We start from the raw sequence: 45,196 nt of genomic DNA, 5'->3' as shown, positions 1-45,196 counted from the left end.
AATACACTGCGGGGCCGCCACCGCTGTTCGCAAAAATGTTGTTCCAGATCCGGTTAAAGTCTCCATGGCTCATCTGGAGTGCATAATTGTTCACATTGGTGTTATTGCTCTTGTGGATTGAGTTGTGGAAAATGTCCAGGTAATCATTGGAGGTCATGAAAACTCCATCCCCATTGTCCCGTGAGTGCAGGAAGTTATTGGCTATCAAACCCCGGTTGGCCGATGAGTTGGTGCTGTGCTGCACCAACAGTGCGCGGTTCTTTACACCATACACATAGTTGCCAAGTACCATCAGGGAGCTGTCGCAATCAAATAAATGAATGCCCTCAAAGCCGGTGTACTCGTCATCTGAAGTGATGCGGTTATCACTTACCGTGAGAAAATCGGCATCCTGAATGTACATTCCCCTGGAAAAGCTGTTAAAAATATTGTTACTACTGATCTGCATCCCGGTAAAATTGCCGGAGTTATTCATATCCAGGTACAGCCCGTGAGACCCTTCATCGAGGTAGTTGTTGAGTATTTTGACGGCCTGTCCGGAGACATTGTTATTACTGAAAATCAAGGCCTGGTTGGTACTTGTTGTGGCGTCAGTTCCAACTATATAATTATTAAGGAGATTGATCCCCACGACATGATTTGTAAACTGGACCACATGGCCAAAACTGGTATTGGTTGCCGCCAGCGTCATCTTCTGAAAGGTTATATACTCGGCACTGTCCAATTCCACAGTGTAGTTATCAGAACTGCTGGCACTGAATGTCAGCACCACATCAGTACTATCCCCGGATGCTGACTGAAATATAATTGTATCAGAAGTAGAAGTCCCGGCAATTTTTGTAATAGTGATCTGCTCATTGTAAGTGCCCGAAGCAACATTAAAGACCACATTGTCAGAAATGCCATTGGCCTCCAGGTCAGACACGGCATCGGAGAAGGTCTGATAATTCGTGCCACCGGTAGCTACGGCTCCATTAATGGTGTAACTGCCTGATAAGGGCTGGGCCGAAACGAAGCTAAATCCTGAGACACAGAAGAGTAAGATCGTAAAAAAGACCTTGTTGTAGATAGCATTCATGGTTAAATTCTTTTAGATGTTTATATAAATATGCTATGTCTTCGCGCTCTTGGTGTGGGTTTAATAGTGTGTCCGATTAATTGAATTCTAAGAAGAAAAATCTTTCAATGATAGCTTCGGTGAAGTTGACCCTGGCAATCAATTGGGTTTTTTAGAAAAATAATTTATCATTTTTAAAATTTTAAACCGGAACTCACCAGAACCTGAAGATATTTTTTAGCGTTATTTTTTAATTTTCTTACATGGCTATTTAGCCTCTGCCAACTTCAAAATCAAGGTTAACACCTGAAGGGAGGGACCCGGGCAATGGCCTGTCGCGATTCGCGTGTCAAGCTTATAATCCTGGAAATGAGAGAGGTATTCGCTGGGGGTGCGTTTAAAACCAAAGCAATATATAGCAAATTTTAATATTCGCATATTATTTAATTGTTAATTTTAGCTTCACCACAGGAGATAGCCTTACATGTATTTAGTAGCATGTGATTCTATTTTTGTAATTGAACAAGAATTTCATAATCCATAAAATATTTCAATTTTAAAGATTGGAAACATGGAGCCAGAATTAGATTTTTGACCGGTCGTTCAGTCATAAATCAAAAGCATGGCACCCAGAAAACCGGAATAATCCGAAAGCATACGTCTGAAGCGTAAAAAGGCGATCATGGAAGCAGCGCTGAAACTTTTTGCCGAGAAAGGTTACCACAGAAACTCCTGTAAGCAGCATAGCAAAAGAAGCGGGAGTTTCTAAAGGGCTGATGTATAATTACTTTACGGGGAAGGAGGATTTGCTGCTGCAATTGGTGAACGGAATGTTTGACGAGGTAGACTGCTTTTTCCCATCAATGAAAATGAGCAGTTTACAGATCAACGACTTAAAGACTGGATCAGCTTCAGCCTGGATGTGGTGGTAGCGCAGCCAAAGCGGTGGCGGCTATATAGTGCATTGGTATTTCAGCCGGATGTGGCGCCATTGCTCATTGAAAAAATGAAAACGAGGGTTGCGACTTACCAGAAGGTACTCGAACGGTATTTTGCCGAAAAAGGCCACGCAGACCCGGTTACCATAACCCGATATTTTTCGGCAGTGCTGGATGGTGTGCAAATGCACCTGATGTTTGACCCTGACAATTTTCCAATGGCACAAGTGAAACAAATGATTATTGACCAATTCGTACCACGATGAAAAAATTGATAGTATTGATGATGCTCTTTAGCGGGATCACCTTCGGCATGGCCCAGACAGAATCCGCAACGGACATTGTGCGCAAGGCCGATGAAAGAGCCAGGGGCACTAAAACCATGAAATCTGAAATGACCATACAGATTGTACGGACAAACTGGACGCGGGACATGGAAATGAAAAGCTGGACAAAAGGAGAGGATTACAGCCTCATCCTCATTACCGCCCCGGCACGGGAGGCAGGTAGCGCTTTCCTGAAGAGAGACAAAGAAGTCTGGAACTGGATGCCCAATATAGAGCGTAACATTAAGCTGCCACCCAGCATGATGGGCCAAAGCTGGATGGGAACGGACTTTACCAATGATGATCTTGTGCGCGAGGCATCCGTGGTAAATGATTATACCCATAAGATTATCGGCAGTCAGATCATAGCGGGCCGCGATACCTGGAAAATTGAAATGACGCCCAAACCCAAAGCCGCGGTGGTTTGGGGAAAAGTGATCGTATACATTGATAAAACGGACTATATCCAGCTTAAAAGCGAAATGTATGATGAAGATGGTGAGTTGGTAAATACCATGCTGATGAGCGACCTGAAGGAAATGGATGGCCGGCTTATCCCCACCAGAACCGAGTTGATTCCTGCTGATAAACCCGGACAAAAAACAGTGATGATCATGAAATCAGCAGAGTTTGACCGGCCCATTGAGGACGAGTTTTTTACTGTTCAGAATATGAAAAGGGTGAAGTGATTTATTGACACAAAGGCAAAAGGACACTACGATGCACTAAGTCTTTGGTGATTATCCGATAATGTTATGTGAAAAGGTGAAAAATATCCGATATTTTTGCTCTAATCCGAATAAAATATCCTGCTTGCCATGGAGAGATGGTATGTAAGAAAGTTGAAGGAGGGGCTCGAAACCAAGCATTTCATCATTCTGGTTGGGCCTCGGCAAACGGGCAAGACGACTGCCCTGACGCAACTGAACCAGTATCTGAAGGCCGAAGGGAAAGCTGTGGCGTACATCAACCTGGAAAACCCGCTGGTGCTGCAGGAGGTGAACAAGCATCCTGAACACCTGCTGAACTACACCGATTTCTTCCGGCTGCCGGAAGGCGAAAAGCTTTTCCTGCTGGTGGACGAGGTACAATATGCGGCTGATCCCTCCAACCTGCTCAAGTTCCTCTACGATGAATATCACGACCGCCTGAAGATCATTGCTACAGGCAGCAGTTCTTTTTACATAGACCGGAAGTTTGGCGATTCAATGATGGGCCGCAAAAGGCTGGTGCAGTCCGGCACGCTCAACTTTACGGAATTCCTGCACTTTTCCGGAAATGATGCCCTGATGGATGAACTGGACAAACTGGCCCAGAACCCGCAATACCGTTCGTTGCAAGAACCGAAGCTGAAAAACCTGCTGGAGCAATACTTGACCTATGGCGGCTATCCAGAGGTGGTGCTGGCCACGGATGAAAAGGAAAAGCAGATGGTATTGCAGGGCATAGGAACTAGCATCATCAAGAAAGACCTGCTGGACTCAGGCTTAACGGATGATCTGAAATTTGCCCAGTTCCTCAGATTGCTGGCAGGCGAAACGGGAAAGCAGACGAACCTGAATTCCATCTCCAAATCCCTGAAGATCAACAATAAAAAAGCGGAGGAGATGATGTATGTCGCCCGTAAATCGTTCATCATCGAGACTATCTCACCGTTTTTTCGAAACTTCAGGAAGGAACTCACCAAAATGCCCAAAGCCTATTTTATTGACAGCGGGCTAAGGAATTTCCTGATCAACGACTTTAGGAGGCCGTCCCTGCGTCAGGACAAGGGAGAGGTGCTAGAGAACTATGTCTTTCGCCTGCTGTGGGACAGCTACAGTACAGATCAGTTGCATCACTGGCGAACGGCCGACCAATACGAAGTGGATTTTGTAATTGAAAATAATCGCGAAAAAGGGATGGCTTGGGAGGTGAAATGGGATGGAGAAACCAGTTTATCTTCAGGCCAGAAGAAATTCGCTGAGACCTATGAGAATTTCCCTTTAAAGAAATTATGCTGGCAAAATCCCGATGCCAATTCAATTGAAATATTGAGCGTGGCTGGAGGAACAAAACAGGGATAAAATGAACCGCAAGCGCTACATCTATTTTGCAACTTTTTTTGCCTTATCCCTGGCATTCACGTGTAAAATCCAAACAAATCACTCCGCAACACCCCTCAGTCCCATAGGGCATATGGCTGAAATGAACGAGGATGACGGTACGAGCAAAGATTCTATTACTAGAGTGGAAGCCAACTCGCTTAGAATATACCGCAACTTGCCCAGTTCCTTCGCTATCGCTCAGGATGATAGAAAGCTTCGAGGCTTAACTAATCATTTATTTGTGCCCCTTTGTGTCTTAGCGCCTTTGTGTCTAAATACTTCGATCCCATGCTCCTGAAACTGGCCTGGCGAAACCTCTGGCGCAGCAAGCAGCGCACCTTCATCACCATGGCATCTGTGTTTCTGGCCGTGATGCTCTCTTCCATGCTTGCAAGCTTTAAAGAAGGTGTCCTCGATCTTATGGTCGAAAATACCGTTGGCAAATTCACCGGTTATATCCAGATCCACAGTAAAGGTTATTGGGATGAACCGTCACTTGATCTCAGTTTTGAATTTACCGACTCCCTGCGCCAACTCCTGAATGAACACGAAGGAATCACTGGCTACACAAGCCGGATAGAAGGATTTTCACTGGCATCGTCTGGTGAGCTTACCCGTGCTGCAATGGTAACCGGAACTGACCCTGAGAACGAAGAGCAGAACACCGGCCTCAGCGAAAGAGTAATTGAAGGAGAGTATCTGGAACCGGGAGACAAGGCGGTTCTGGTAGGCGCGGGGCTTGCCGAATTCCTGAAACTGAAGGCTGGCGATACCTTGGTGCTTTTCGGGCAGGGTTACCGGGGAATGACCTCCAGCGGCCTGTATCCCATAAAAGGAATTGTAAAGATCGGGTCTCCTGAAATGAGCAGGCAGGTGGTTTTCCTTCCTATGGAGGAGGCGCAGTATTTCTTTGCTACAGGGCCGCAAATCACGGCTGCCGTTATTTTTATTGATGACCCCGATGAAGCAGAACAAATCGCAGAGGAGTTGCGCGCCAGTCTGGATACCGCAAAATATGAGGTAATGCCCTGGAAGGAACTTGTGCCGGATATGGTGCGAATGGTCCAATCAGAGGAGCAGGAGCAATATGTCTTTATGTTCATTCTTTATGTAGTCATCTCCTTTGGAATTTTTGGAACCGTACTTATGATGATGGCCGAGCGCGAGCACGAATTCGGAATGCTGGTGGCCATAGGAATGAAAAGAATTCAACTGGCGCTGATGGTATTTATTGAAATCCTGGTCATGGTCATTATCGGAGCCATTGCAGGGATGTTGGCCGTCTTCCCAATTGCCCTATATTTTAATATGAACCCGGTTTCTTTTGGAGAAGAAATGGCAAAAATGTACTCAGACTACGGATTAGAGCCGGTGCTGCAAACTGCCGTAACGCCCGGCCTTTTCATCCAGCAGGCAGTGGTGGTAGCCATTATTGCCTTCGTTATTTCAATTTATCCTTTTTTGAGATTACTGCGTCTGAACGCTATTGAAGCAATGAGAAAATGATGCTGATAAAAATTGCATGGAGAAATGTGTGGCGCCAGAAATTGCGCAGCCTGGTTGGAATCATAGCCGTGGCCCTCGGTCTATGGGCAGGGCTTATGGTGCTGGCATTTATGTACGGCCTCACCAATCAGCGCATCGAAATGATCATTGGCAACGAACTTTCGCATTTTCAGTTCCATCACCCTGACTTCCGGGATAACGTGCAACCGCAGTTTTACATTCCACGCAGCGACAGCATCGTAAGGCATTTGCAGCAAAATGAAAAAGTAAAGGCGGTGACAGCCCGCGCCATCTCTATGGCTATGATGGCATCGCCCTCTCATACAGGAGGGGCAAAAGTGGTGGGCATTGATCCGGACAGCGAATCGCAGGCTACGCGGCTCGACCGGCATATCAGGGAAGGAAACTACTTGCCTGGCGAATACACCAATTCCATCCTGGTGAGCGAAAAGCTGGCAGACAAATACAAGCTCAGGCTCGGATCAAAGGTGGTGCTTACCATGCAAAACCTGGATCAGAATTTTGCAGCAGGAGCCTTTAAGGTAAGCGGCATTTATAAGACAGGCAATGGAATGTTCGATGAAATGCACGTCTTCGTGATGCGCGAGAGATTGCAGGAACTGCTGGGTACGGAAAGTGGCGTACAGGAAATTGCCGTGCTCCTGTACCAGAATGAACATGCGGAACCGGAAGCGGCCCGCTACCAGCAACTTTACCCTGACTTTGAAGTGCTTTCCTGGCTCGATCTCCAGCCCATCATGCGGTTGATGATTGATTCAATGGATATTTATACCTATGTCTTTATGGGAATTATTCTGTTGGCGCTGCTTTTCAGCATTCTGAATACCATGCTCATGGCGGTGCTGGAGCGGGTACGGGAACTCGGAATGCTCATGGCAATAGGCATGAACAAACAGCGCGTTTTCAAAATGATCCTGCTGGAAACCCTGTTCCTGGCCTTTACGGGCGGGCCGATAGGATTTCTCCTGGGCTGGGCCACCATCTGGTATACGGGAAAACATGGATTCAGCCTCGGTTCCTACAGCGAAAATCTCAGCGACTTCGGATTTGCCGCCCAGATTCATCCGCAACTCGAAGCCAGGACTTATCTCATCGTATCAGCAATGGTGGTGATCATGGCGGTGCTCGCGGCCATTTATCCAGCCATCAAAGCTTTGAAACTCAATCCTTCCGAAGCAATAAGAAAAATATAATGCAATGACAGTAGTAGAAACAGTGAATCTCCGAAAAACATATCAAGGTGCCGTGCCCGTCCATGCGGTTAATGGTATTGACTTGAAAATAGAAGAAGGGGAATTTGTCGCGGTAAAAGGCCCTTCGGGTTCGGGAAAAACCACTCTTCTCAATATGATCGGTGGGCTGGACAGGCCTACTGCCGGCAGCATCCGCATTAGCGATACGGATCTTTCGCAGCTCTCAGAGAACCAGCTTATTGATTTCCGTATGAAACACATCGGGTTCGTTTTTCAAAGTTATAACCTCATACCGGTGCTGACGGCACGGGAGAATACGGAGTTCATTATGCTGCTGCAGGGACGGTCAAAAAAAGAACGGCAACAGCGGGTTGATGCACTGCTGAACGAAGTGGGCCTGGCGGATAAGCTTGACAAACGGCCATCACAGCTTTCAGGAGGCCAGCAACAGCGCGTGGCAGTAGCGCGGGCACTGGCCTCAAAACCGGCATTTATCCTGGCTGACGAACCTACGGCCAACCTTGATTCGGCTTCTACGGCCAACCTGCTTGACCTCATGGCGCAACTTAATCATGAAGAAGGTACCACCTTTATATTTTCCACCCATGATCAGCGCGTGATTGACCGTGCCAGGCGTGTCATCACCATTGAGGATGGCAAGGTGGTATCGGATGAAGCGGGGAATTCATAATTTAAATTGAAATTATAAACCTGTGGAAATTTAAATATTAATATAGGATAAACTTTCCCGGGTTTTTATTTAAAAATTAAGATATAAAAAAATAATATTCAATGTTACCGCTGCAAAAAAGAAGGTTTTGTGACTGCATTAATTCATGGCAGAATGTTTACCTTAATATTTGAATTAGCAGTAATGATAAAAGAAATATTACGGACCAAAATTTCTTTCGTAACCGGATTGCTGCTTTTTGTCTTGCAAATAATATTGGGAACCGAGTTGATGGCACAGTCCTCTGTAAATTCTAAATCGCTTGAGAGCGAAGGAACTACTCCGGCTGCTGCGGACAGTATTCCCAAAATGGACCGTTTTACAGTGAGGGGCTACGTGAAGGACATGCAGATCGTGGGTTTCCGCAACCTCGATATGATGACCACTGACAATCTGCTGCACAACCGCCTGAATTTTCGTTTATATCCTGACAGTCATATTACGGTGGGCATGGAGGTCCGCAACCGTGTATTCTTTGGCGAGAGCATCAACCTCAACACGGCCTTTGCGACATTCCAGGACCAGGACGATGGGTTGGTAGACATGTCATGGCGGCTCATTGACAAGCGCTCGCTGCTGATGCTCACGCAAATAGACCGCGCCTGGCTGCACGGGAACTATGGGAAATGGGAGGCGCGTGTGGGCCGCCAGCGCATCAATTGGGGCGTAAATTTATTCTGGAATGCCAACGATCTCTTCAATGTGTATTCCCTCACCGATTTTGATTATGAAGAAAGGCCGGGTACTGACGCAGTGCGGGTGCAGAAGTATTTCGCGAATTACTCTTCCATGGACGTAGCCGTGCAACCGGGCCGGGATGAAAATAGCTGGATAGGCGCTGCTATGTATAAATTCAATAAGTGGCAATATGATTTCCAGGTGCTGGGCGGCTGGTGGAATGAAGATGTGGCCACAGGCGCGGGCTGGGCCGGCAATTTTAAAGGTGCGGGCTTTAAAGGTGAGGCCACTTACTTTCATCCGCAGGACAATTGGCAGGATACTACAGGGGTGCTGAGCGTTTCTGTTTCGGGCGACTATGTTTTTGGTAATGGAATATTTGCTACAACAGTTTTCTTATTTAATTCATCAGGAATAAACAAAGAATTAGGGCGGGCTGACAATTTATTTTCACAACCTATTTCTGCGAAAAATTTATTTCCTACAAAATATTCTTTTCTGTTAAGTTTATCTAAACCATTTTCTCCCATTATTTCCGGAAGCCTGGTAGCACTCTATTCTCCTTACGTAAATAGCGTACTTATGATGCCCTCTGTAAATTGGGTAATTGCCAATAACTGGGAGTTTGCTTTTTTTGCACAGACTTATTTTTTAGAAGTAGAGGAGTTTGCTAATATTGGTAATAGTGTGTTTTTGAGGTTTAAATATAGTTTTTGAATTTGCTTAGACACAAAGGCGCTAAGGCACAAAGTGGTGCTAAGTTTTATTTTAAATATTTTAGACACAAAGGCACGAAGGCTGAGGTATCTCTTTTATGGTGCGTATTAACAATTATTGATGTCACACTTGTAAAATACTTATTTTGAAGGAGTGAAGATTGTCAGGGCTTCTCAATTCTTCAGATATGGAACTTGTCTTTCATTTACATTGATTTTTTGAACGTCTCTTGTAACCCATTCTTCTTCTAAAACAATTGCAACAACTTCTATGGCAACTTGAATCCCATACACACCATCAGGATTTTTTATGCCGATGTAATAGGTTTGTCCGGCCCCACCAGCCATTTTAACAACACCTGATTTTATGTTTTCGCGTGTGCCCCCTGTCATATACGTATATGCTTTTTTTTCTTCAAAAAGACGGCTATTTTCAAAGTTAAGTAAATAAATATCACATATATTACTTCCAGGAGGTTTTGATAACATGTCAATCCCAAAGGTCAAAGCGCCTGATTGGTCTATTAAATTGGTTAATTGACCAACTAAATTAAAGGAAGATTTGGCTTTGTCAATGTCTTCTTTTTCTCTTGATGCTGAAAAAACAAAATACCACTCCTTTGTATTTTTCGGTAGTGTAACAGGAAAAGTAATTCTTGACTTTCCACCTTTAAAAGTAGCATTTGATCCGCTATTGACATAGTATTCCGAAGAAGGAACAAGGGGAATTGGCTTGTATTCTTTTTTAACAAGTTGATTCTCCTGAACTGTCGTATAAGCGGTGTCGTAAACAGTCTGCCAATAAACACCTGTGTTGAAGTTTTTAGTTGCTTCGGTCGCAGGTATTCTTTGTATTTTCACCTTGCAAATACGACCGCTCATAGCAGAATTTGAAAGTCTGAATTTGTAGATTCCGGTTGATACAATGTTTATTATTTTATTTTCAATTTTCTTTGTTTTATAATCCATAAATTTAGACGATGATGGAAATTCAATTATTTCAATCTCCTTTAGTTCCTTTCCATTTACTTCTTGAAAACTAAAAATAAGTTGGTCACCTTCAGAAAAACCGTAGTAAAATACTTCTTCTCCAAATGCACCGAGCTTTAAGGTGTTGTCTGCTACGTCTATAGGTGTCTGCCCGGTGGCAGCGAAAGTTAGGGTGCTGTATAATAGCGCCAGAGTTAATATCTTGTCCTTCATGGTACTAATATTCGGTTTGTCAGTAGAGACTGTTGATTGTTAATAGATTAAGTAATTTTTGCTTCATTTCCTTTGGTTACCAAAACCCGAAATCCCCGCTCCGCCTTCGTTGCCAAATGTAGGCAAATTTACTTTTCGGCAACTTTCTGTTTCCGCGTAATTTATTAGGAGCGAAGGGAATATAGAGAAACCACTATCTTATGCTGCCCTGTCGACTTATCCTTGCCTTTCATCTCCGAGCCGAAAATACAAGTTTCTGAACGATGAAGGATTGCTCGTCATCAGTTTTGTTGCATTGCACTGGTATATATGTGTTTATAGGGACGAGTAAAAAACCGTTACTGGATAGCTGGGGTTACGGCATGACGGAACTAAGCTGATTGCCTGAGCGGGGGTTAGGTACAAGCGTATACTCCACCAGATAGGGCCAGATAGGCGAGATTGCGATCGAAAGAATTCGCAGTGATGAGAGGAAGCTGAAATATCTGAAATTGCGAGCAGAAACACTTCGGAAACTCCTTACCTGATGACCCTATTATCCGGGAAATTTCCTGTAAAAACCGCTTTTCCGGCCTGGCTGTGGTTCTTGTTGCTGGGCTTCAGCTTGCTGCATACCACACGGATTGTGCTCAATCCGCCTGGTCCTGACCGGATCATAGATTTCCGACCCGTATACCTTGCGCAGCGATTGCTGGTACAGGGTAAGGATCCTTACTTGGAGCGCAATATTCAGCAGGAATGGCAGAAGGTGGTAGAGCAGGAGGGAATTGCCTCAGCTTATGTTCCGGTGTGGCCGCTGTCTCACGTTATTTATCCACCCTGGGCCTTGTCCATGCTTAGCTGGTTGTCCCTTTTCAGCTATACCGTTGCTTACGTTTTGTGGTATTCATCTCTGCCTTTTCTGCTGAGCTTCATTCTTTTTGCCATTGCCCGCTTCTCAAAGCTCGAAATGCAGTACGCTGACCTCCTGTTGCTTAGCCTGGCCTTCAAGGGAACTGTGGCTTCCATGCTGGTGGGACAGCCAACATTCCTTTCGCTGGCGCTGGCATTTTCCGCCCTCCTTGCGGTGAACAGGCGGCCTTTCATCAGTGGGCTGTTATTGGGTCTGGCAGCATTTAAGGTAACTGTAGCCTTGCCTTTTGTTTTATTTTTTATTATAAATAAGAAATTCAAAGCCCTCGTAGCTGCCGGATCTACGGGAGCGATACTGCTTTTGATCTCTCTGGTTTTGTCATCAGAGCCAATAACAATGCTTGAGAACTATGCGGCCAATGTATCCTTTATGGTGGATTCATTTTATGATCCTCACCGTCCCGAATATCCTCTGAATTATGTAATGATTACCACAACTGAAATCACGGCTTTGCTGGAATTCCTCTGGCGCGGAAGCAGTGATGCCGTTGGACCTGTAAAAAATATGCTTCTCGCGTTGCTCTTTGGATTTATCTGGTGGAGGCATCAGAAGCGAAAATTCAATGATGTTTATCTATTATTACTACTAAGCGCAGGTGTGTTGCTTACCACCTATCATCTGTTTTATGATGCCCTGCTTCTGCTGCTTTTATTTCCATTGTCCTTTCAGTTTACGAAACGAAAAAGAATGCTTTTGCTGATATTGCTTTTACCGCTTTTTCTCCCTGTAAATGGTTTGCTCGACCGTCTTAATGTATCTACCCAATTGCATTTCCTGTATTTCTCTTTGCCGGTGGTTTTGCTCTTCTTATTAATATGGCTCTTGGTACACCCCGTGTATGCCGACCAGGAATGACCATATCCGCTTCTGCACAAAATGGTTTTCCAAAAACTGATTATTTTCGGAGTTTAGATTTTAAAATGATTATGAAAAAAGTTGTGATTTTAACCGGGGCCGGAATAAGTGCAGAAAGTGGTGTGCCCACCTTTCGTGACAGCGATGGGCTGTGGGAGGGTCATGATGTCATGGAAGTAGCGTCTCCACAAGGCTGGGCAAAAAATCAGGAACTGGTGCTGGACTTTTATAATCAGCGGAGGAGGAATATTGGAACGGTGCAGCCAAATGCTGCACACATAGCGCTGGCCAAGCTGGAAGAGAAATTCGATGTGACGGTGATAACCCAGAACATTGACAACTTGCACGAGCGCGGTGGCTCCGGAAATGTGTTGCACTTGCATGGAGAAATTACCAAGGTTAGCAGTTGTGATTATCCTGACCTGGTTTATGACATTGGTACCAAAGACATTTGCGTGGGCGATACTTGCGAGCGGGGTTCGCAACTGCGGCCGTTCGTAGTATGGTTTGGCGAGCCAGTTCCAAAAATAGAAGAGGCAATGGAAATCTCCGCAGCGGCAGACATTTTTATTGTTGTGGGCACCTCGATGGCCGTTTATCCTGCTGCCGGACTTATTGGCTACGTTCCGAACGAAGCCCGGAAGTTTGTGATAGACCGGGTGACGCCCTCCATTGGCCATTACCCAAATCTTGAGGTACTGGAAGGCAAAGCGAGTGAAAAGGTTCCGATGCTGGTGAAGCAGTTATTGGCCGAGGAGAGAGGGTAAATGTGTATCTTGGCGGGGTTACGATAAAACCATTCTGCCCAATGTAATTCTTATAAGTACTTATGAAATATTTTCTCCCTCTCTTTTGGCTTAGTTCCATTCTTCTGATGCCTAAATCCCTTGAAGATGCAAGCCATATTGCGCTCGCAACTATTAATCATGTAAGCGCCCTGGTGAGCTGGAATTTTAAACATATTGTGAATTTGAACAGAATCCGTTTGTTCAATGCTGTTAACTTAAAGCACGGATATGCGCTGATTGAGATTAGGTCTCCAATAGAAATAATTGATTTATGAAAAAGGAAAAGTCATTTGACGCAGTGGCCTTTATGCGCAAACGTAGGGATGAGCTGTCAAAGCTGCATTTAGAAAACCCGGCAGAGTATAAAAGGCAACTTGAGTTGATCCGTAAAAAGTATCGGGAGAAATTCCCCATAAAGGGGCAGGGATGACCTGTTGATGCCCTCGTGCCTTTTACTGATCTCCTCCCCTACTTGCGCGAGGATGCCGTCGTGCCTTTTACGGTTAACTTGATCTGGATTGTTGGATTTGATTAAAGTGATAAATGCCAGTTATGTAGGGGACTTCAAAATTGACTTCGCCTTTTCTGATATTTCAGTTGAACCCTTTTACAATTGAATGGCCTAACGGGGCCGATTTTGCACCTGAATTTTTATATGAGCTTGCGAAAAAGAAGGGAGGGCACAGTAAGGCCAGGGAACATCAATTAATACCAATACGCAAACGGAAGAGTTTAAACGTGGGCATTCCAAGATCCACCCTCTGGCTAAAGTTTTCTTTATTTATCGTAGAATCTGATCGTGAAAAATAGGCCAAGTTCCAGCCCCGGTTCATTTCGTAATAATCGATATGTTGTCCTTTATATCCAAGGAGTAATACATCCTCATTGGGGAGCTGCTTCTTTAGCAACTCGGCAATTTTAAGTAAAGTTTTTTCTTCTTCCATATCCAAATCCGCTCTTTCAAAAAATTTAATGTCAGTATTAATAGCCTCATCAATTTGTTCGGGTGACTTTAATCTTATAGGTTGAAACTCGTTCTTAAAGGTTAAGATCAAATCCAGTTCATCCCTGCTTATTCCTTTGGTTCTAATCACTTTAGAGTTATTCAGATAATAACTTAAACCATGCGTACCGACAGGTTGTAGATATTTCCAATGAAACATTCCGGGATCAAGAAGATTGCGTTGAATCTCTAACGGCAAATAGTAGTTAAAATGACCATTTGATCGGGAATAAAAGTAGCACTGTTCTTCATCATAGTCATCGATAATAATGTATTCAGTTCCGTGAGAAGCGCCATACCGAACATAATGCAAGGTAATGCTTAAAGAAGGTATATTGAGACTGTCGTTTGTCAGGTTATATAATCTGTATCCATTTCTCAATTCCAAATTCGCGAAGTTATCCTGATAGTAAGCTACAACTCGATGATTGTGTGTAGGCGAGGACTTAGGTTCAACTTTGGAATTACATGCCCCTAATAGGACGGTTAGGAGCCATGTTAGATAAAAGATTCTCATTGTGATTTTTTTAGGAACCCGAGTGCTGCAATGTAGCTGATTCCATTTTAGAGCGTAACAACGCGCATCTTAACATCTCTAATATAGCAAGAGAATTTTTCTCGTATCCATTCCAAATCCATTCGTGCAAATCCGTGCAATTAGTGTCCACCCAAACTACTCCGGGCGGAAGCCCAGAGGTACACTCCCCCCCAATATCCCCCAAATAGGTTACCAATCCCCCCGTTCCCCCATCCTAATTTTGGCCATTAAGTGCGGAAACCAACAATGAGGTCTGCACCAACGCCAAAATTGAGATGTTATGAAAACGCTGATTACACTTTGCTTTGCTGCATTAATCATTTCGCTTAACCTGCAACCCCTCCACGCTCAGACCAATGATGCGGGTGTGGGTTCCCTCGTGTCGCTTTCGCCTGTGTTCGAGAATATGTCGTTGCATGTGAGCAACTACGGCACCAACACCCTTTCGGGCGTGACGGTGAACTGGATAGCCTGAACGGAGTGGCGCAGGCGCCCACGACCTGGAATCTCACTTCTGCGGGGCCGGGTGGTTACCTGTTGATGACTTCGTGCCTTTATCTGCTTAATACGACTACAGCAGCCGATCCCCCACCAGTTCCTTCTCCAGCGTCTTCCCTTCCATCTGAAAGCGGCTGAGCTTGAAGCGGTTTCTCAGCACTGGCTTTATCAATAAGGGCCTAATGGACATTTGGAATGGTAAAATTAGTCAGAACATAAGCCCGGCAAGGGTTTCAGGAGTTGAAAGGTCATGAATAAAAATAAATGCTTTTATTTGTAAATTCTGAAAAATAACCGGCTAAAGATGCAACCCGTGGCACATCTACTGCAACTTAGGCTTGGCTGACCATGAAGCACATAACCCTCATATTTTTTCTAGGCATATTCCTCACGATTGGGGGATGCAAAAAGGACCCTGAAATAACGGAAGAAAAGACCGGGGAAGAGCCAGTGCTTACGAAGTATGAGCTTCAGATACCGACCAAATACCAGCGGGGCTACCCCATTCCCAATTTGCCTGATGATAATCCTTTAACTGTTGAGGGCATTTCGCTGGGTCGTATGCTTTTCTATGATCCCATTCTTTCTGATGATAGCTCGCAAAGTTGTGCTACCTGCCATAAGATCGAAAATGGATTTTCAGATCCTGACCGTGTAAGTACAGGCATCAATGGAAATGAGGGCAGGCGCAATGCTATGGCAATAATTAACCTGGCATGGGGGGAACGGTTTTTTTGGGACGGGCGCGTGGGCAGCCTGGAAGAGCAAGCTTTGAACCCCGTGCCAGATCCAATTGAAATGCACCAGGAATGGATCTATGTTCTTGACAAGCTGCAATGGCATACTGTATATCCGGAAAAGTTTGAAGAGGTTTTTGGGGTGAATATCATTGCACCTAGCCATGTCGTAAAAGCCATTGCCCAATTTGAGCGGTCACTTATTTCTTTTAATTCCAGGGCAGACAGAGGTCAGCTTAACGCACAGGAAAAAAGGGGGGATTCAATTTTTAATTCGGAAAAAGGAGATTGCTTCCACTGCCACATACCCCCAATGCTTTTTACTGATAACAGCTTTAAAAATAATGGGCTGGATGCCAGGTATGATGGTGATAAGGGGTTATTTGAAGTTACAGGCAATCAGCGCGACATAGGAAAATTCAAAGTGCCTACATTAAGGAATATTGAACTTACCGCGCCTTATATGCATGATGGACGGTTCAAAACGCTGGAGGAAGTGGTGGATTTTTACAGTGAAGGCCTGGCTTTTCATCCTAATACAGATCCACTAATGAAGAAAGTTTTGCAGGGTGGCCTGCGTCTGACTGATCAGGAGAAAGAGGATCTTGTGGCATTTCTTAAAACATTAACCGATACTTCTTTTATTAACAATCCGGATTTTAAAGATCCATTTAAATAACAAAGCAATGAAAATTTCATTCTCAATTTTTCCAAAAGTATTATTCTTTCTGCTTCTCGCGGGAAGTATTTCGTCTTGTTCAAAGGACGGGTGTACGGATCCCAATGCGCTGAATTATGACAGCGAGGCAAAGAATGATGACGGCACATGCACCTATGAAAATGCAGAGGAGCAAACCAGTGTAAAGGTGACCTTACACCACCGGGTAGATGGAGAAACCCTGGAATTTAATACGATAAATTATTCAAATGATGCCGGCAACGACTACAGTGTGGTGAGGCTGCATTATTATATTTCAGACATTACGCTGGTAAATTCCGATGGAGATAATCATATCGTTGATGTGATACATTATGTAGATGCAACACAAAGTGCTACGTTGGAGATGATGCTAGACAGCCTTCCCAAAGGAAGCTATACGGCCGTCAGCTTTCGTTTTGGGATCTCTCCGGAAAAGAATCATGTTGATTCCGGATACCTGCCCGGCACGCCTGAACATGTAGGAATGTTTTGGCCGGAACAAATGGGCGGTGGCTACCACTTTATGAAGCTGGAAGGTCGCTATGAAAAAAGCAATGACAGCCTGGAAAACTACAATACCCACCTGGGAGGCCTTGTAATGATGGGTGATGATTACTCCTCAAGTTTTGTTACAGAGGTATTTAATTTGGATGAGCCAATCGTAATTACAGAAGAAGACAGTATTATAGAATTACCCATTGTGATGAATATCAATAATTGGTATTCCAATCCTAATAATTATGACATGAATGACTATGACGATGGTATAATGAATAAACCGGCTGTGCAAACCATGCTGAAGGAAAATGGCGCGGAGAATGTCTTTTCAGTAGAGAGGTAAAGATTGCCGTATTTTAAAGGACTTCCTGCAACAAGCGGGTTTTGTATTGCGGAAGCAGGGAAACGAGCTTGTCAACGGTCTTGTCCAACGTCTCGTGCAGGCGGCCCCCAGCGGCATTTCGATGGCCCCCGCCCCCAAAGTATTTCCTTGCTATTTCATCAGCCGGAAAATCGCCTTTGCTCCGGAACGACATCTTGATAATATCGCCTTTGTCTTTCAATAAAACTGAGAAGACCACATCCTGCAGCATGAGCGGAAAATTGACCAGTCCCTCGGTATCTCCGGTTTTCAGGTCGTAAGTCTCATAGTCCATCTGATCAATCGTAATGTAGGCAGTGCGGTATTCCGGCAGCACCACCATCCGGTCCTTTAGCGCGGTGCCAAGCAGCCGCAGCCGGTTCAGCGAGTAGGTGTCATAAATGCGTTGGTGAATCTCTGAATTATTAACCCCCAGGTCAATCAATCGCGCTATAATATGGTGAACCTTAGCCGTGGTTGTTGGAAATTTGAATGAGCCTGTATCGGTCATTATTCCGGTATAAATGCAGGTGCCGGGTGTCACATCAATAGCCTCCGGGCCTTCAATGGCGGTGATAAATTCATACACCAGTTCGGCAGTAGAGCTTGCCTTTGGATCCCAAAAAGCATAATCCTCAAAGTGCTGCGGTTCAAGGTGGTGGTCAATCAGAATTTTCTTTGCTTTTGAAATGCGAACGTGATGGCCGATCTCATTGATCCTTGACAGGTTGTTAAAATCCAGGCAGAAGATCACTTCCGTCTCCTTGAGGAAATCCACAACCTCTGCTTTCTGTTTTTCGTAATTACGAATTTCTGTGCATCCCGGAAGCCAGTTCAGATAATCACCCCACTCATTTGGAGAAGCGACCATTACCTCCTTGCCTAATTTTCTGAAACAATGATAGAGCGCGAGGGATGACCCGAGAGCATCGCCATCAGGATTGGCGTGCGATGTAATGAATATCCGCTTTGCGTTTTTCAGCAGGTGTTTAACCTCTTCTGTCTGCTCGTTTTGTAATTCCATATTGGCCGGCAAAAGTCGGGAAAATGCCGGAAGCTACTTTTCAGGTCCGGGAAAGAATTGCAATAGATTAAGCTATATGAAAAAGCATCAGGGCATTAAGCGGCCCATCATCCGAGGGAACGGGATGCTTTCACGCAAATGCGTCAGCTTGCAGATCCAGCTTACCATGCGTTCCAGCCCCAGCCCGAAACCGGCATGAGGAACAGAACCATATCTACGGAGGTCGAGGTACCATTCAAATGCTGACATTGGCAGCGCATGATGGTTGATGGCTTCGATTAGTATATCCTTATCTGTTTCGCGCTCTCCACCGCCAATTATTTCTCCATAGCCTTCCGGAGCCAACACGTCCACACCTTTTACCAGTGCCGGATTTTCATCACTACCTTTCATATAAAAGGCTTTGACCGCTTTGGGCCAGTTGTATACCATCACCGGGGTATCAAAAAGCCGCGTCAGGACAGTTTCATCGCTGCCGCCAAAATCACCTCCATACACGAAGTCGCTGGCCGATTGGAGCCACTGCGGAATGTTGCGCTCCCGCTCTTCCAGCTCTTTGACCTCAAGCTTCAGCGTCACTATTTTCTGCTCGTTAAATGCAATGGCGCCCTTCTTCATTCCACCCTTTTTGAGGCTGGCTTCCCGTTCAGCAATGTCTTCTCTTAATTCCCCGATCTTGATTTTTACTGATTCCAGGTCTCCCTTCAGCAATTGAATGGCATTTCTGCCTTCCACATCTTTTTCGCCTTTGATGATCTTCACAGCATCATCATAGCTGATGCGCGGAAAATCCTGTAGCACCTTCTCAAGGGGAGCCGTATCTCTTTCCAGTTGTTCCAGCTCAAACCGGCATTCTTCCAGCACTGTTTTCACAAGGAAATGCACGAATTCCTGGATGAGGTCCATTGTCATTTCAAGATTGTAGAAGGCCATTTCCGGCTCTATCATCCAGAACTCTGAAAGATGCCTGCGCGTCTTGCTTTTCTCAGCCCTGAAGGTAGGCCCGAAAGTGTAGATCTTGCCCATCGCAAAAGCCATCGCCTCTCCGTAGAGCTGCCCGGATTGTGAGAGATAAGCCGGTGTCTCGAAGAAATCAGTTTCAAACAAGGTGCTGGTGCCTTCACAGGCATTGCCGGTAAAAATGGGCGCATCCATTTCAACAAAACCGTTTTTCTGAAAAAACCGGTGAATAGCAAAGATAATCGTGTTGCGAACCCGCATAATGGCCCATTGCCGTCTGCTTCGAAGCCAAAGGTGCCGGTTGTCCAGCAGGAAATCAGGGCCATGTTCTTTTTTGGCAATGGGATACTCTTCAGCTTCATGATAAACTTTGAGTTCCGAAGCCTGCAATTCATATCCACCAACCTGGCGTTCGTCTTCCACGACTGTTGCTTTCACATGGATGGCGCTTTCAATCCCAAGTCTTTTTGCCGTATCAAATTGAGAATTGCCAACTTTGTCAGAATTAATTACACATTGCGCAAATCCACTTCCATCACGGATTAGTAAAAAAACATTCTCTTTGCCGCTACGTTTATTGAAAACCCAGCCATTGACAGCGACCAATTTTTCTTTATGATGCTTCAAATCTGAAAGGCTGACAGTGTCTTTGGTCAATAGCTTCATTCCCTAACTTTTTTTATTAAAATGCTGTTAAAACACAAATTTCAATCGTTTAAAGAGGGTGCGAAATTCATTAAAATTTTAGTTGCAAATGCTTAAACAAGGGCTCAATCAAAAATTAATGCAGAAGCTGTCTCCGCAGCAGATTCAGTTTATTCAGTTATTACAACTGACTACTGCTGAACTCGAGAAGCGTGTGGATGAAGAGCTGACTCAAAATCCGGCCCTGGAAATGGAAAAGGAGGGGAAGGATGATTCCGGAGACAACGATGGCGAGCCTAGAGATGAAAGCGCAGAACGTGAGGAAAGGGCTGAGAAATCAGATCAGGAGGATGAATATGAGGTGACCCAGGAGGAATTTGAAACGATGGATGACAGTGCAGAAATTGATATCTCCGATTACGTCTCGGATGATGATGACTACAGCTACAATTATACACCCCGCGATCCTAATGAAGAGGACCGTGAGATTCCGGTGGCCAACTATCGCACGATCTACGATAACCTGTATGAGCAATTGGGCTCTCTGAATTTGGAAGACCGGAAGCGGGAGTTGGCAATGCATCTGGTAGGAATGCTCGATGAAGATGGATACCTGCGCAGGCCGCTGAGGAATATCGTTTATGATCTGGCATTCATGAGTGATTTGCAAACGAATGAAGAGGAACTGGAGGAAATTCTGAAGCGCCTTCAGAATTTTGAACCTTATGGCATGGGTGCCAGAAGCCTTCAGGAATGCCTGTTGATCCAGCTCCGGCACAAGGATCAGAGCAATGAGAATGTACACCTCGCCATTCGGGTGATAGAAGACCACATGGATGCGCTGGCGAAGAAGCATTACCAGAAACTAATGAAGTCTCTGAAAATAGACCGGGATAAACTGCGTGAGGTCGTGGATATTATTACGCATCTTAATCCCAAACCTGGAGAAGGCCAGATCAATATAAAGGGACAGTACAACAATCCTGATTTCATGGTGACCGAGGTGGACGATGAACTGAGGGTTACACTTAATTCCAAGAATGCCCCTGAGATGCGCGTAAACCGCCAATACCAGGAAACGCTGCTGGGATACCAGAAAAGCAATAAAGAAGAGAAGGAGAAAAACGTAAAGCTGAAGAAACAGGTGCAGTTTATTAAGCAGAGGCTTGATAACGCCAAGTGGTTTATTGAAGCCATAAAACAACGGCAGAATACACTGCTCATGACCATGCGCACCATTGTGGCACTTCAGCGGGATTTCTTCCTCAGTGGCGATATTATGAAGCTGAACCCGATGATCCTGAAGGATGTTGCTGATCGTATTGACATGGACATATCAACTGTATCACGTGTGGTGAACAGCAAATATGTTCAGACGGATTTTGGACTATACTCGCTCAAAGAGTTCTTCTCAGAGGGAATTCAAACTGATGAGGGAATCGAAGTTTCCAACAAGGAGGTGAAAGAGGTGCTCCAGCGGTTTATTGAAGCTGAAGACAAGAACCGGCCACTGACGGATGAGAAGCTGACAAATATGCTCAATGACAAGGGATATAACATCGCCCGGAGGACTGTTGCCAAATACCGTGAGCAACTCAACATTCCGGTGGCGCGTCTCCGGAAGGAATTGTAGTTTCCCGAAAGCATGAAACCAGTATTATCCGGGGTAGATCACGTCAGCACATCCAGAACATTTGCCCTCATTTTCTCTATAATTTTTCATCCTGTTCTTTTTCCTTTTTATGCCTTCGCTCTTTTAGTGGGAGCCGGCAGAAATGAAGTTGTTCTGCCAATTCTCCACCATCGTACTGAGATTCTGCTGCTGATCCTGGGAATGACGGTGTTGCCGATCATTTTTGTCCTCGCCATGAAGCGGGACATAATGCTCAGGAATCAGGAGCAAAGGACCATTCCTTATATTATCACTCTCTTAATTTATATTGCAGGTGGCTTGGTGGCTTTTTGGCTGGCACTGCCCATTCTTCTTGTTGCGCTTATATTTTCGGCCACCGTCTCCCTTTTTGTGCTGATGGTTTTGAATCTGAAGCTGAAGGCCAGTATGCATACATTCTCGGTCGGGGGAATAATGGGAATCCTGATGTTCTCCGGCTGGTTTGAGGAATCGCTTTACTGGAAGTTGTGGCTCGGAGCAGGGCTGCTGGCGCTTTTGGTTATGAGAGTGAGACTAATACTTAAAGCGCATACCCTTCCGGAAATTGCTGCCGGTTTCATGGCAGGTTTGGTTCCGGTTTTTATAGGACTGAAAATAGCCGGATATTAATCGTAGACCGTTACGGTTCCTTTGCGGTAATGGATGCTGTCATCCCAGCCGGTATAGGTAATGAGGTAGACATAAACTCCATGAAAGGCGGCTGTTCTTCTGTAATCGCCCTTCCACTGCGCCCGTTTGTTCTGAGACTCATAAACCAACTGGCCCCAGCGATTGTAGACTTTGATCTCATAAGATTTCACAAAAACAGGCTTAATACCCCAATCATCATTGATATCATCGTCATTGGGAGTAAATGCATTAGGAACATAGAGCAATGGCGGCTGAAAGAGAAAAACCTCGTTGGACTCACTGGTGGCGTTCCGGCTTGAGTTGCCATCTTCTTCATGCGCAACGATCTTGTACCAATATGCTCCTTCATCTTCATTCAAATTCTGGTCGAGGTATGAAAAGGCTGACTCGCTGCCGGAGCTGATTACAGAATAGGGAATTACCGGATCGCGCCTCATCAGCTCATATTTTTTAACCCCATGATCCCACTGGTCGTACGATGTCCATTGCAGGGAGTGCTCAAAAGGGAATGAAGTACCGGACAGTACCACATTGCATCCACGATTGCTGGTATCGCTTTCATAGCCACACTGGTCTAATACTGTCACACTGTAGCAGTAGGATGAAGTATGTACATTAACTGAGCGATCCTCGTGGGACAATTGGTCTCTGTTAGTAATAAAAGCAATTTGCTCGTATTGGGAATCCGGAGAATTCTCTTTTCTGAAGAGTTTATAACCGTAAAAATCCGGTTCAACTGCTTCTTCCCAAATTACTTTTACAGCCTCTTCTTCCGTAACGGTAGCTGTTACCACGTGAGTAGGATCCGGGACAGAATCTCTGTTTATGCTGGTGCAAAGCCGGTAACTGGTATCGCCCACTTTTCCGCAGATATTGATCCCGTACATGTAATAGCAATAATCTACTGTCTTGTTATCAAACGCTTCATTGTCATAATAGGAAGTATTTGCAGGATTGGTAAACGTAAACGATTCCGTGGTTCCGTCAGGGAATTCTTTTACCAATACAAATTCCCTGAAATGGTCCGTGGAATCAAATCGTCCCCACCTTACGGTAAGGGCATCAGGGCCTTCCCTGTCAAAACAAACCATTGCCGGAGGATCTATGGTGGGTGGTGGCAGCACTACGATCTGGAATCTGGCCACAGAAGTTTTGGCAATAGGGCATCCATTGTCCGTAACCCTCACGACTATCTCATAGGTATCCACTTCGGAGGCATGGGCACAAACGGTTTGCCAGCAGAATTCGGTTGAAACCGACCTGAAACCTCGCGCGTTACTCATCGTGGCAAAAGGTGCAGAAATACTTCCTCCGGGAAATACATCACCTTCAAAAGTCAAAAACAGCGAATCATTTGGATCAGCATCTGTTGCGGATATCGGCAGGCACAGTTTGTCAGTTGCAGCTATTGTATAAACTTCGTTCTGAATGTTTTCTGAAATTTCAGGTGCGGTGTTTTGGTTGCAGGTACTTATCGTAAACTGAAGCTCGCGCCTTACTTCGCCTATTTTCACCCCATTCCGGTATTCTTCAACAAGAATTGACACTACATAAACGCCCTGGCGGGTTGGCGTAATATTCAACTCTCCGGTGCGGGGGTGAATAGAAAGCGTTGGGTCTCCGTCAATGATGAACCCTAGATGGTATCCCTTTCTCCAATCAGCCTTATGGTAAGGTCCCGGATTGATAATGGGATAATCGGGACTGTTAGGATCATTGGGATTCATTTGTGTTAGCGTTCCTTTCAAAGGTTCTACGAGCGAATAAACCAGTGAATCACCGTCCGCATCTGTCACATTATAATTGAAGGTGAATGGGTTGCCAACGCACAATAACGTAAGGGGATCGCGATTGAAAACCGGGGTTGAGTTCTGGATGCTGAGGGGAGGGATCTCCATATAGAAGGCCATTCCTACTTCTCCCTGGGGATCATCTCCTATCTCAATATTTTTGATGATAACGTTCCGGCAACAGCGCTCCCAGCTAAAGTAATAGCCTCTGGCACTGTTAAATTCAGAAGGGCTGAGATTGATCACCTGCTGATACAGCCCAATGTGCGTGCAGCCATCGGGAATGTTTATGCAGTTATCTCCCACAAAAATCAGGGTGTCATTACTTTTAATATTATTGAACCGGTAGCTTTTGACCATGATGTTGGTGCCTTTCTCAAACATCCCTACATAAAGCGGTTCATTGAATGGTGGAACTCCATTCTGGCAGTCCCGGAAAACTTTCAGGGTCAGCAGATATTGATCTCCTCCCTGGTGCTGAAGACTAAAATCACCTCCTACAATATGAGACGCCTTTATCCCTTGGGATGACAATAGAAACAGGAAAATATATAATACGATTTTTTTCATGATGTGCTAATACAACTTTCTCAAAGATACAACAAATATGCAGGCTTTGGTTCACCTGAAGCCGGTGCTTTGCGGGAGGTGCAATTTCGGATAATTAACGTTTCAAATGGTATTTTCGCCCACGCTAAAATTAAATTCTGTAAAAAAATTTACAAGTGGCTTACGAGGTTAAAGTAAATAATAAAAAAACATTTCAAATAGAAGTTGAAAACGGAGAACTGAGCCTGGATGGCCGGGAACTAAAAATTGACATCCATTCCATAAGTGAGAACCGGCTTCATGTATTATATAAAGGGAAGTCCTTCAGAGTAGGAATTGTTGAGAGGCAAAATACCAAAACCTTTGGGGCGGAGGTGAATGGAAACCGGTATAGCATTGAGTTGAAAGACCGTTATGATCTGTTGCTGGAAAAACTTGGGCTGAGCAGCCTGGCCGATTCTGGCGTGGACGAAATTAAAGCTCCAATGCCCGGCCTCGTGCTGAAGGTGCTGGTGGAAGTTGGCGAAGAGGTACAGAAGGATACTCCGCTGATGATCCTTGAAGCAATGAAAATGGAGAACGTTCTTAAAAGTCCTGCCGCAGGAAAAGTAAAAAAAATCGAAGTGAGCCAGGGACAGGCGGTGGAAAAGAACCAATCGCTTTTGCTTTTTGAATAACATATTTCAGCACGGCATTTCATCGCTCATCAAACCAAATCAAAATCATGAATTTAAATATTTACTGCGCGTCATTTCTGATGTTGATGGCCTCTCTGTTGTCATCCTGTCAGCAAAATGAAGAAACCGGCAAACATGCTGAGGAAGTATATGAGCGGCTAAAAAATGAAGAGGTAGAACGGCTTAAAACCGTTTATAGAAAAAGCATGGAATATGGTGATGGGAACACGGCTATTTACGCTCTTCAGAATCTGATGCTCATTGATTCACAATATGTGGATTATAGCGATACCCTCGCAACCCTGTACTTTGGAAATGGGAAATACCAAGCTGCCCTGGCTGTAACGGATGAAGCATTGGAGAAAGAACCGGAAAACCTGGAAATGCTGGAGATCGCAGCCATGGCAAATACTTTTATGGGAGAAAACGATGAAGCACTGAACATCTTCCGGGAATTGTACCGCCTGTCAGGAAATGCCCAATATCTCTATCGTATCGCTATCGCACAAATCTCTGATGATGATTTTGAAGGAGCCAGAACATCTATTGACAGTTTGTTTGCCCACCCCGGAATAGAAACCGATTCTGTAACCGTGCCGGTGGGCCAGAACCACAGCCAGGAGGTACCCCTAAAAGCGGCAGCTCTCAACCTCCGGGGCTTCTATTTCGGCCAGCGGCAGGAGATGGAAAAAGCGCGTGAATTTTTCCTTCGCGCGCTCGCAGTTGATCCCGAGTTCGTCCTGCCCCAGGGAGCGTTAAGAGAAATGAGTGGAATATCCGGAAGGGGAGAGTGATAACCCGCTTTTGGAAAAGAAATTGATATAAGGAGCCGGGGAACCTCTCCGTTCTTCTTAAATCCCTTACCCAACAATGGCCACCAAACTCTTTTACGTCTTTTTCTTCCTTTTAGGTATCGCTGTCTCCAGCCTGTTTATTTATGCAAACAGCCCGGAGGAGAAGAAGTACCAGATGGAATTCAGAAACGATTATCGCATCTATGCTTTCAATCTGCCGGAGAATATAACTTTTGCAGGCGAAAAGGTACCGGTACATGATTTTGAAGTAGCTGAACGGCTGGACCGCGAAATGCTCGTGAACACTTACTGGCAGTCGCAAACGCTGTTATTCCTGAAAAGATCTAACCGCTACTTGCCGGAAATTGCTGAGACCTTGAAAAGGAACGGGGTACCGGAAGATTTCAAATACCTGGCACTCATAGAGAGCGGCCTTACCAATGCAATTTCTCCAGCCGGAGCCACCGGGTTCTGGCAGTTTATAGAAGGAACCGCGAAGCAATATGGGATGGAGATCAATGCTGATGTGGACGAGCGCTATCATGTCCAGAAGTCAACCGAAGCCGCATGCATGTATTTGAAGGAAGCGCATAAGAAATTCGGAAACTGGACTCTTGTTGCTGCAAGCTACAACATGGGAATGTACGGATTACAGAAAAGGCTGGATGACCAGCAGGTTTCATCCTATTATGATCTGGCCCTTAATTCAGAAACTTCACGGTATGTTTTCAGGATCCTTGCTGCCAAAGAAATAATGGAAAACCCCCAGAACTATGGTTTTCACTTCAGGGAGAATCATCTTTATCCCCGGATTAAGACAGAATCGGTTATCGTTGATTCGGCTGTAGACAATTGGGTAGCCTTTGCAAAAGATCATGGGATCACTTATAAAGCGTTAAAATATTTCAACCCCTGGGTGCGTAATACAAAGCTCAGCAACAGGGCAGGAAAAACATACTACGTTGATATTCCGGTCGAAAAGAACATAGATAGCTTTTTCGTCAACACACTGGAAGTGGAAGAGGAAGAGATCGAAGAGCTGAAAGAAGCTGCAAGGCAGAAAGAAGAGTTACTTACACCGGAAGAAGACGAACAAACAGACCTCGTACAGCATACGGTAAAATCCGGTGAAACCATCAGCAGTATTTCATTATTTTATAAAGTGAAAGCAGAGGACGTGATGAAATGGAATGATCTGGAAAATTCCAGCATTAAAACAGGACAGGTTTTAACGATTTATCTAAAAAAAGTTGAGTGAACTCATAGAGACCGCACCTGCAAATCAGGTTGAAGAAAAGGTAGAAGGCGGCATTATAGAAATTTTCGGGGCAAGAGAGCATAATCTCAAAGATATTGACCTCGTACTTCCCAGAAATAAGCTCATAGTTTTTACCGGCCTCAGCGGAAGCGGCAAATCCTCTCTGGCTTTCGATACTATTTATGCGGAAGGCCAGCGGAGATATATGGAAAGCTTCTCGGCTTATGCGCGCCAGTTTATCGGCAGTATGAAAAGGCCGGATGTTGAGAAGATAGACGGCCTCAGCCCGGTCATTTCTATAGAGCAAAAAACCGTTAACAGAAGTCCGCGCTCTACGGTGGGCACTTCTACAGAGATCTACGACTTTCTTCGCCTGCTTTATTCCAAAGTAGCGGACGCCTATTCCATTACCACCGGCAAAAAAATGGTGCGTTTCTCTGATAGTGAGATCTATGATACGGTGGTAAAGCAATTTGCCAAACGCAGCGTATACCTGCTCTCTCCGCTGGTAAGGCGGAGGAAAGGACACTACCGTGAATTATTTGAGCAATACCGGAAACTTGGCTATACAAAGGCCAGGGTAGATGGTGAAGTAATTACCATTAAGCCGGGATTCCAGGTGAGCCGTTACCAGATCCATGATATTGAATTGGTGATAGACCGGGTGAAGGTGGACGAAAAATCCGAGAAGCGGATAAAAGCGTCCATAGAGCTGGCACTGAAGCAAGGCAATGGAAGCCTGATGGTGGTGGACAGCAAATCGGACGCATCCTTCAATTTCAGCAAAAATCTGATGTGCCCGGATAGCGGTATTTCTTATGATGAGCCGCAGCCAAACACCTTTTCCTTTAATTCTCCCTATGGATATTGCCCTGCCTGCAAAGGGCTTGGCATTACATGGTCATTCGATGTGGACCGCATTTTTCCCGATCCTGAGTTGAGTATAGCTGATGGCGGAATTGCGCCCCTGGGCAAGGACGTTGATTATTGGTACAAGCATGTATTAAAATCAATCGCTAAAAAATTTAAGTTTAAGCTTACAGATCCGATTAAAAAGCTCTCGCCCGAGGCAATAGATGCCATTCTTTATGGCGCTGATGCTGAAATGCAAATTGAAACGGAGTTTGGAGATTATAGTGCCCGCTTTCCCGGATTGGTCAAAACCCTTGAAAAATCAATGGGTCAAAAGAGCAGTGTATTCTCTAAAAGTGATGTTGCAGAAGTTGCCTACCAGACTGAATGCCAAGCCTGCCACGGCTACAGGTTGAAAGAGGAAGCATTGCATTTTAAGATCGCAGACATGCATATTGGAGAGGCTTCATCCATGCAGATTGACCACTTTTATAAATGGATCGGGAAGCTGGAAAAATCATTTGAGGGCAACAGGAAAATTATTGCTGCGGAAATTTTAAAAGAGATAAAAACACGCACCAGTTTTCTGCTGGATGTGGGTCTGAATTACCTTATGCTGAACCGCTCATCCGCATCCATTTCGGGTGGAGAAGCGCAGCGCATCCGGCTGGCAACGCAAATCGGTTCGCAGTTGCTGAACGTGCTGTACATTCTGGATGAGCCGAGCATCGGGCTCCACCAGCGCGACAATCAAAGGCTGATCGGTGCGCTGAAAAACCTGCGGGACATCGGCAATACTGTACTGGTGGTGGAGCATGACCGCGACATGATCATGGAAGCCGACTATATAGTGGATCTCGGGCCAAAGGCCGGAATTCATGGAGGCGAGGTAGTGGCAAAAGGTTCTCCTGATAAAATTATGGAGCAACTTTCCATTACCACGGATTTCCTGAGCGGCCGGGCCAATATCCGAATGCCGGAGCGCAGACGCAAAGGAAGCGGTAAAAAATTGCGGGTAAAAGGAGCCTCCGGCCATAATCTTAAGAATGTAACCCTTGAGCTTCCACTTGGAATGCTGGTATGCGTCACAGGAGTTTCCGGCAGCGGCAAATCTTCGCTCATAAACGAAACGCTGTATCCCATCCTGCGGAGCCATTTCTACAATGCTTCAGGCAGGCCGCTCCCTTACAAATCCATCAAAGGCCTGGAACATCTTGATAAAGTAATTGAAATTGACCAATCGGCTATTGGCAGAACACCGCGCTCCAATCCTGCTACCTATACCGGAATGTTCACGCTCATCCGGAACTTGTTTTCGGATCTTCCGGAAGCAAAGATCAGGGGTTATAAACCGGGGCGTTTTTCATTTAATGTAAAAGGTGGCCGCTGTGAAGAGTGCAAAGGTGGAGGGCTAAAACTCATTGAGATGAATTTCCTGCCGGATGTATACGTGGAGTGTCCATCCTGTTTTGGCAAGCGCTACAACCGTGAAACCCTGGAAGTGCGCTATAAGGGAAAATCAATCAGTGATGTGCTGGAAATGACCATTGAGGAGAGCCTTGAGTTCTTCCGGAACATTCCAAATATCAAGCGAAAACTGATGACCCTGAATGATGTGGGGCTTGGCTACATTCATGTGGGCCAGCCTTCCACTACTTTATCAGGAGGAGAGGCGCAACGCGTGAAGCTGGCGACCGAACTCTCAAAGCGAGATACCGGGCAGACGCTTTACATCCTTGACGAACCTACCACCGGACTTCATTTTGAAGATATCCGGATTCTCATGGATGTTTTACAAAAGCTGGTAACACGTGGAAATACGGTGCTCATTATTGAACACAATATGGATGTTATTAAAATGGCAGATCATATTATTGATATTGGGCCTGAAGGCGGCAGCAAAGGAGGCGAGATCATCTGCTCAGGCACACCAGAGGAAGTTGCTGCCCAAGATAAAGGCCATACGGCAAAATTTCTCGCAAGGGAACTGAAGTAGCCAGAGGCAAATTAATTCAGGGCGCCAGACGTACTCTTTTCCATTCTTCCTCTGAAATGCGGGAATAGGCAATCCTGTCGTGCAAACGATTGGGCCGGCCTTGCCAGAATTCCATGTAATCCGGCATCAGTTGGTATCCGCCCCAGTGTTTTGGGCGCGGAATCTCCTTCTGGTCAAATTCTTCTGCAAGGTCGAGCAGTACCTTGTCCAGGTTTTCGCGGCTTTCAATTACTTCGCTTTGGGGAGAAACAAGGGCTCCAAGCTGGCTGCCCCGTGGCCGGCTATGGAAATATTCATCCGATTTCTCTACCGGTAATTTTTTCAGCCGTCCTTCTATGCGTATTTGCCGCTCCATCGGCAGCCATAAAAATACCAGGGCAGCATAAGGATTATCATTGATTTCCTTTCCTTTCCGGCTGTTGTAGTTAGTATAGAACTCAAAGCCGCTGGAATCAAAACCCTTCAGCAATACTACGCGGGCGGAGGGTCTGCCCACTGAATTTACAGTAGCAAGCGTCATCGCATTGGGTTCAATTATTTGCGCATCAAGAGCCGCATCAAACCATTGCCCAAACAGTTCAACAGGATTGTCTGGCATGGCTGCTAATTCTAATGTTTTAGGAAAATATTCTTTTCGCAATGAAGAAACGTGGTGATTATGATTCATTCCTGTGATTACCGGCATTTTTAGAAGTTGGTTCCAAGGCCAAATTTAAATCCGGCTGAAATTACCGGGACGACTGTTTTCACATTTTCAGGAGTTGACAGAAATGAGCGCTGAGTTTCATCCCAATCGCAGAAATGTAGGTTCTGATCTTTGCTGCGAACGCCAATTCCGCCATAAAAATCAACGATAAAATTTCCACTGTAAAACTGCTGGTATCCAAACGTGATTTTTATATCCAGGAGGTTACGGTGTTCGCTCTTCGTGTTTTCGGTATACCGGTTTGGGAAATCAGGATCGCATTCCAATACGCTCATATTGTAGGCTTTATATTGGATTTCAGGCCCGAAATAGAATCCTTCAATATCATAAATTCCCTCTCGCAGTTTGTTTGGGAAATAGCGGAGGCTGGCGCGGGCACTAAAGCCTGGCTCAGCTTCGCGAATGTCAATGAATTCCGGAACCTGGGATGCCGTAGTTTGCCATATCCCGAAAATGTAGTTCCTGAATGTATAGCCCGCACCTACTTCCACACTCAGCCTTTTGTCAAGCTTATGTTCATAGTACACCGGAAAATCACCAATAAAAATGTTCAGCGGGTTTACTTTGAATATATGTTTTACGTTTTCAATCCCATCATCAAAATTTGATTCGCGGTCAGACCCGTCATAAGAATATTCTGATGATGAACGAACCTGTGCCCCGGCATCCGAAGCACTGAAACCTGCCATGAATCCGATAAGGAGAATTACTATATATCGCATATTTATCAATAATTTAAGGGTTTACTTCAGAGGTTGCCAATTGATGAGAATCAACCTGTAATTCCATGATCAGCTTATGCAATTGCTTTGCCTTTCAGGTGGCTGTCTGTCGCTCTCGTCCTAATTCACAAACCGGATGGTAAGCGGGTAGCGGTACATATTCCCTTCGCTGGCCTTAATTGTTGCTATCAACGTGAACACGAGATGAAGCACCATGACGATAACGATCAGCACGAAACCCACCAGCACCAGGAACAGGATGGCTGAAATCAAGGCATAAATGCACATAGAGATATTGAAGTTAAGCGCTTCCCTTCCCTGATCATTCACAAAAGGAATTTCTTCTCTTTTAACAAGCCACACCACTAAGGGACCCAGGAACCAGCCGAAGGGTATAACATAACCTGATAGCGCTGAAAGGTGTGCCAGCATGCCCCAGTTTCGGTCATCTTTGCTCAGTGTTTGGGGGCTCCCTGGCGCATCAAAGGGTTCTGATTGAAAAGGTTTGTTGGTTTCCATTTTAAAAGAGTTAACAGTTTATAGAGTTAAAATGATGGATAAAACAAAAATTGTTTTGAAAGAAATTCATTCAGGCATTTGAAATTAAATTCTGAAACTATAATGATGGATAAAGCGGAAATTGTTTAGTCAGGTTTTTAACTTCATTTCCGGTGTCCTTTATTAATTGAGTATTCTCCACGTTCATCAGCACTTTATCAATTAATTCCACGATCTGCCTCATTTCATTTTCTTTCATTCCTCGTGTAGTGATAGCCGAAGTTCCGATGCGCATTCCGGAAGTAACAAAAGGTGATTTATCATCGAATGGAACCATGTTTTTATTAATGGTGATGTGCGCACCTTCAAGGGTGTTTTCGGCCTTTTTTCCCGTCAGGTTCTTGGAACGCAGGTCAATCAGCATCAGGTGATTGTCTGTGCCTCCTGTAATCACCTTGTAGCCTTTCTCCTGGAATGCAGCGGCCATCGCTTTTGCATTCCGCACCACTTGCCGGATGTATTGGTCATACTCATCAGTGAGTGCCTCGCCAAAGGCTATGGCTTTGGCCGCGATTACATGCTCCAGCGGGCCACCCTGCGTTCCGGGAAAGACGGCTGAATCAAGCAACTGCGACATCATCCGAATTTCTCCTTTCGGGGTAGTGAGCCCCCAGGAATTCTCGAAATCACGGCCCATCATGATCATGCCGCCACGAGGGCCGCGCAGTGTTTTGTGCGTAGTTGTGGTAACGATATGGCAATGTGGCAACGGATCGTTCAAGTGGCCTCTGGCAATAATGCCTGCGGGGTGCGCAATATCAGCCATCAGTAAAGCGCCAGTTTCATCAGCAATTTCTCTGAACCGTTTGAAATCCCAATCCCGTGAATAGGCCGAGGCACCGGCAATGATCAACTTCGGCTTTTTACGGGCAGCCGTCTCCATCACCGTATCATAGTTGATCAGTCCGGTTTCCTGCTCCACATGATAAAATACCGGGTTATACAGCTTACCTGAAAAGTTTACAGCCGAGCCGTGCGTAAGGTGCCCGCCATGAGAAAGGTTGAAGCCAAGAATGGTATCGCCAGGGTTGAGGCATCCAAGCATTACGGCAGCATTTGCCTGCGCACCTGAGTGGGGCTGCACGTTTACGTAAGCGGCCCTGAAGAGTTCCTTCGCTCTTTCTATCGCCAGATTCTCTGATTCATCTACAAATTCGCAACCGCCATAGTACCTGCGGCCAGGATACCCCTCAGCATATTTGTTGGTGTGAACACTCCCCATGGCCTCCATTACCTGCGGACTCACAAAATTCTCTGATGCGATCAGTTCCAGCCCTTCTTCCTGGCGATTTCTTTCTTTTTTTATTATTTCAAAAATTGCTTCGTCTCTTTTCATAGCGTGTTTTTGCGGATTGTAACGATAGGTAAAACCGGGCGAAAATTAGGAAATATGGCGTAGAGTAGCGTCTTCCATATTGATTTTGATACCAGTATCCCTTCCTCTTTTAATAAAAATTTATAAAATACAGAATACTTAATCAGGATAATCCGATAGTCCAATTTTCGTATCGCGACAACAGAATCATATCTTTGTATATACATTTAAATTAAAAAACAATAATCATGATGAAAAACAACCTCATTTTGTGTCTTCTTGCTTCAACAGCAATGCTCATTTCTTGCGATAATGGAGGAGGAAACCAGGATGGCACAGACAATGACACGACAATGACGATGGAGGAGGGGACTGATGAAACTGCTGAAGGAGCAACAATGACGGCCACGCTGAATGAAAATCAAAGCAGCGTGATGTGGACCGGAACCATGTTAGGCGTTTATGCTCACACGGGAACGGTGGACTTCAAGGAAGGAAACCTCATTATGGAAGATGGAAAGATCGTAGGTGGCAGCTTTACTGTGAATCTTGGCACCATAGTCCCAACTGACGAAAATTATAATCCTGAAGAAGGCAAGAGCAAAGAAAAGCTGGTAGGCCATCTCCAATCGGATGATTTCTTTCATGTAGAGGAACATCCAACAGCTCGTTTTGAGATCACAGGTTCTTCACCAGAGGAGAACAAACTCATGGGCAATCTCACCATCCGCGGTATAACGCATGAAGAAACCGTAGAGGATGTTTCCTATGATCCGGCTAGTAAAACCGCTACCGGCAAGCTGGTTTTTGACCGCAAAAAGTACAACGTGAATTGGGACAGCCCGCAGGATGTTGTGCTTTCTGATGATGTGGAACTGGCCATTAACCTTACGTTGCAGGAATAAATTTCCAGCCATTTTATTAAATAGAAAAAAGCACCTCTTGAGGTGCTTTTTTCGTTTCAGGCCTCCGGAGAGCTCCATACATACTCAATGGCTGATTGCCTGATGGTGCCATTCATCATAGGATCAGGCTTGGATATTTTTACCCATACCTGCCGTACCTGTGGAAATTTTATTTGCACTTCATTCGCAATCTTGGCGGCTACCGTTTCGATCAGTTTTGCGGGTTTCTCCATTTCGCTTTGCACAATGGAATGCAGCGCTTCATAATTTATGGTATTGGCAACGTCATCCTCCAAAGCGGATGCTTCCAGAGGAATTAAGACCTTAATATCCACAGCAAAATTCCGTTTCAGCATTCGCTCAGCCTTATAGAATCCAATAGGTGCTTTTATTATGATGCCTTCTAAAGAGATGGTAGTCATGGAATTTTTATTTGAATTTTAATCAATGGCTCAATCTGCTGTTAATTTTCCCAGTGTATTTACCCGATTGTGATATGCGCCTGTGGATAATCATACCGGGTGGTCTTTACTAATGTGCTTAGCGCCAGGGCCAGAGTGAGAATACCAACCCTGCCAACGAACATCGAAAATATCAAAATGAATTTTCCGGGGACAGACAGATCGGCCGAAATACCGGTGGAAAGACCTACAGTACAGAAAGCAGAAACTTCTTCAAAAGCTAGCTGAAGAAAAGGTACTCCAGGATCAGTGAGCGTGAGCAGAAAAATGGACACTATAATAAAGGATAGTGCAAATACCACAATAGAGTAAGCTTTGAGCAGCATATCCATGGAAACAGAACGGTTGGCGATTTCAAGATTTTTTTTGCCCCGTATGGTCGCAAACACTGAGGTGAAGATTATAACAAAAGTGGAGGTTTTAATGCCCCCGGCTGTAGAGGCTGATGAGCCTCCGATAAACATCAGTACGATCAAAAGAAACAGGGCCGGCACGCTGACGGCACCAATATCAACCGTATTAAAACCCGCAGTTCTTGCCGTTACAGATTGAAAAAGAGCTCCTACCATTTTGCCAAAATTTCCCTCACCAGCCAGGGTGTTATCCTTTTCCAAAGTATAAAAAATGATCATTCCAAAAAGGATAAGAGCGAAGGATGTATAAACAGCTATTCGGGTGTCAATTTCCCAACCTTTCCAGGGAAAACGCATGCGCTCTCTCAGCCGGGGTACGCTGAACAGATCGCGGATGGCCGGGAATCCCAGGGAACCAAAGAAGATCAACCCAGCCATTACGATGTGCAGAAGGTAGGCCTGCCGCAGCGGTTCTTCATAAAGGCCGTTAGAAAAAAGGGAAAATCCGGCATTACAAAACCCTGAAATGGAATGAAAAAGAGAAAAGAAAAGCTTTTCTCCCGTATGTTCAAATTCCATTACGGGGGGCCAGAGCAAGTAAACGGCAATAAAACCAAGTAATTCTATAGTGAGCGTAACCATCACTACCTGGCCTAAGAGGGCTTTGGCGCTGTGGAGAGAGGGAGCGTCAAAAAGCTGTTGCATAGCTGATGAATGCTTTAGCGACACTCCCTCACGGGAAAAAAGTGCGAAGAACATCCCGAAAGTTACGATTCCGATACCACCGAGCTGCATTAATATCATGATCACGGCCTGGCCTGTTATACTAAAATAAGTCGCAGTATCGGCTACGATATGGCCGGTAACGCAGGCGGCACTGGTGGCCGTGAAGAGCGCTGTCACGAAATCGGCTCCCCTTCCGTCAGCAGTCATTTCCGGCATCATCAGGAAAATTGTGCCCGCTGCAATCAGCACCGAAAAAGCAAGGATCAGCAGTAAACTTGGTTTTATATTTAAATGAATAATCCGGGGGCCGAGGCGTGCAAATTCCACCAGGACATAGAGCAGCAGGTAAAGCTTTATAATATATAGGTAAACATTCGCCACGTGCTCCAGGTCCAGCCGGTCCAGCACCTCATAAAGGAGCGAGGAGTTAAAAACTAAAACTGAAATGCCATCGAAGAGAATGAGCAAAGTAAGGAGCGCCTCCAGCCAGTTATGCCTTATAAATTCCCATCGTCCATAGTTGAACACAAACCGGAGCAGAAAACTGGCGACATAATAAATAAAGATGACGCGAAAAACTTCACCAAGCATCACTTCTGTACGGTTTGAAACCGGAAACCCATAGTAGTAGCTCAGCACCAGCAATGCTATTGCTGAAACGGTAACACTGCTCAGCCGTATAAACCTGAGCCCAAGCTCCCGCTGGTGAAATATGAAATCGAAGATGCGTTGTTTCAAAATCCTGTTTCTGCTGCCGTGCAAAGATAATTACACCGCCTGTGGCAGTTTATTGCAAGAATAATATCTGTGAGACAACCTCAGTATAAACTTGATCGTCATAACAGGAAGGCTGATAAAATATTCAGTAACTTTCACGGCTTTCAAAGTGGTAAATCCCATGGCCCTCTCTCCAAAACACCTGTTAATTACGCTTCTATGTAGCAGTTGCCTGGCTATTTGCCAGGCGCAGGTAACGGCTGATTTCAATGGTGATGTACTATCCGGGTGTTCCCCGCTCAATGTAAAATTTACTGATCAGTCTTCCGGAAGTGTTGTTTCATGGGAATGGAATTTTGGCAATGGCAATCAGTCGGCACAAAAGAATCCGGGAGCGATATACTCTGCTCCGGGCGTTTACACGGTAACCCTGAAAGTAGCAGATAGCTCCGGAGCCACAGATTTTATTTCTAAAACCGGTTACATTCATGTTTTTGCAAATCCTGTTGCCGATTTCAGTGTGAGTCCGGATCAAGGTTGCGAACCGCTGAATGTTCAGTTTACGGATAACAGCACGCCCGGCACAGGACCCATAACGCAATGGCGATGGGATTTTGGGGACGGTAACGTTTTGAACTCCAATGGCTCCACGATGCATTCCTACACCCATACGGGCACTTTCGATGTGCTCCTGGAAGTCATTGACCTGAATGGTTGTAAGGCCGTGAAAAGGTATATAAACGTGGTAAAGGTGCAGCCCCGGCCTGAATTTGAAATTAAACCAAATACGGTAACTGATTGCAATATCCCGCGCACAGTAAAGTTTTCGGCCCCGGTAACCAATGGCTCAGGTTCGTATTCCTATTCCTGGAGCTTTGGAGACGGAGGGAGCAGTACTGATGAGGAACCATCACACACGTACACCAGCTATGGAACCTATGATGTTACCCTCACAATAACCAATTTGACAACGGGATGTATCAGGAGAAAAACTGTCCCGGCCCTGGTTACGTTGGAAAGGCCATCGCTGGACATGTCGGTTTCGCCAACAAGAAGTTGCGAACCGGCCTCCGTTTCGTACAATGCGGACGCGCAAAATTTTCCGGGATCAGTGAATTACCAATGGAATTTCGGGGACGGTACTTTCAGCAACGCTCCTTCAGGATCGCATAGTTTTGGAGCAGGCACCTGGCAGGTGAAGTTGAAAGTAAGTTCGTCAATGGGCTGCGAACTGGACAGCACCATAGAAGTGGTGGTAAATCCAAAACCCAATGCTGATTTTCATGCTCCGGTCAGAGCACATTGTGATGTCCCCTTCACCGCAAACTTTTTTGGAGAAGGGAAGGACATAATAAAATGGGAGTGGGATTTTGATGACGGAGGCACAGCGAACACGCAAAACCCCATATACACTTTTTACGAAAAAGGAACTTACGACATTACACTTGTAGTAACCAATATCTATGGCTGTACGGATACAGTTGTTAAGAAAGATTATATTTATCTCTCTGATACTATTGCCAAACCTGTTACGAATACCAAAAACCTGTGTGCTCCTACAACCGTCCAGTTTTATAATGTACTTGATACGATCCTTTCTGTCGAAAACTGGCATTGGGAATTTATTGATCCTTTCCCCGGACCTAAAACCAGTACGGATCCCAATCCTTCCCGGCATTATCCTGACACCGGGGAGTTTTGGGCTGTGCTGATAATTGAGGACGAGTGGGGTTGCCATGATACAGACAGCATCCAGCTTTCGATAGGCAGCAAGCTTGTGCCTGAATATCTCGCCATTCCACCCGAAGGATGCGGAAAATCTCTCACGGTTAATTTCCTGAATCAAACGGATACCTCGGCCATACAACCGGATAGCTTCAGATGGGATTTTAATGCACCACATACGAGCATTGACTGGAATCCCAGACATACTTTTATTGGACAACTCCAGGATTTTCCGGTAAAACTTACCCTCTATCATAAGCAGTGTACTTCGGATACCGGAAGTACGGTCACGCTTAATGCTCCCCTCGCAAAGATTGATTTCGTGCAGCCCAGGTGCAATCCTGATTCTGTATTTTTTTATAACGGATCAGCAGGAGCCGACAGACATTTCTGGAATTTTGGCGATGGTACCACCAGCAACCTTGAAAGCCCGGTGAAGCGATATGAGGATGAAGGGAATTATCAGGTCCGCTATATAGCTGTAAATGATTCTACAGATTGTGATGATACAGTCTATGCGCATGTGGAGGTTAAATTTCTGAAAGCAAACTTTACAGCCAACGATTCTATTGGGGACTGCCCGCCTCTTACCATCCAGTTCAGCGATGCCTCTGTTCCCGGAAGGCATCCGCTCAAAAGCCATAAGTGGTTTTTTGGCGATGGCACCAGTTCCACTCTGCGGAATCCACAAAAGGTTTACGAAACATCGGATTCCTTTACCGTTACCCTCATCGTTTCAGATATCTATTGTTCCGATACGCTTGTTGTTCCCGATTTTGTCAAGATCATGGGGCCGAGAGGAACGGGCGAGGTGGACATCAATGAAGGATGTTTTCCTCTCAAGGTAAATTTCACATCCAAAACCGAGGGCGCTGATCGCATTATCTGGGACATGGGCGATGGCTCCCTGATAGATGGGCAGAATGTCAGCTTTACCTATAATTCGCCTGGTCGTTATATCCCGCTGCTCATTTTGATTGATGCAAAGGGTTGCAGGGTTTCCATTCCTATTGGCGATACCATCTGGGTACGGGATAAGCCCAGTCCGGACTTTACTTTCAATAATCCATGCCTTAGGCAAAACACAGTTTTTAATAATACTTCCACGGCTGGCGAAGGATACCTGCGTTTTTCATCATGGAATTTTGGCGATGGCCATACAGAAATAGTGATGGGCGCAGCCGTAGTCAAGCATGCCTATTCAGCCCCAGGGATATACGCTGTTGAGCTATTGCTGGAAAATACTTATGGCTGCCGGGCGGAAATAAAAAAGGATGTTGAAATCGCGACTATTGGAGCCGGCTTTTTGATAAAGCAGGACCGGATCTGCGTCAATGAGCCGGTTCAGTTTATGAACATTTCCAAAAGCGAAAAGCCCATCACCCAATACTTCTGGAATTTTGATGACGGGACGACAAGCCAGGATGAAAATCCTGCGCATATTTTCACGCGCAAAGATTGGTATAGCGTAAAACTCATTGCCACAAATAGCTTCGGATGTAAGGACACCTTTATCTATGATATTGCGGTGGGCGATAGTATTGATCATCTTACTCCTTTTATTTATCGAGTAACGGTGGAGGATGAAGAACGGGTTAAAATGGAATTCGCCCCGTATCCTGAAATTGATTTTAAGGCATATCATTTTTATATAAAAAATTCAGAACAAAAATGGGAGAAGGTGGGCATTTCCAATATAAAGAGTGATACCGTATTTATTTATGAAAATCTGAGTACCCTTAACAGCAGCTATTGCTTTAATGTGCAGTTTGAAAACACCTGTGGGTTTTTCAGTGTGCTTGACAGAACGCGGTCTCATTGTTCTGTAAATATTGAGGCAGAACCTGATACCAATCGCAACATCGTAAGCTGGAATCATTATTCCGGATGGCCGGTCCAGAAATATCATCTGTACCGCGACAATGCGGATGAACCGAGCGGATATTCGCTGATCGCCACCGTATCTGGCGACAGCTCAGTTTTTATAGATTCATCAATTATCTGTTACGTTAATCACCGCTACAGGGTGATAGCCAACGAGGATGGAGGCCACCTGATGGAAAGCAAGAGCGATTGGGATGATGCGTTACCGGTATATATTCCGGTTGTTCCGGCACCAGAATTAAGAAGGGCTACGGTAGAAGAAGATAAATGGATACTGGTGGAGTGGGAGCCACAACCTTTGGTGAATATCAGGCAATATATTCTGGAGCGTAAAGATCCTTTTGGGTCATTTGAAGTATTAAATAATGAATTATCAGGTACCACGCTCAGTTACCGGGATAGGCAGGTGGAGGTGGATGATGAAAGCTACACGTATCGCATCAGGTATATTGACAGTTGCGGGGATGTAAGCGAATGGAGCAATCCCGGCCAGACGATGGTGCTGACAACAGACACCACGGCTCATCCCGTTCCTCAATTGGAATGGTCTGCTTATAATGGCTGGCGCCTCGGAACCCGCGCCCATGGGATTGAAGTACAGGACCAGGCCGGAAACTTCAGGAGCCTGGCATCATTGACGGACATAGCAGAACTGCAATGGGAAGACCACCAGACCGACCTGAACAGCCTGCCGGAGTATTGCTACCAGATCAGGGCAATGCGGGAGGAGGATTCGGCTTCCGCCACGAAAAATGTTTGGAGCCTCTCCAACACAAGCTGCCTGATGGTGCCACCAACGCTGTACGCTCCTAACGTATTCAGTCCTAATGGAAATGGCACCAATGACTATTTTGCCGTTCAGGGACTTTTTGTCTTTGAATATGAATTGCTCATATACGACCGGTGGGGGCAACGGGTATTCAAAAGTTCCTCACTCAAAGATCAATGGGATGGAACCTACAGGGGCGGAGAAGCCCCTGATGATGTGTATGTTTATATCATCTCATTTTCCGGCAGTGATAAATCAGTGCAATATCTCAAGGGAAATGTGACATTGATCCGGTAACCCGGCAATGATCGGCATTTGAGATTAAATTAAAAATTATTTTTTATGCTACCCTCTTTTCCTTTGCGGTATCAGTATTGCGATAGGAAGCACCGGCAATTTTGAGCGTTATGAGCACCGCGCTACATGTTGTGTCTTTATTAAACTAAAAAAACCAAAATGGGCAAATCGCAGGAAACTTTTAATAAGAAAGAAAGAGAAAAGAAAAGAATGAAGAAAAGGCTTGAAAAGCAGGAGAAGCGTGATGAGCGCAAAGCCAACTCAGAAGGAGGAGCTCTTGAAAACATGCTAGCCTATATTGATGAAAATGGGAATATTACGGATACCCCACCCGATCCGGCAAAAAAGAAAAAAATTGATTTGAGCAGCATTCCGCTGGGCGTTCCAAAAAGAGAGAAGGATGAAACTGATGCTGTCCTAAAAGGAAAAGTTGACTTTTTTGATCATTGTAAAGGATTCGGTTTCATTAAAGTACCCGGCACCAACGACCGCTATTTTGTCCACGTCAATGGATTAATAGATAAAATTGAAGAAGGCGATACAGTCACTTTCGAGCTGGAGCGGGGAATGAAAGGAATGAATTCAGTAAGAGTAAAAAAGGTATAATATACTGTATTGCCAATCATGAAATAAAGCGCTTAGGCGTCAGACGGTTTCAAGCTGTCTGGCGCCTTCATGTTTGTAGCCCGGAATGTTATCGCAATTACACAGAATTACAATATGTGATTCTCAGTATGTTTCTGAATATTATACTTCCGGGCAGAAGCCCAGAGTTGCACAACTGCCTGCAAACCTTAAAAATATTTAGGCGAATACGTCCATCGTAGTCTGCACCCGCTAGGCCCCCAAACTGTGGATACCCAACGCCTTCTCGCCCGGCCAGGCAGACGGCATCAACGACAGCTTCGGCCCCGCTGGCGCCTGGATCAAGTCCTACTCCATGCGCATCTTCAACCGCTGGGGCGAACTCATCTACACCACCGAAACCTCCCAGCCCTGGGATGGCGCTAATGCTCCGTCAGGCGTCTACCTCTTCCGCATCACCGTGAGCGGTTTTGATGGTGAGGTGCTGAGGGAGGTGGGGACTGTGACGGTGGTGGAGTAATATCATTTTATCCCCTTCTTTCGAAATTGAATTTTCTCCCATTGCCAGGCTTCAACAAAGGGTATGACGAGTGCGGAAAAGATGAATGTTTCTCAGAATGAAATCTTTTTGAGAAATTTGATGTAGTTAGATTAGACGAACTTGTTTCTTTTACTCAATTGCTGCTCATGCCATTTTTTTTCAAACTTCTGTGTTTCTTTTCGCTTTCGCTGGTCTTAGCGGGTTCTTTGGGTGCAGCGGCACAAGGTTTTCAAGGAACCTCCTCCCTTGGCTTTATCCAAAACCAAGGACAGCTTACCGACACTGATGGCAGGCCCACCCCTGACATCCTGTTCCAGGCAAACCTGAAGGGCCAAACCATATACCTGCGCAAAAACGGCATCAGCTATGTGCTATCGCATTATGAGGAAATGGCGGCACAGGAGGCAAACCGCGATAAATTTTATAGTGACGAGGATGGCAAACCAGAAGTGAATTTGCAACTCCACAGGGTGGATGTAGACTTTTTGGGTGCAAATACCGAATCAATTACGGTTGGCGAAGATGCTGCAGGGCCATATTTTAATTATTATTTTCCCCACTGCCCGGATGGTATTGAGAATGTACCTACATTTAAAAAAATTATTTATAAAGATTTATATCCACACATTGATCTTGTATTTTATTTTTCAGAAGAAGGCGGAGTCCAAGGTTTAAAGTACGATTTAATCGTGCATCCCGGAGGCGACATTAACGAGATCAGGATGAAATATACCGGAGCAGAAAATATTTTTATTGATGGACAGGGACAGTTTAATGCCGAAACCCCTCTTGGGAATATCACCGAACACGCGCCCGTGGCTTATCAGAACGGTCATGAAATAGAATGCAACTTCAATTTGTCAAACCGCATTTTGTCATTTACTACCGAAAATTACAACCTGGATGAAGAATTAATAATTGATCCATTTGTGCGCGTTTGGTCCACTTTTCTAGGAGGTTCAGGATCAGAAGATGGTAATGGAGTAATTTCCGATACATTAGGCAACGTGTATGTAGCCGGCAGAACTGAGAGCACTGATTTTCCAGTTACCACAGGGGCCTTTCAAACTACCCGATCCGGAAGCCCTTGTGGTTTTATTTCTAAATTTGACAGCTCCGGAAGTTTGCAATGGTCCACATATTATGGAGGATACCATACCACGGAATTTTTGGATATTAGTATTTTCAATTCGTCTGAACTCTTTGTTTGTGGTTATGCTGGCGATGGTTTGCCAACACTCAATGCTTTTCAGGCATCCTATTCAGGTCCCGCAACAGGAATTGGTAAGGATGGGATAGTGATAAAGTTCAATTCCGATGGAACACGGTCTTGGGCAACATATATTGGGGGAAGCGATCGGGATGAATTAAATGAATTAGCAATTGGACATTCAGGGAGTGTATATGCTGCCGGCTTTTCAAATAGTACAGATTTTCCTGTCTCATCCGGGGCATATTTGAATGCTAAAACTGGTAGCTTACATGATGGTGTCGCAGTGAAGTTCAATAATAGTGGGGGGAGAAATTGGTCTACTTATCTTGGAGTAGGGGCAAATACTTTCGGTGGTGGCATTGCGGAAAGTATTGACGTAGGAAAGGACGAGCAAGTTTATATTGCAGGTGGTACAAACAATCTAAATTTATCAGTTACATCTAATGCTTACCAATCTACAACGCTAGTCAATCGAATTGCGTTTATAACTATTATGGATAGTACAGGTTCGCGGCTTTATGGTTCTTATTTTGGGACTGATCTAATATGGCCGAACTCCATTCATATAACTGCGGACGAATTTGGCGAATATTATCTTTCAGTTGCCAATGACGAGGATACTTTACCAGTTTCCCAAAATGGGTTGTTACCTGTTTCCTCCAACGGGCCAAATATTTATTTGATAAAATTCTCTGCGTCTCATTCTTTTGTTTGGGGTGGTTATTTTGGGAAAGGTTGGTTTCTTGATTTGAAGGCAAAATATGGTAAAGTCATAGCCACAGGCCGTATTACTTCTTCATTATTTCCAGTCACCAAACATTCTTTCCAAACAAATTTTGGTTCAGCAACATTACTTGCTGCCGTTCTTCAACTTGATTATTCCGGTAATCGGCACTATGCCAGCTACTACGGTGGCAGCTATACAACCATTGGCCATGGCATTGATTATAATGGTGTAGCAAAATGTATTTATCTGACAGGAAGGACAAGCTCAAATACAACCTCAAATGATTTCCCGGTTACATCAGGTGCTTTTCAAACCGTTTATTCTGGTGACGGTGATGCCTTTCTCATAAAATTCACAGAATGCTTTTTCCCCACAGAAATTGATGCAGATACCACCACCATTTTTTGCCGGGGCGATAGTGTGCAACTGAAAGCAGATACGGGCCACAGCGTATATTACTGGTCCAATTATGATACGTTGGGGCAAACTTGGGCATACGAAGAAGGCAATTATTGGGTACGGATTACCGACTCAAGCGGCTGTGCCGCTTTTGATACGGTAAACATTAAAATTACACCGGATGAGTTTTATCGATCGCCTGAAACTTTCCACGCAACGGTAGATTCCACATCTTCTTCGGAGGGCAAGATTCTGCTCACCTGGCCGCCCGATTCATTGGAAAATATCTTTGTTTCGCATTACCGGCTTTATTCCCGCCACCAAGATAGCACTAGTTTTTTAGTGCTGGCTGACAGCATTCCATTTACGCAGTCCACGTTTCTTCATGAAAATATCAATA

At 45.1% G+C, this 45,196-nt stretch carries 37 protein-coding genes; 25 read left to right on the top strand and 12 right to left on the bottom strand.

All coding sequences use genetic code 11. The annotated features are described in order from the left end of the window. A partial coding sequence (locus WD077_02100) for a hypothetical protein (protein ID MEX0966003.1) occupies positions 1-1,078 on the bottom strand: 1,078 nt, incomplete at its 3' end. A gap of 683 nt (positions 1,079-1,761) precedes the next feature. On the opposite strand from WD077_02100, the gene WD077_02095 reads away from it, so the two are divergent. From WD077_02095 to WD077_02060, 8 genes are all read left to right on the top strand, one after another. Continuing rightward, the gene (locus WD077_02095) at positions 1,762-1,989 is read left to right on the top strand and encodes a TetR/AcrR family transcriptional regulator (GenBank protein ID MEX0966002.1); all 228 of its coding nucleotides are present in this window, start codon (positions 1,762-1,764) and stop codon (positions 1,987-1,989) included. 74 nt (positions 1,990-2,063) lie between these two features. After that, positions 2,064-2,261, top strand: coding sequence for a hypothetical protein (locus tag WD077_02090; protein MEX0966001.1), 198 nt, complete (start codon positions 2,064-2,066; stop codon positions 2,259-2,261). Then, on the top strand, positions 2,258-3,010 hold the full coding sequence (locus tag WD077_02085; protein MEX0966000.1) for an outer membrane lipoprotein-sorting protein: 753 nt from the start codon (positions 2,258-2,260) through the stop codon (positions 3,008-3,010). The genes WD077_02090 and WD077_02085 overlap by 4 nt, the downstream gene beginning before the upstream one ends. A 129-nt stretch (positions 3,011-3,139) precedes the next feature. Continuing rightward, positions 3,140-4,387 carry an ATP-binding protein gene (locus WD077_02080; GenBank protein ID MEX0965999.1) on the top strand — a complete coding sequence of 416 codons (1,248 nt, stop codon included), beginning with the start codon at positions 3,140-3,142 and terminating at the stop codon, positions 4,385-4,387. A 309-nt stretch (positions 4,388-4,696) separates the two neighbouring features. Further along, positions 4,697-5,914 (top strand): FtsX-like permease family protein, encoded by a 1,218-nt coding sequence (locus tag WD077_02075; protein MEX0965998.1) that lies wholly within the window; start codon positions 4,697-4,699, stop codon positions 5,912-5,914. Next, positions 5,911-7,128 (top strand): FtsX-like permease family protein, encoded by a 1,218-nt coding sequence (locus WD077_02070; protein ID MEX0965997.1) that lies wholly within the window; start codon positions 5,911-5,913, stop codon positions 7,126-7,128. Before WD077_02075 ends, WD077_02070 begins: the two co-directional genes overlap by 4 nt. A 4-nt stretch (positions 7,129-7,132) precedes the next feature. Then, positions 7,133-7,819, top strand: coding sequence for an ABC transporter ATP-binding protein (locus WD077_02065; protein ID MEX0965996.1), 687 nt, complete (start codon positions 7,133-7,135; stop codon positions 7,817-7,819). A 153-nt stretch (positions 7,820-7,972) separates the two neighbouring features. Then, complete coding sequence (locus WD077_02060; protein ID MEX0965995.1) at positions 7,973-9,253, top strand: hypothetical protein; 1,281 nt, start codon at positions 7,973-7,975, stop codon at positions 9,251-9,253. Positions 9,254-9,426: 173 nt separating this feature from the next. Here the strand turns inward: WD077_02060 and WD077_02055 are convergent, their stop codons facing one another. Next, the gene (locus WD077_02055; protein ID MEX0965994.1) at positions 9,427-10,455 is read right to left on the bottom strand and encodes a hypothetical protein; all 1,029 of its coding nucleotides are present in this window, start codon (positions 10,453-10,455) and stop codon (positions 9,427-9,429) included. A 526-nt stretch (positions 10,456-10,981) separates the two neighbouring features. Between WD077_02055 and WD077_02050 the strand changes: the two genes are divergently transcribed. The 3 genes from WD077_02050 (at position 10,982) to WD077_02040 (ending at position 13,441) form a co-directional block, all read left to right on the top strand. Next, positions 10,982-12,223, top strand: a complete 1,242-nt coding sequence (locus tag WD077_02050; protein MEX0965993.1) for a glycosyltransferase family 87 protein — start codon at positions 10,982-10,984, stop codon at positions 12,221-12,223. 71 nt (positions 12,224-12,294) lie between these two features. After that, a complete protein-coding gene (locus WD077_02045) occupies positions 12,295-12,990 on the top strand; it encodes an NAD-dependent deacylase (GenBank protein ID MEX0965992.1) in 696 nt (231 codons plus the stop codon). A gap of 292 nt (positions 12,991-13,282) precedes the next feature. After that, positions 13,283-13,441, top strand: a complete 159-nt coding sequence (locus tag WD077_02040; protein MEX0965991.1) for a hypothetical protein — start codon at positions 13,283-13,285, stop codon at positions 13,439-13,441. A 271-nt stretch (positions 13,442-13,712) separates the two neighbouring features. On the opposite strand, the gene WD077_02035 is transcribed toward WD077_02040, so the two are convergent. Then, positions 13,713-14,396, bottom strand: a complete 684-nt coding sequence (locus WD077_02035; GenBank protein MEX0965990.1) for a hypothetical protein — start codon at positions 14,394-14,396, stop codon at positions 13,713-13,715. Between the two features lie 436 nt (positions 14,397-14,832). Here WD077_02035 and WD077_02030 point away from each other — a divergent pair, with 436 nt between their 5' ends. From WD077_02030 to WD077_02020, 3 genes are all read left to right on the top strand, one after another. Continuing rightward, positions 14,833-15,027, top strand: coding sequence for a hypothetical protein (locus WD077_02030; protein MEX0965989.1), 195 nt, complete (start codon positions 14,833-14,835; stop codon positions 15,025-15,027). Positions 15,028-15,398: 371 nt separating this feature from the next. Further along, entirely contained in the window at positions 15,399-16,466 is a 1,068-nt protein-coding gene (locus WD077_02025; protein MEX0965988.1) for a cytochrome c peroxidase, read from the top strand. A gap of 7 nt (positions 16,467-16,473) precedes the next feature. Then, complete coding sequence (locus WD077_02020; GenBank protein ID MEX0965987.1) at positions 16,474-17,328, top strand: MbnP family protein; 855 nt, start codon at positions 16,474-16,476, stop codon at positions 17,326-17,328. A gap of 13 nt (positions 17,329-17,341) precedes the next feature. On the opposite strand, the gene WD077_02015 is transcribed toward WD077_02020, so the two are convergent. Beyond that, positions 17,342-18,370 carry a bifunctional oligoribonuclease/PAP phosphatase NrnA gene (locus WD077_02015; protein ID MEX0965986.1) on the bottom strand — a complete coding sequence of 343 codons (1,029 nt, stop codon included), beginning with the start codon at positions 18,368-18,370 and terminating at the stop codon, positions 17,342-17,344. Between the two features lie 87 nt (positions 18,371-18,457). Continuing rightward, positions 18,458-19,996 (bottom strand): asparagine--tRNA ligase, encoded by a 1,539-nt coding sequence (locus tag WD077_02010; GenBank protein ID MEX0965985.1) that lies wholly within the window; start codon positions 19,994-19,996, stop codon positions 18,458-18,460. An 88-nt stretch (positions 19,997-20,084) separates the two neighbouring features. Here WD077_02010 and rpoN point away from each other — a divergent pair, with 88 nt between their 5' ends. Continuing rightward, on the top strand, positions 20,085-21,608 hold the full coding sequence (gene rpoN, locus WD077_02005; GenBank protein ID MEX0965984.1) for an RNA polymerase factor sigma-54: 1,524 nt from the start codon (positions 20,085-20,087) through the stop codon (positions 21,606-21,608). A 12-nt stretch (positions 21,609-21,620) separates the two neighbouring features. Next, positions 21,621-22,256, top strand: coding sequence for a hypothetical protein (locus WD077_02000; protein MEX0965983.1), 636 nt, complete (start codon positions 21,621-21,623; stop codon positions 22,254-22,256). Here the strand turns inward: WD077_02000 and WD077_01995 are convergent. After that, on the bottom strand, positions 22,253-24,637 hold the full coding sequence (locus WD077_01995; protein MEX0965982.1) for a gliding motility-associated C-terminal domain-containing protein: 2,385 nt from the start codon (positions 24,635-24,637) through the stop codon (positions 22,253-22,255). The two genes, WD077_02000 and WD077_01995, sit on opposite strands and share 4 nt — an antisense overlap. A 155-nt stretch (positions 24,638-24,792) precedes the next feature. On the opposite strand from WD077_01995, the gene WD077_01990 reads away from it, so the two are divergent. The 4 genes from WD077_01990 (at position 24,793) to uvrA (ending at position 30,193) form a co-directional block, all read left to right on the top strand. After that, a complete protein-coding gene (locus WD077_01990) occupies positions 24,793-25,293 on the top strand; it encodes a biotin/lipoyl-containing protein (protein MEX0965981.1) in 501 nt (166 codons plus the stop codon). Positions 25,294-25,340: 47 nt separating this feature from the next. Then, positions 25,341-26,087 (top strand): tetratricopeptide repeat protein, encoded by a 747-nt coding sequence (locus tag WD077_01985; GenBank protein ID MEX0965980.1) that lies wholly within the window; start codon positions 25,341-25,343, stop codon positions 26,085-26,087. Between the two features lie 76 nt (positions 26,088-26,163). Further along, positions 26,164-27,345 carry a transglycosylase SLT domain-containing protein gene (locus tag WD077_01980; GenBank protein MEX0965979.1) on the top strand — a complete coding sequence of 394 codons (1,182 nt, stop codon included), beginning with the start codon at positions 26,164-26,166 and terminating at the stop codon, positions 27,343-27,345. A gap of 4 nt (positions 27,346-27,349) precedes the next feature. Beyond that, positions 27,350-30,193: an excinuclease ABC subunit UvrA gene (uvrA, locus tag WD077_01975; GenBank protein ID MEX0965978.1), complete on the top strand. Its 2,844-nt coding sequence runs from the start codon at positions 27,350-27,352 to the stop codon at positions 30,191-30,193. 16 nt (positions 30,194-30,209) lie between these two features. Here the strand turns inward: uvrA and pdxH are convergent, their stop codons facing one another. From pdxH to glyA, 4 genes are all read right to left on the bottom strand, one after another. After that, entirely contained in the window at positions 30,210-30,878 is a 669-nt protein-coding gene (gene pdxH / locus WD077_01970) for a pyridoxamine 5'-phosphate oxidase (GenBank protein ID MEX0965977.1), read from the bottom strand. Between the two features lie 2 nt (positions 30,879-30,880). Continuing rightward, positions 30,881-31,621, bottom strand: a complete 741-nt coding sequence (locus WD077_01965; protein MEX0965976.1) for a hypothetical protein — start codon at positions 31,619-31,621, stop codon at positions 30,881-30,883. A gap of 120 nt (positions 31,622-31,741) precedes the next feature. Beyond that, positions 31,742-32,140: a DUF4870 domain-containing protein gene (locus tag WD077_01960; protein ID MEX0965975.1), complete on the bottom strand. Its 399-nt coding sequence runs from the start codon at positions 32,138-32,140 to the stop codon at positions 31,742-31,744. A gap of 97 nt (positions 32,141-32,237) precedes the next feature. After that, positions 32,238-33,515 carry a serine hydroxymethyltransferase gene (gene glyA / locus WD077_01955; protein ID MEX0965974.1) on the bottom strand — a complete coding sequence of 426 codons (1,278 nt, stop codon included), beginning with the start codon at positions 33,513-33,515 and terminating at the stop codon, positions 32,238-32,240. Positions 33,516-33,742: 227 nt separating this feature from the next. On the opposite strand from glyA, the gene WD077_01950 reads away from it, so the two are divergent. Continuing rightward, positions 33,743-34,399 (top strand): YceI family protein, encoded by a 657-nt coding sequence (locus WD077_01950; protein MEX0965973.1) that lies wholly within the window; start codon positions 33,743-33,745, stop codon positions 34,397-34,399. 56 nt (positions 34,400-34,455) lie between these two features. On the opposite strand, the gene folB is transcribed toward WD077_01950, so the two are convergent. Both folB and WD077_01940 read right to left on the bottom strand, forming a co-directional pair. Continuing rightward, the gene (gene folB, locus WD077_01945) at positions 34,456-34,821 is read right to left on the bottom strand and encodes a dihydroneopterin aldolase (protein ID MEX0965972.1); all 366 of its coding nucleotides are present in this window, start codon (positions 34,819-34,821) and stop codon (positions 34,456-34,458) included. Between the two features lie 59 nt (positions 34,822-34,880). Continuing rightward, entirely contained in the window at positions 34,881-36,677 is a 1,797-nt protein-coding gene (locus WD077_01940) for a potassium transporter TrkG (protein MEX0965971.1), read from the bottom strand. 160 nt (positions 36,678-36,837) lie between these two features. Here WD077_01940 and WD077_01935 point away from each other — a divergent pair, with 160 nt between their 5' ends. The 4 genes from WD077_01935 to WD077_01920 all read left to right on the top strand — a co-directional run. Beyond that, complete coding sequence (locus WD077_01935; protein MEX0965970.1) at positions 36,838-41,331, top strand: PKD domain-containing protein; 4,494 nt, start codon at positions 36,838-36,840, stop codon at positions 41,329-41,331. Between the two features lie 159 nt (positions 41,332-41,490). Next, entirely contained in the window at positions 41,491-41,937 is a 447-nt protein-coding gene (locus tag WD077_01930; GenBank protein MEX0965969.1) for a cold shock domain-containing protein, read from the top strand. A 244-nt stretch (positions 41,938-42,181) separates the two neighbouring features. After that, positions 42,182-42,436 carry a gliding motility-associated C-terminal domain-containing protein gene (locus WD077_01925; protein MEX0965968.1) on the top strand — a complete coding sequence of 85 codons (255 nt, stop codon included), beginning with the start codon at positions 42,182-42,184 and terminating at the stop codon, positions 42,434-42,436. 167 nt (positions 42,437-42,603) lie between these two features. Then, positions 42,604-45,196 (top strand): SBBP repeat-containing protein (locus WD077_01920; protein MEX0965967.1); only part of this gene is annotated, 2,593 nt, incomplete at its 3' end.

Source organism: Bacteroidia bacterium, from assembly GCA_040880525.1.
In the GTDB taxonomy this organism is placed as follows: domain Bacteria; phylum Bacteroidota; class Bacteroidia; order CAILMK01; family JBBDIG01; genus JBBDIG01.
Note: the sequence above shows the minus strand (reverse complement) of the source record. Positions and strands in the feature narration are given on the sequence as shown.

Coding starts and splice junctions, on each gene's coding strand:
- WD077_02090 (MEX0966001.1), top strand. CDS start 2,064: ATGAAAACGAGGGTTGCGACTTACCAGAAGGTACTCGAACGGTATTTT.
- WD077_02085 (MEX0966000.1), top strand. CDS start 2,258: ATGAAAAAATTGATAGTATTGATGATGCTCTTTAGCGGGATCACCTTC.
- WD077_02080 (MEX0965999.1), top strand. CDS start 3,140: ATGGAGAGATGGTATGTAAGAAAGTTGAAGGAGGGGCTCGAAACCAAG.
- WD077_02075 (MEX0965998.1), top strand. CDS start 4,697: ATGCTCCTGAAACTGGCCTGGCGAAACCTCTGGCGCAGCAAGCAGCGC.
- WD077_02070 (MEX0965997.1), top strand. CDS start 5,911: ATGATGCTGATAAAAATTGCATGGAGAAATGTGTGGCGCCAGAAATTG.
- WD077_02065 (MEX0965996.1), top strand. CDS start 7,133: ATGACAGTAGTAGAAACAGTGAATCTCCGAAAAACATATCAAGGTGCC.
- WD077_02060 (MEX0965995.1), top strand. CDS start 7,973: ATGTTTACCTTAATATTTGAATTAGCAGTAATGATAAAAGAAATATTA.
- WD077_02055 (MEX0965994.1), bottom strand. CDS start 10,455: ATGAAGGACAAGATATTAACTCTGGCGCTATTATACAGCACCCTAACT.
- WD077_02050 (MEX0965993.1), top strand. CDS start 10,982: ATGACCCTATTATCCGGGAAATTTCCTGTAAAAACCGCTTTTCCGGCC.
- WD077_02045 (MEX0965992.1), top strand. CDS start 12,295: ATGAAAAAAGTTGTGATTTTAACCGGGGCCGGAATAAGTGCAGAAAGT.
- WD077_02040 (MEX0965991.1), top strand. CDS start 13,283: ATGAAAAAGGAAAAGTCATTTGACGCAGTGGCCTTTATGCGCAAACGT.
- WD077_02030 (MEX0965989.1), top strand. CDS start 14,833: ATGAAAACGCTGATTACACTTTGCTTTGCTGCATTAATCATTTCGCTT.
- WD077_02025 (MEX0965988.1), top strand. CDS start 15,399: ATGAAGCACATAACCCTCATATTTTTTCTAGGCATATTCCTCACGATT.
- WD077_02020 (MEX0965987.1), top strand. CDS start 16,474: ATGAAAATTTCATTCTCAATTTTTCCAAAAGTATTATTCTTTCTGCTT.
- WD077_02015 (MEX0965986.1), bottom strand. CDS start 18,370: ATGGAATTACAAAACGAGCAGACAGAAGAGGTTAAACACCTGCTGAAA.
- WD077_02010 (MEX0965985.1), bottom strand. CDS start 19,996: ATGAAGCTATTGACCAAAGACACTGTCAGCCTTTCAGATTTGAAGCAT.
- rpoN (MEX0965984.1), top strand. CDS start 20,085: ATGCTTAAACAAGGGCTCAATCAAAAATTAATGCAGAAGCTGTCTCCG.
- WD077_02000 (MEX0965983.1), top strand. CDS start 21,621: ATGAAACCAGTATTATCCGGGGTAGATCACGTCAGCACATCCAGAACA.
- WD077_01995 (MEX0965982.1), bottom strand. CDS start 24,637: ATGAAAAAAATCGTATTATATATTTTCCTGTTTCTATTGTCATCCCAA.
- WD077_01985 (MEX0965980.1), top strand. CDS start 25,341: ATGAATTTAAATATTTACTGCGCGTCATTTCTGATGTTGATGGCCTCT.
- WD077_01980 (MEX0965979.1), top strand. CDS start 26,164: ATGGCCACCAAACTCTTTTACGTCTTTTTCTTCCTTTTAGGTATCGCT.
- pdxH (MEX0965977.1), bottom strand. CDS start 30,878: ATGCCGGTAATCACAGGAATGAATCATAATCACCACGTTTCTTCATTG.
- WD077_01965 (MEX0965976.1), bottom strand. CDS start 31,621: ATGCGATATATAGTAATTCTCCTTATCGGATTCATGGCAGGTTTCAGT.
- WD077_01960 (MEX0965975.1), bottom strand. CDS start 32,140: ATGGAAACCAACAAACCTTTTCAATCAGAACCCTTTGATGCGCCAGGG.
- glyA (MEX0965974.1), bottom strand. CDS start 33,515: ATGAAAAGAGACGAAGCAATTTTTGAAATAATAAAAAAAGAAAGAAAT.
- WD077_01950 (MEX0965973.1), top strand. CDS start 33,743: ATGATGAAAAACAACCTCATTTTGTGTCTTCTTGCTTCAACAGCAATG.
- folB (MEX0965972.1), bottom strand. CDS start 34,821: ATGACTACCATCTCTTTAGAAGGCATCATAATAAAAGCACCTATTGGA.
- WD077_01935 (MEX0965970.1), top strand. CDS start 36,838: ATGGCCCTCTCTCCAAAACACCTGTTAATTACGCTTCTATGTAGCAGT.
- WD077_01930 (MEX0965969.1), top strand. CDS start 41,491: ATGGGCAAATCGCAGGAAACTTTTAATAAGAAAGAAAGAGAAAAGAAA.